Source organism: Trueperaceae bacterium (assembly GCA_019454765.1).
Taxonomy (GTDB): Bacteria; Deinococcota; Deinococci; order Deinococcales; family Trueperaceae; genus JAAYYF01.
In genome coordinates, this window is the sequence record JACFNR010000013.1 from 1 (window position 1) to 56965 (window position 56965).

At 72.7% G+C, this 56965-nt stretch carries 52 protein-coding genes, 1 tRNA gene and 1 other RNA gene; 21 read left to right on the forward strand and 33 right to left on the reverse strand.

Features of this window, described 5'->3' with window-relative positions; all coding sequences use genetic code 11:
• On the reverse strand, positions 1–548 hold a 548-nt coding region (locus H3C53_05600; protein ID MBW7916144.1), incomplete at its 3' end, for a transposase.
• Between the two features lie 62 nt (positions 549–610).
• Here H3C53_05600 and H3C53_05605 point away from each other — a divergent pair.
• The 3 genes from H3C53_05605 to H3C53_05615 all read left to right on the forward strand — a co-directional run bounded on the left by H3C53_05605 (position 611) and on the right by H3C53_05615 (position 2689).
• Positions 611–1141: a hypothetical protein gene (locus H3C53_05605; GenBank protein MBW7916145.1), complete on the forward strand. Its 531-nt coding sequence runs from the start codon at positions 611–613 to the stop codon at positions 1139–1141.
• Complete coding sequence (locus H3C53_05610; protein ID MBW7916146.1) at positions 1138–1995, forward strand: nucleotidyl transferase AbiEii/AbiGii toxin family protein; 858 nt, start codon at positions 1138–1140, stop codon at positions 1993–1995. The genes H3C53_05605 and H3C53_05610 overlap by 4 nt, the downstream gene beginning before the upstream one ends.
• A gap of 481 nt (positions 1996–2476) precedes the next feature.
• Positions 2477–2689, forward strand: coding sequence for a hypothetical protein (locus H3C53_05615; GenBank protein ID MBW7916147.1), 213 nt, complete (start codon positions 2477–2479; stop codon positions 2687–2689).
• 22 nt (positions 2690–2711) lie between these two features.
• On the opposite strand, the gene H3C53_05620 is transcribed toward H3C53_05615, so the two are convergent.
• Positions 2712–2788, reverse strand: a tRNA-Pro gene (locus H3C53_05620).
• Between the two features lie 152 nt (positions 2789–2940).
• On the reverse strand, positions 2941–3339 hold the full coding sequence (locus H3C53_05625; GenBank protein MBW7916148.1) for a hypothetical protein: 399 nt from the start codon (positions 3337–3339) through the stop codon (positions 2941–2943).
• 131 nt (positions 3340–3470) lie between these two features.
• Here H3C53_05625 and H3C53_05630 point away from each other — a divergent pair, with 131 nt between their 5' ends.
• Together H3C53_05630 and H3C53_05635 are read left to right on the forward strand one after the other, a co-directional pair.
• Positions 3471–4130 carry a VOC family protein gene (locus H3C53_05630; GenBank protein MBW7916149.1) on the forward strand — a complete coding sequence of 220 codons (660 nt, stop codon included), beginning with the start codon at positions 3471–3473 and terminating at the stop codon, positions 4128–4130.
• A 45-nt stretch (positions 4131–4175) separates the two neighbouring features.
• Positions 4176–4868, forward strand: a complete 693-nt coding sequence (locus H3C53_05635) for an NUDIX domain-containing protein (protein ID MBW7916150.1) — start codon at positions 4176–4178, stop codon at positions 4866–4868.
• Here the strand turns inward: H3C53_05635 and H3C53_05640 are convergent.
• The 3 genes from H3C53_05640 to rpsO all read right to left on the reverse strand — a co-directional run bounded on the left by H3C53_05640 (position 4865) and on the right by rpsO (position 9643).
• Positions 4865–6739 (reverse strand): ribonuclease J, encoded by a 1875-nt coding sequence (locus tag H3C53_05640; GenBank protein ID MBW7916151.1) that lies wholly within the window; start codon positions 6737–6739, stop codon positions 4865–4867. The two genes, H3C53_05635 and H3C53_05640, sit on opposite strands and share 4 nt — an antisense overlap.
• Positions 6740–6918: 179 nt before the next feature.
• Positions 6919–9120: a polyribonucleotide nucleotidyltransferase gene (pnp, locus tag H3C53_05645; GenBank protein ID MBW7916152.1), complete on the reverse strand. Its 2202-nt coding sequence runs from the start codon at positions 9118–9120 to the stop codon at positions 6919–6921.
• Positions 9121–9373: 253 nt separating this feature from the next.
• Positions 9374–9643: a 30S ribosomal protein S15 gene (gene rpsO / locus H3C53_05650; protein ID MBW7916153.1), complete on the reverse strand. Its 270-nt coding sequence runs from the start codon at positions 9641–9643 to the stop codon at positions 9374–9376.
• A gap of 246 nt (positions 9644–9889) precedes the next feature.
• On the opposite strand from rpsO, the gene H3C53_05655 reads away from it, so the two are divergent.
• On the forward strand, positions 9890–13006 hold the full coding sequence (locus H3C53_05655; GenBank protein ID MBW7916154.1) for a DUF4062 domain-containing protein: 3117 nt from the start codon (positions 9890–9892) through the stop codon (positions 13004–13006).
• A gap of 69 nt (positions 13007–13075) precedes the next feature.
• On the opposite strand, the gene H3C53_05660 is transcribed toward H3C53_05655, so the two are convergent.
• The 21 genes from H3C53_05660 to H3C53_05760 all read right to left on the reverse strand — a co-directional run bounded on the left by H3C53_05660 (position 13076) and on the right by H3C53_05760 (position 34681).
• Positions 13076–15040, reverse strand: coding sequence for a S9 family peptidase (locus H3C53_05660; GenBank protein ID MBW7916155.1), 1965 nt, complete (start codon positions 15038–15040; stop codon positions 13076–13078).
• 2 nt (positions 15041–15042) lie between these two features.
• On the reverse strand, positions 15043–15798 hold the full coding sequence (rlmB, locus tag H3C53_05665; protein MBW7916156.1) for a 23S rRNA (guanosine(2251)-2'-O)-methyltransferase RlmB: 756 nt from the start codon (positions 15796–15798) through the stop codon (positions 15043–15045).
• 28 nt (positions 15799–15826) lie between these two features.
• Complete coding sequence (ribF, locus tag H3C53_05670; protein ID MBW7916157.1) at positions 15827–16690, reverse strand: riboflavin biosynthesis protein RibF; 864 nt, start codon at positions 16688–16690, stop codon at positions 15827–15829.
• Between the two features lie 41 nt (positions 16691–16731).
• Complete coding sequence (locus H3C53_05675) at positions 16732–17223, reverse strand: NUDIX hydrolase (GenBank protein MBW7916158.1); 492 nt, start codon at positions 17221–17223, stop codon at positions 16732–16734.
• Positions 17224–17250: 27 nt separating this feature from the next.
• Positions 17251–18324 (reverse strand): cell division protein FtsZ, encoded by a 1074-nt coding sequence (gene ftsZ / locus H3C53_05680; protein MBW7916159.1) that lies wholly within the window; start codon positions 18322–18324, stop codon positions 17251–17253.
• A gap of 27 nt (positions 18325–18351) precedes the next feature.
• The gene (gene ftsA, locus H3C53_05685) at positions 18352–19584 is read right to left on the reverse strand and encodes a cell division protein FtsA (GenBank protein MBW7916160.1); all 1233 of its coding nucleotides are present in this window, start codon (positions 19582–19584) and stop codon (positions 18352–18354) included.
• Positions 19577–20176: an FtsQ-type POTRA domain-containing protein gene (locus H3C53_05690; protein ID MBW7916161.1), complete on the reverse strand. Its 600-nt coding sequence runs from the start codon at positions 20174–20176 to the stop codon at positions 19577–19579. Before H3C53_05690 ends, ftsA begins: the two co-directional genes overlap by 8 nt.
• A 1-nt stretch (position 20177) precedes the next feature.
• Positions 20178–21032 (reverse strand): UDP-N-acetylmuramate dehydrogenase, encoded by an 855-nt coding sequence (locus H3C53_05695; GenBank protein ID MBW7916162.1) that lies wholly within the window; start codon positions 21030–21032, stop codon positions 20178–20180.
• A gap of 12 nt (positions 21033–21044) precedes the next feature.
• Positions 21045–22499, reverse strand: coding sequence for a UDP-N-acetylmuramate--L-alanine ligase (gene murC, locus H3C53_05700; GenBank protein MBW7916163.1), 1455 nt, complete (start codon positions 22497–22499; stop codon positions 21045–21047).
• A gap of 18 nt (positions 22500–22517) precedes the next feature.
• Entirely contained in the window at positions 22518–23618 is a 1101-nt protein-coding gene (locus tag H3C53_05705; protein MBW7916164.1) for a UDP-N-acetylglucosamine--N-acetylmuramyl-(pentapeptide) pyrophosphoryl-undecaprenol N-acetylglucosamine transferase, read from the reverse strand.
• Positions 23615–24715 carry an FtsW/RodA/SpoVE family cell cycle protein gene (locus H3C53_05710; protein ID MBW7916165.1) on the reverse strand — a complete coding sequence of 367 codons (1101 nt, stop codon included), beginning with the start codon at positions 24713–24715 and terminating at the stop codon, positions 23615–23617. Before H3C53_05710 ends, H3C53_05705 begins: the two co-directional genes overlap by 4 nt.
• Positions 24708–26081, reverse strand: a complete 1374-nt coding sequence (gene murD, locus H3C53_05715; GenBank protein ID MBW7916166.1) for a UDP-N-acetylmuramoyl-L-alanine--D-glutamate ligase — start codon at positions 26079–26081, stop codon at positions 24708–24710. The genes H3C53_05710 and murD overlap by 8 nt, the downstream gene beginning before the upstream one ends.
• The gene (locus H3C53_05720) at positions 26078–26992 is read right to left on the reverse strand and encodes a phospho-N-acetylmuramoyl-pentapeptide-transferase (protein ID MBW7916167.1); all 915 of its coding nucleotides are present in this window, start codon (positions 26990–26992) and stop codon (positions 26078–26080) included. The genes murD and H3C53_05720 overlap by 4 nt, the downstream gene beginning before the upstream one ends.
• Positions 26989–28503, reverse strand: a complete 1515-nt coding sequence (locus H3C53_05725) for a hypothetical protein (protein MBW7916168.1) — start codon at positions 28501–28503, stop codon at positions 26989–26991. Before H3C53_05725 ends, H3C53_05720 begins: the two co-directional genes overlap by 4 nt.
• Before the next feature lie 107 nt (positions 28504–28610).
• Positions 28611–29963: a penicillin-binding protein 2 gene (locus H3C53_05730; protein MBW7916169.1), complete on the reverse strand. Its 1353-nt coding sequence runs from the start codon at positions 29961–29963 to the stop codon at positions 28611–28613.
• Between the two features lie 131 nt (positions 29964–30094).
• On the reverse strand, positions 30095–30427 hold the full coding sequence (locus tag H3C53_05735) for a hypothetical protein (GenBank protein ID MBW7916170.1): 333 nt from the start codon (positions 30425–30427) through the stop codon (positions 30095–30097).
• Complete coding sequence (gene rsmH / locus H3C53_05740) at positions 30424–31272, reverse strand: 16S rRNA (cytosine(1402)-N(4))-methyltransferase RsmH (protein ID MBW7916171.1); 849 nt, start codon at positions 31270–31272, stop codon at positions 30424–30426. Before rsmH ends, H3C53_05735 begins: the two co-directional genes overlap by 4 nt.
• A gap of 122 nt (positions 31273–31394) precedes the next feature.
• Complete coding sequence (gene mraZ / locus H3C53_05745) at positions 31395–31823, reverse strand: division/cell wall cluster transcriptional repressor MraZ (protein MBW7916172.1); 429 nt, start codon at positions 31821–31823, stop codon at positions 31395–31397.
• Positions 31824–32217: 394 nt separating this feature from the next.
• Positions 32218–32650: RNase P RNA component class A (rnpB, locus tag H3C53_05750), an RNA gene on the reverse strand.
• A gap of 92 nt (positions 32651–32742) precedes the next feature.
• Complete coding sequence (locus H3C53_05755; GenBank protein ID MBW7916173.1) at positions 32743–33858, reverse strand: BMP family ABC transporter substrate-binding protein; 1116 nt, start codon at positions 33856–33858, stop codon at positions 32743–32745.
• Between the two features lie 208 nt (positions 33859–34066).
• Positions 34067–34681, reverse strand: a complete 615-nt coding sequence (locus H3C53_05760; GenBank protein MBW7916174.1) for an NYN domain-containing protein — start codon at positions 34679–34681, stop codon at positions 34067–34069.
• 109 nt (positions 34682–34790) lie between these two features.
• Here H3C53_05760 and H3C53_05765 point away from each other — a divergent pair, with 109 nt between their 5' ends.
• From H3C53_05765 to H3C53_05775, 3 genes are all read left to right on the forward strand, one after another.
• The gene (locus H3C53_05765; GenBank protein ID MBW7916175.1) at positions 34791–35282 is read left to right on the forward strand and encodes an S-ribosylhomocysteine lyase; all 492 of its coding nucleotides are present in this window, start codon (positions 34791–34793) and stop codon (positions 35280–35282) included.
• Positions 35283–35389: 107 nt separating this feature from the next.
• Positions 35390–36067, forward strand: a complete 678-nt coding sequence (locus tag H3C53_05770) for a response regulator transcription factor (GenBank protein ID MBW7916176.1) — start codon at positions 35390–35392, stop codon at positions 36065–36067.
• 18 nt (positions 36068–36085) lie between these two features.
• Positions 36086–37558 carry a HAMP domain-containing histidine kinase gene (locus H3C53_05775; GenBank protein MBW7916177.1) on the forward strand — a complete coding sequence of 491 codons (1473 nt, stop codon included), beginning with the start codon at positions 36086–36088 and terminating at the stop codon, positions 37556–37558.
• A 72-nt stretch (positions 37559–37630) separates the two neighbouring features.
• Here H3C53_05775 and H3C53_05780 read toward each other — a convergent pair whose 3' ends face one another.
• Complete coding sequence (locus tag H3C53_05780) at positions 37631–38671, reverse strand: phosphoribosylformylglycinamidine cyclo-ligase (GenBank protein MBW7916178.1); 1041 nt, start codon at positions 38669–38671, stop codon at positions 37631–37633.
• A 44-nt stretch (positions 38672–38715) separates the two neighbouring features.
• Between H3C53_05780 and H3C53_05785 the strand changes: the two genes are divergently transcribed.
• From H3C53_05785 to H3C53_05800, 4 genes are all read left to right on the forward strand, one after another.
• Positions 38716–40998: a primosomal protein N' gene (locus H3C53_05785; protein MBW7916179.1), complete on the forward strand. Its 2283-nt coding sequence runs from the start codon at positions 38716–38718 to the stop codon at positions 40996–40998.
• Positions 40999–41079: 81 nt separating this feature from the next.
• Entirely contained in the window at positions 41080–41523 is a 444-nt protein-coding gene (gene smpB, locus H3C53_05790; protein MBW7916180.1) for an SsrA-binding protein SmpB, read from the forward strand.
• On the forward strand, positions 41520–42899 hold the full coding sequence (locus H3C53_05795; GenBank protein ID MBW7916181.1) for an N-acetylmuramoyl-L-alanine amidase: 1380 nt from the start codon (positions 41520–41522) through the stop codon (positions 42897–42899). The genes smpB and H3C53_05795 overlap by 4 nt, the downstream gene beginning before the upstream one ends.
• Positions 42896–43510 (forward strand): hypothetical protein, encoded by a 615-nt coding sequence (locus tag H3C53_05800; GenBank protein MBW7916182.1) that lies wholly within the window; start codon positions 42896–42898, stop codon positions 43508–43510. Before H3C53_05795 ends, H3C53_05800 begins: the two co-directional genes overlap by 4 nt.
• A gap of 21 nt (positions 43511–43531) precedes the next feature.
• Here H3C53_05800 and asnS read toward each other — a convergent pair whose 3' ends face one another.
• From asnS to H3C53_05825, 5 genes are all read right to left on the reverse strand, one after another.
• A complete protein-coding gene (asnS, locus tag H3C53_05805) occupies positions 43532–44830 on the reverse strand; it encodes an asparagine--tRNA ligase (GenBank protein ID MBW7916183.1) in 1299 nt (432 codons plus the stop codon).
• Entirely contained in the window at positions 44827–45651 is an 825-nt protein-coding gene (locus H3C53_05810; protein MBW7916184.1) for an HAD family phosphatase, read from the reverse strand. The genes asnS and H3C53_05810 overlap by 4 nt, the downstream gene beginning before the upstream one ends.
• Positions 45648–47429: an aspartate--tRNA ligase gene (gene aspS, locus H3C53_05815; GenBank protein ID MBW7916185.1), complete on the reverse strand. Its 1782-nt coding sequence runs from the start codon at positions 47427–47429 to the stop codon at positions 45648–45650. The genes H3C53_05810 and aspS overlap by 4 nt, the downstream gene beginning before the upstream one ends.
• Positions 47430–47442: 13 nt before the next feature.
• Entirely contained in the window at positions 47443–48714 is a 1272-nt protein-coding gene (locus H3C53_05820) for a histidine--tRNA ligase (protein ID MBW7916186.1), read from the reverse strand.
• A gap of 141 nt (positions 48715–48855) precedes the next feature.
• Positions 48856–49218, reverse strand: a complete 363-nt coding sequence (locus tag H3C53_05825) for a cell surface protein (protein MBW7916187.1) — start codon at positions 49216–49218, stop codon at positions 48856–48858.
• A 69-nt stretch (positions 49219–49287) separates the two neighbouring features.
• Here H3C53_05825 and yfbR point away from each other — a divergent pair, with 69 nt between their 5' ends.
• The 8 genes from yfbR to H3C53_05865 all read left to right on the forward strand — a co-directional run bounded on the left by yfbR (position 49288) and on the right by H3C53_05865 (position 56894).
• Positions 49288–49881, forward strand: a complete 594-nt coding sequence (gene yfbR, locus H3C53_05830; GenBank protein ID MBW7916188.1) for a 5'-deoxynucleotidase — start codon at positions 49288–49290, stop codon at positions 49879–49881.
• A 99-nt stretch (positions 49882–49980) separates the two neighbouring features.
• Complete coding sequence (gene mgtE, locus H3C53_05835) at positions 49981–51372, forward strand: magnesium transporter (protein ID MBW7916189.1); 1392 nt, start codon at positions 49981–49983, stop codon at positions 51370–51372.
• Positions 51373–51748: 376 nt separating this feature from the next.
• A complete protein-coding gene (locus tag H3C53_05840) occupies positions 51749–51859 on the forward strand; it encodes a lysine biosynthesis protein LysW (GenBank protein MBW7916190.1) in 111 nt (36 codons plus the stop codon).
• Between the two features lie 8 nt (positions 51860–51867).
• Positions 51868–52701: a lysine biosynthesis protein LysX gene (gene lysX, locus H3C53_05845; GenBank protein ID MBW7916191.1), complete on the forward strand. Its 834-nt coding sequence runs from the start codon at positions 51868–51870 to the stop codon at positions 52699–52701.
• A complete protein-coding gene (locus H3C53_05850) occupies positions 52698–53732 on the forward strand; it encodes an N-acetyl-gamma-glutamyl-phosphate reductase (protein MBW7916192.1) in 1035 nt (344 codons plus the stop codon). The genes lysX and H3C53_05850 overlap by 4 nt, the downstream gene beginning before the upstream one ends.
• Positions 53729–54544: a [LysW]-aminoadipate kinase gene (locus tag H3C53_05855; protein ID MBW7916193.1), complete on the forward strand. Its 816-nt coding sequence runs from the start codon at positions 53729–53731 to the stop codon at positions 54542–54544. Before H3C53_05850 ends, H3C53_05855 begins: the two co-directional genes overlap by 4 nt.
• Before the next feature lie 35 nt (positions 54545–54579).
• Positions 54580–55752, forward strand: a complete 1173-nt coding sequence (locus H3C53_05860) for an acetylornithine/succinylornithine family transaminase (protein ID MBW7916194.1) — start codon at positions 54580–54582, stop codon at positions 55750–55752.
• A gap of 56 nt (positions 55753–55808) precedes the next feature.
• Complete coding sequence (locus H3C53_05865; protein ID MBW7916195.1) at positions 55809–56894, forward strand: [LysW]-lysine hydrolase; 1086 nt, start codon at positions 55809–55811, stop codon at positions 56892–56894.
• Positions 56895–56965 lie beyond the last annotated feature (71 nt).

The window sequence follows — 56965 nt, forward strand, 5'->3', positions numbered from 1 at the left end:
TCCCCGTGCGCGTCATCCCAGGTGGCGTCAACGTCGATGATGACGCGGCCTACGTGCTTGCCCAGGCGGCGCTGGTGGCGCTTAAGCACCGCGTCACTGAAGGCTCGACTGGCGGCCTTGACCCGCGCCTCATCGAAGGCATTCTCGAGGCGCGAGATGGTCGGCTGCGACGCCAGCTCACCGCCGGTCCCTGGGCACCTGCCGAGAAGCAACTGGTGCGTCGGGTCACGCCGCAGCCGGGCCGCGTCGTTGGCGTCCTCGTACCCGTTCCCGATACCGAATACGCGCTGTTGGACGACGCTCAACAGCGAGTGCCTGACCTTGCCTGCCGCCCTCGAGTCCGGCAACGCGCCCGCCACCGCCCTCGTCAACCCCAACCGGACATCCGCCAGCTTCAACAAGAGCGCCCCACCATCAGAGCTGCTGGCGGGCTGGTCGAACACCGCCAGAACCGGCTTCACGAACCCACCCTCGAACAGCACAGACTGCGAAGTGGTAGTCTCTCTCACAAGAAGGCCTCCGAATGCTAGAAAGTGCGTCTGGTACACCCTTTCTACCATATCGAAGGCCTTCTCTCCTTACCCACTCATGAATAATCCGCGCTAGAGGCGTGAAATACAGGGAGATCGTGCGCGACATCGCGCTCGACAACTACGGTTTCGTGACCACTAGCGAGGCCGCCGAGGCCGGCGTGCCGGCCGTCGAGCTCCCCAAGCTGGCCGCGCGGGGTGGGCTCGAGAACGTGGCGTACGGCCTGTACCGGGTGACGGACATGCCGGCGACGGTCTTCGACCAGTTCGCTGAAGCGCTCCTGCGCGTGGGAAAGGGGGCGTACCTCTACGGCGAGTCGGTGCTGGCCCTGTTCGGGCTCGCCGACGTGAACCCCCGGACCATCAAGGTGGCCGTCAACCGGCGGGCGCGCCCGAAGCTGCCGCCCTACATCGAGCTGGTCCCGGTGAAGGTCGGCGAGCGCACGACTCACTACGAGGGGCTGGCGGCGCAGCCGGTAGCGGAGGCGATCTTGGCCTCGCGCGGGCGCATCGAGACTGAGCGGCTACGTGAGGCCGCCAAGCAGGCGCGAGCGGAAGGGCTGCTGACGACGGTCGAGTGGCGGCGCGTGAGGCGGGCATTGGCGGCGTGAGTTACGTTGGCGCGCCGAAGACCGTGCGCTCGCTAGAGCAGCGTATCCGCAACCTCGCGGGCGGCGAGGACCTGGCTCTACGGCGGCGCATCAGCATGGCGCTGGTGGTGGTCAGCCAGATGTTGCCCGAGGGCGCCATCAAGGGCGGTAGCGCCATGGCGCTGCGGTACGGTCGAAGGACGCGATTCACCCAGGACGTCGACGCTGCGCTGGTGAAGTCACTAGCCCGGTTCCAAAGCGACTTCGAGCAGTCCCTGGCAGCAGGTTGGCAAGGGTTCACCGGCAGGTTGATCAAGCGTCCCGCCCCGAAACCGCCGGCCGTGCCCACCGCTTACGTCATGCAGCCCTTCGAGGTGAAGCTCGACTACCGCGGCCGGTCATGGTGCAAGGTGAAGTTCGAGTTGGGGCACAACGAGCTGGGTGATGCGGACGAGCCGGAGTACCAGCTCGCCGAGGACCTATCGGACCTCTTCGCCGATGTAGGCTTCGATGCCCCGCAGCCTGCTCCGGTCCTGCGCGCTGAGCATCGGATCGCGCAGAAGCTCCACGCGCTATCTGCCGAGCGTAGTGATCGCGCACGCGACCTGGTTGACCTACAGCTTCTCGAGCAGCGCGAGGAGCTCGATCTCGTAGCCGTCGCTGCGACGTGCGCGCGGCTTTTCGATCACCGGCAGCAGCATGCATGGCCTCCGACGATCAGTTTGGGCGCGAACTGGGACACCCTCTACCTCGAGGCAGCCGAGGGCCTGGAGGTGCGCCCCGGTGTCGAGGAGGCGGTCACGTGGGCGAACGAGTTCATCCAGCGCAACGCGACGAACGGTACGCGGCCATCGTCAGCTAACGAGGGTTTCTAGTCGGCCAGCAACTTGAGGGTTCTGGTCGCAGAGACGTGTCCACCGAAGCCGGGAGGACCACCCAAGCGATTTCTGAATGGCTTCGGGAGGTCCCACAAGTGGGGCGATATCGACCGGGAGAACGGCTGGATCCGCATCGAGCGTAAGCTGACGCTCCTACCGGGCGGGGTGTTTACCTTCGACGAACCCAAGACCGAGGACAGAAAGCGCGCCGTTCCCCTGTCGCAGAAGATGGCTGCCATCCTCCAGGCGCATCTCAAGCGCCAGGAGGAGCTGCGCGCCTACGACGAGGAGTTAGACCTGGTCTTCGGTGATCTCAGCGGCCAGCCCGCGGACTCGCGCAACGTCCTGCGCCGCCCCGTGAAGCCAATCGCGAAGCGCGCTGGGATAAGGCGTAGCGTGACGCTGTACAGCGCGCGTTACTCCATCTTGACGGACGCGACCAACGGGACGCGCGCCCCCCAAGCTGACCTCGCGCGTCATGGGACACAAGCCCGTCACCTTCTCCGAGGACGTGCACGACGATCCAGACGGCGAGGCCCTGCGCGAGAGCACGGCCCACATGGACGCGTTCCTGCCCGATGCCGACAGCGGTTCCGAGGGAGAAGAGGCCGCTAAAGTCCCTTGGGACACTCTTTGGGACACTTTGAAGAATCCCGCGCTGATCACCTCGGCGCGGGATTCTCGTGTGTGACGTCCTGGACGTCATTTCCTAATGGTCGGGGTGGCCGGATTTGAACCGACGACCACTTGACCCCCAGTCAAGTGCGCTACCAGGCTGCGCTACACCCCGGTGTTCCTTCGTCCCTCACGCGGCGTCGGCTTCGGTGATCGCCGCGCGGGCGGCTTCCGTCAACCTGACCGGCCAGCGTCCAGGCCGGAGAGGAGTGTAACACGCGCCAGTTGGGAACTGAAGCGGTGCTTCGGGCCGGCCGGCGCGGTCTTTCAGACCCCACCGGCGACGAAACTGGCGCCGATGCCGAAGGCCATGACGGCGAAGAGGAACGCCGAAGCCGTGACGGTCACGGGCGTTAGGCGGGCTCGGCGCACGTCCTCGGGGAGCCAGTAGAAGATGAGGAAGAACAGCAGCGGGCCCAGACCACCAAGGTAATGGATGTAGAGCTGCTTCGGCCCGAGGCCCTGGTCGAGTAGCTTGATGCCAAGGAGCGCCTGCACGATCAGGCCCACCTGGGCAAGCACCAATGCGGCTTGACCCCACGCGGGCAGAGGGCGCCGGCGCCAGGCGAGCACGGTGCTCACGACGAGTGCCAGCAAGGTCAGGGCGAGCACCGCCACGCCGCTGACCACGTGAGCGGCGGGTGGCAACCATAACGAGTCGATCATCGGTCCTCCACGAGCGCGCCCGGGGCAGGCGCCGTGGCGCCGGCGCCTGCCGTTCGGGACGCGGCCCGGTGAGCTTACCCCGGACTCCGCTGGACGTCGGTCGGCGGCCGTGGATGCTGTAACGTCGGCACATGGCGCTTCCCGCCGAGCCCACGCTGGATCACCTCGTGTATGGCGTCACCGACCTGCCGGCGGCCGTCGAGCGCATCGCGGACGCGACGGGGGTCGCGCCCGTGGAGGGCGGACGCCACCTCGGGCGCGGAACTCGGAACTTCCTAGCCGGGTTCACGCCGACGGCGTACCTCGAGATCATCGCCCTCGACGCCGAGCACCCCACCGCGGCCGGCACCGCCGTGCCGTTCGGCGTGGACCGGCTGCGAGAGGACAGGCTCATCGCCTGGGCGGTCCATCCGTCTGGCGCGGCGGCGGCAGCGGCCGAGAGTCGCCGCCTCGGCGCGGACCATGGCGACCTGCGGGGCATGTCGCGGCTCACCACCTCTGGCGCGACGCTCGACTGGAGGCTCGCCCTCGCGGAGCCCGACGCGGCCGGCGCGCTCCCGTGGGGCGGCGTCGCGCCCTTCATCATCGACTGGGGCGCCACGCGCCACCCCGCTGCCGACCTGCCCCGTCTTCGCTTGGCGGGCTTCATGCTCGTCACGCCCGACGTGACCGCCCTGCGGCAGCTCCTCGGCGCCGTCGGCGCCACGAGCGACCCGCCGCCCAGCATGGTGGCGGGCCCCGCCGGACTCCGCGCGATCATCGCGGGTCCACGCGGCGAGCTGGAACTGTAGAGCACACCGCGGCGGCCGGACGCCTTGACCCCGTATCATCCGGTCGTGCACCACTCGGCGGCCACCAACTTGGAACCGCTCGACGTCCTGGGTCCCGATGGCCGGTCCACGGGCGTGGTCAAGGCGCGCGGGAAGGTCCACGAGGACGGCGACTGGCACCGCGCCATCCACATCTGGGTCGTCCAGCAGGAGCGCTACGTGCTCCTGCAACGCCGCTCGCGCGACAAGGAGCTCGAGCCGCTCAGGCTAGACGTCAGCGTCGGCGGTCACCTGCGGGCGGGGGAGACGCTCCTCGACGCCCTTCGCGAGGCGGAGGAAGAGCTGGGCCTGGAACTCAGGCCAGGGCAGGTTGAGTACCTCGGCACCGCCGTCTCTGAGAGGCGATACCCGGGCCACGAGCCGCCGCTTCTCGACCGGGAGCACCAGGACGTCTACGTGGTGCGCGACGACCGCCCCCTCCAGGCGTACCGCCTCCAGGCGAGCGAGGTCGACACCCTCTACGAGGTGCCGCTCGAGAAGGCCATCGCCCTGTTCGAGGCCGGCGAGCCGGTCGCCGCGGCGGGCTACGACAGCATGCGCCGCCCCAGCGACGCGCTCCTCTACGCCGCGGACCTCCCCAGCCAGGGGAGGGAGGTCCACCTCGAGGCGCTGAGGCGCGTCGCGGCCTACCTGCGAGGCGAAGGGGCGCCGGACATCGCCCGGCGCCCCTTCGGCGTCTACACGCCGGCTGACGTCTAGTTCTCGATGACGGTCGGCACGATGAGGGGCGTGCGACCCGTCGCCTTCCGGATGTAGCGGCGCACGGGGTAGAAGATGTCGTCGCGGATGTCGCTCAACCGGCGCTTCTCGCGCACGCCCCGCTGCAGGCTCTCAAGCGCGATGCGCTCCACCTCGTCCTTGAGGCCGTTGTTGCCGTGCACGACGCCGCGCATGATCACCTCGACGGCGGGCGTCTTGCTGGCAAGGGCCATGATGACGACCACGCCCTCGGCCGAGAGCGTCTGCCGGTCGCGGATGATGGGCTCGGTCACCTCGTCGCCGGCCTTGCCGACCGTGTCGATGAGCACCACGCCGGCGTCGACGCTGCCCGTCACCTTCATGTCGTCGCGGCTCAGCTCCACCACGTCGCCGTTGGCGACGATCATCGTCTTCTGCGGCGGGTGGCTCATGCCGTCGGCGAGGCGTTGATGGTGCACCTGGTGGCGCATCTCGCCGTGCCACGGGAGGAAGAACTTGGGCCGGGTCAGGTCGAGGATGAGCTTGAGTTCCTCGCGGCTGGCGTGACCGGAGGCGTGCACCTTGTAGGCGGGCGGGTAGAGCACGTTGACGCGACTGGCGTAGAGCTGGTTGATCACGCGCCCGACCGCCTCCTCGTTGCCCGGGATGGGGTTGGAGGAGAGGATGACGGTGTCGCCGGGCTTGAGGCGGATCTTGCGGTGCGTACCGTTGGCGAGGCGCGACAGGGCGGCCATCGGCTGGCCTTGTGAACCGGTGCACAAGAAGAGTACCTTGTCGTCCTGCAGGTCGCCGATGTCGTCGGAGTTGAGGACGGGGTTGCGCGACTCGATGTAGCCCAGTTCCTGGGCGATGTTCATCGCCTTGATCATCGAGCGCCCCTCGAGGACCACGCGCCGCCCGTACTTCTCCGCGATGCGCAGGAAGTTCTGCAGCCGGTGAACGTGCGAGGAGAACGTGGTGACGATCACGCGCCCCTTGGCCTTGGCCACGATCTCGTCCACGGCCATCGCCACGTCGTGCTCGCTCGGCGTGTAACCCGGGCGCTCCGCGTTCGTGCTGTCGGAGATGAGGAGCAGCACGCCCTCGGCGCCCGCCTGCGCCAGCTTGTGCAGGTGGCTCGTCTTGCCGTCCGCCGGGTTGTAATCGAGCTTGAAGTCGCCCGAGTGCACCACGCGCCCGATGGGCGTGTGGATGACCAGTCCCGAGTTGTCCGGGATGGAGTGGGTCATCCGGAAGAAGTCGACGGTGAAGTTCGGGCTGATCTTGACGCGGGCGTCGGTGCTTATCTCGTGCAGGTCGACGTCGGCCTCGCTGAGCTTGAACTCCTCGAACTTGCCGCGCAGCAGCCCGAGCGTGAGGCGCGCGCCGTACATGGGGACCTTCGGGAGCAGCCGCAGCATGTACGGCAGCCCCCCGATGTGGTCTTCGTGCCCGTGCGTGAGGACCCAACCCTTCACCTTGTGGGCGTTCTCGACCACCCAGTCGATCTTCGGCACGATGATGTCGACCCCGAGCATCTCCGTCTCCGGGAAGGCGAGCCCCCCGTCGACGAGGAGGATCTCGTCGTCGTACTCGAAGGCGAACATGTTCTTACCGATCTCGCCCATGCCCCCGAGGGCGATGACCTTGAGGCGCTTGTCGTCCGCCGCGCCGGTCCTGGGACCGCCGTCTTGTGGGGCGGTGGCCCGCTGGCCCTGCGAGCGGCCCCGGCCGCGCCGAGCGCGCCCCTCGCCCTCCTTGGGCTTGGGGGCGTCGTGGCTGGGTGGCGCCGAGGCGTCGGGGCGCGCCGTGCCGGGCCGCCCCTGGGCCTTGTCCTGCTCGGCCCGCCTGGGCCGGCGTCTACCGGTGAGCTTGCGCTCGTCGTCTGCCATATGTTCCGTCCCGAGCCGTCCGCGTCCGCGCCTTGCGGCGCGCCTCACGGGCGGCGCGGGCTCCCTTCGTGTCGCTTGGTCGGGGCCGCGCCTTGCTCGGCGCCGGCCGCCGGTTGGTCGTGCGTGGTGGGCGGCGCGTGAGCGCCGCCCGTGAGCCGTGCCTCAGAGGCGGCGCTACCTCAGAAGCGGTCGCGCCTCGGGCCGCGGTCGCCGCCGCGACCGCCGCGGTCGTTGCCGCGCCTCTCGCCCGAGCGGCGCGGACCGCGCGGGGCGATCTTGCCCTCCAGCTCGGGCCTCACGAGGTCGATCTTGCCGCGCTCGTCGATGCCGTTGACCTTCACCTTCACGTGGTCGCCCTGCTTGAGGAAGTCCTCGACGTTCTCCACGCGCTCCTCGGCGATCTGGCTGATGTGGAGCAGGCCGTCCGTGCCGGGGAAGAGCGTGATGAAGGCGCCGAACTCCGTGATCTTGGCGACCACGCCGTCGTACTCCTTGCCAAGCTCGGCGGTGGCGGTGATGGCCTCGATCTGCGCCTTGACGGCCTGCGCCGCGTGGGAGTCCTCCGAGTAGATGCGCACGGTGCCGTCCTCCTGCACCTCGACGGTGGCCCCCATGGCCTCCAGCTCCCGGATCTGCTTCCCGCCGGGCCCGATGACCGTGCCGATCTTGTCGGTCGGGATCTTGACCTGGAGGATGCGGGGCGCGCGCGCCGAGATCTCTGCGCGCGGCGCCGGCAGGGCACCCTTCATCTGCTCGAGGATGTGCAGCCGACCAGCGCGCGCTTGCGCCAACGCCTCGCGCATGATGGCCGCCGTGATGCCACCGATCTTGATGTCCATCTGCAGCGCCGTGACGCCCTCCGCCGTCCCGGTCACCTTGAAGTCCATGTCGCCGAGGGCGTCCTCGGAGCCGAGGATGTCGGTGAGGATGCGGTAGTCAGCGCCGTCCATGACGAGGCCCATGGCGATGCCCGCCACGGGCGCGCGCAACGGCACGCCGGCGTCCATGAGCGCAAGGCACCCGGCGCAAACGGTGGCCATGGACGACGAGCCGTTCGACTCCAACGTCTCGCCCACGACCCTGACGACGTACGGGAACTCCTCCTGGCTGGGCATGACGTCGAGCAGTGCCCGCCGCGCCAGGTTGCCGTGGCCCAGCTCGCGCCGGCCCGTGCCGCGCAACCGCTTCACCTCGCCCGTCGAGAACGGCGGGAAGTTGTAGTGGAGCATGAACTCCTCGCTGTTGTCGAGGCCGAGGTCGTCGACGAGGCGGTTGTCGCGCCCGGTGCCGAGGGTGGCGACGCCGAGGACCTGCGTCTCGCCCCGCGTGAACACCGCCGAGCCGTGCGCCATGGGCAACACGCCCGTCTCGATCCAGATGGGCCGCACCTGGTCGGACCGGCGGCCGTCCGTGCGCAGGTTCTCCTGCAGCACGAGGCGCCGCATGGCGGCCTGCTCGGCCTTGTCGAAGGCGGCCTTCAGCTCGTCGACCTGCTGCTTGGCGCCGTCCGCCTCGACGTCGGGAACGAAGCCCGCGACCATCTCGTCGCGCAGCGCCTTCAGAGCGACGGCGCGCTCGTGCTTGCCGCCTGTCAGGAGGGCGTCGCGGAGGCGAGCAGCCACGGCGCGCTCGACCTTCGCGGCGACCTCGCTCGACACCTGGCTGGCCGGCGTGAAGCCGCGCTTCTCGCTGCCGATCTCGGCGCGCATGCGTTCGATCAGGTCGACCACGGGCGCGAGCTGCGCTTGGGCGAACTCGATCGCCCCGACCATCACGTCCTCGCTCAGCTCGTTGGCGGCGGCCTCGACCATGAGGACGGCGTCCTTCGAGCCGGCCACGGTCAGCTCCAGTTGCGAGCCGCCGTCGTGGAGGACGCGCATGCTGGGGTTGGCGACGTACTGCCCATCGACGTAACCCACCCCGCAGCAGGCGGTCGGGCCGCCCCACGGGATGTCGGAGATGCTGAGGGCCGCCGAGGCCCCGATGGCCGCGAGAGGCGCGGGGTCGTTCACCTGATCGGCGGAGAGGACGGTGACGATCACCTGGACCTCGTTGCGCAGGCCCTTCGGGAACAGCGGGCGGATCTGCCGGTCGACGATGCGGGCGTTCAGCGTGCCCTGCACGCCGGGGCGACCCTCGCGGCGCATGAACGAGCCCGGGATCTTGCCGATGGCGTAGTGGCGCTCCTCGTACTCGACGGTGAGGGGGAGGAACGGCACGGGGGAGGCGCCGTCCGACATCTCGGCCGTGACGAGCACGAGGGTGTCGCCGTACCGGACGGTGACGCTACCGGACGCCTGCTTGGCGAGCTTGCCGGTCTCGATCACCAGTTCGCGTCCGCCGAACTGGGTGGTGTACTTGCGGTGGTTGGGTAGGTTCACGCTCTCTCCTTCGACTCCTGCTCGACCCGCTGCTTGGCGCGGCCGCACCTACGGGGTGCGCCTGCGCCGTTTGGGGCCCCGGGACCGGGGCGACCGGGGCGTTGCGCGTGGCGCGGCGCCCGATACCGTGCGAACGGCGAGGCCCGGAAGGCCTCGCCGCTAGTGCCGTGACTAGTTGGGCCGCCGTGTCCGACGACCGGCCGCGTGATGGCGCCGGGCCGGCTCAGCAGGGCGACACGCTCCCGACAGCCCGTTACCGGCGCAGGCCGAGGCTGGCGATGAGTTCCTTGTAAGCGTCGTAGTTCGTGCGCTCCAAGTAAGAGAGGAGCCGCTTGCGCTTGCCGACCATCATCAGGAGGCCACGGCGGCCGTGATGGTCCTTCTTGTGCACCTGCAGGTGCTGGCTGAGCTCCTCGATACGCTTGGTGAGGAGCGCGACCTGGACGGCCGTCGAACCGGTGTCCTGAGCGTCTTTGCCGTACTGGCGCACGACTTCCGACTTCTGTTCCGCGGTGATGGTCATGATACAGAACCTCTCGAAGATCTTTCGCCCCGAACCGGATCCGTTGCATAGTCGTCGATGCCGGCCCAGGGGTCAACGGGTGATGTTAACACACGGCGGCGAGGTCGTGGGCAGCGCCGCCGGCCGCACCGTGCCGGGCGCGACCGCAAGGGTTCGCGTAGCGGTCGCAGACGGCTCGGCGCCGACCCACTACAATGACCGACGACCCCCTCGAGGTGCGCCGGAACCATGGGTCTCGGAGAGCAGATGGCAACGATCATCGCCGTGATCACCGCGGTCGGCGTGGTGGTCACCATACTTGCCAACCTGACCAACATCGCGCGCTTCGTGCACGAGAGGCGCGAGCGGCGCGGCTCGCCTCCGGGCGTGCCGGTAGCGATGGCGGCCGGTGCGAGCGGTGGCGCGGCCTTGGCGCTCACTCCTCCGCGGCCGCCGCCCTCCGCCATCCTCACGCCGGACCAACGCATCAGGGTGTTCGTCTCCTCCACGCTGCAAGAACTCGCCACCGAGCGCGCGCTCGTCAGGAGCGCCATCGAGGACCTTCACCTCACGCCGGTCATGTTCGAGCTCGGGGCGCGGGCCCACCCGCCCGCGGACCTCTACCGCGCCTACCTGGCCCAGAGCGACGTGTTCGTGGGGATCTACGGCGAGAGCTACGGCTGGGTGGCCCCGGGCGCTAACGTCAGCGGCCTGGAGGACGAGTACTTGTCGTCCTCCGCGCTCCCGAGCCTCATCTACGTGAAGGCGCCCGCGCCCCAGCGCGACGAGCGGCTGGAGGCGCTGCTCGCGCGGGTGAGGGACGAGGCGCGCGCTTCCTACCGTCGCTACTCGACGCCGCAGGAGCTGGCCGAGCTGGTGAGCGAGGACCTGGCCGTGCTCCTGACCGAACGGTTCCATCGGCCCGCGGCCGGCGCCGACGGGGACGACCCCACGGCGGAGCCCGCCCCGCGGGACTGGCAGGCAGGGGCGTTCGACGCGTTCGTGGGCCCCCCGACGAGCGGCGTGGTCGAACAGGTGCCGCCACTGCCGCTGGCGCCCCTGCCACGACCGCTCACCTCCTTCGTCGGCCGCGCCGACAGCCTGCGCCGGCTCTCCGAACTCGTGCTACTGCCGGACACGCGCCTCGTCACCCTGCACGGTCCCGGCGGCATCGGCAAGAGCCGCCTGGCGCTCGAGGCGGCGCGAGGCATGAAGGACGCCTTCCGTGACGGCGTCGCTTTCGTGTCGCTCGACTCGGTGCGCGACCCGGCGCTCGTCCCCACCGAGATCGCCTTCGCCGTCGGCCTCTACGAGACCGCCACCTCGGGGCCGGTGGAGAGGCTCGTCAGCGTGCTCGGCCGCCGCGAACTCCTCCTGGTGCTCGACAACTTCGAGGGCCTGTTGACCGCGGTGCCGCACGTGACGCGCCTCCTGGCGGCGGCGCCCGGGCTCAAGGTGATGGTCACGTCGCGCACGCTCCTGCGCCTGAGCGGCGAGGTCTCCTTCCCGGTGCCGCCCATGAACCTGCCGGAGGCCGACATGCCGCTGACGCCGGCGGCGGCTCTCGAGTTCGGCGCCGTGAAGCTCTTCGTGGAGCGCGTTAGGGCGGTGCTCCCCGCCTTCGAACTGGACGACGAGGCCGTCGCCTCCGTCGTCAACGTGTGCCGGCGTCTCGACGGGCTGCCCCTCTCCATCGAGCTCGCCGCCGCGCGGCTGGGAACCATGTCGGTGAGCGCGCTGGAGGAGCGGATGACGCAGCTCCTGCCGCTCTTGACCGGCGGCCCGCGCGACGCCCCCGCCCGCCAACGCACGTTGCGCGCGACGATCGCCTGGTCCTACGACCTGCTCGACAGGGAGCAACGCGTGCTGTTCGTGCACATGGCGGTCTTCGAGGGGAGCGCCGACCTGGAGTCGATCGAGGAGGTGCTGGGACCGAAGCCCGGCATCCTCGACGGGCTGCGGGCGCTGGTGGACGCCAGCCTGTTGACGCGCCTCGACCCCGACGCGGGTCGGCTCGGCCTGCTCGAGACGCTGCGCGAGTTCGCCCGCGAGGAGCTGACGAAGGACCCGCTCCTCCCCGAGCTCGAGCGCAGACACGCGCACCACTTCCTCGAGCTGGTGGCGGCGGTGCCGGACGCCCTTCGTGGCCCCGAGCAGCAGCGGTGGCTGGAGCGCCTGCGGCACGACGAGGGCAACCTCCGCAACGCCTTCGGATGGTTCGTGAAGCAGGGCGACGCCGTCAGCGCCACCACCATGGCCGTCAGGCTGCGGCCCTACTGGCAGCGCGTCGGCGCGCTCGAGGAGGGGCGCAGGCGCCTGGCGCAGGCGGCCGCCGTGCCCGGCGAGGTCGACGATGGGTTGCGAGCACGGGCGGCCCTCGCCGACGGTGTGCTCGCGTGGCGCCAGGGCGACCTCGCCACGGCGGGCACCGTGCTGGAGCGGGCCCTGGCGCTGGCCCAGGGGGTGGCCGACGTCGTGACGGTGACGACGGCGCAGCGGGTGCTGGGGGCGCTCGCTCAGAACCACGCCGATTACCTCAAGGCCACCAGGCTGCTCGAGGCGGGCGCCGCGGGCGCCAAGGCGCGCGGCGACGTTGAGGCGGTCGCCAGCACCTACCTCAGCCTCGGCAACGTCGCGCTCGACCAGGGCCGTAGCGAGGTCGCCGTCGGCTACTACCAGGACAGCCTGCAGCTCGCCCGGCGCACCGGCGACACGTGGGGGACCGCCATGGCGCTCGACAACCTGAGCGTGGCCGCCTGGTACGCCGGCGACCTTGCCACGGCCGACCGCCTGGGCCGGGAGGCGCTAGCGCTCTATCAGGAGCTCGTCCTGCCGAGCGGCTGCGCCAACATCTGGCACCGGGACGCCCTGGTCGCTTACGCGCGCGGTGACCTCGCCACGGCCGAAGCGCAGGGGCGCGTGGCGCTGCGGGTGCGGCGGGCGCAGGGCGAGGCGCGCGGCGCGGCGTTCGTGATCTACGACCTGGCGCGGGTTGCCCTGGCCAGGGGAGACGCTGCCGGCGCCGCCACGCTCCTGGCCGAGGGTCTCGAGCTGGCCCTGCCGCAGCAGGCGCCGGTCCTCGACCTCCTGTACGTGCAGGGGACGGCCGCCTACCTGGTTCAGATGGAGCGCTTCGACGAGGCCTACGTGCTGCTACGCGTGGTCGACGCCTGGCGCGAGCGGATCGGGGTGCCCGTCGCGCCGGTCAACCGCCGCGAGGTCGAGCGCCTCAAGCAGCAGGTCGAGCGCGTGATGACGCGCAAGGAGCGCAAGGAGCGCATCGGCCTGGAGGCCATGGCGCGCCAGCTGACCTACGAGGAGGCCGTCGAGCGGGCCACCTACGCGCTGGGGATCTCGGGCTACGGGCGGACGGCCAAGGCGTGACGCGCCCGGCCCGGGCCGGCGGCGTACTCGCCGGGACGGCCTCGTGCCGCGCCCTGCGAGTGCCGAGGTTCAGGGGTGCCGCTCGAACCAGTCGACGATCGCCAGCAGCCGCGCAACCCGCCGGTCCGGTCGGCCCGACCGCGACAGGTCGTGACCCTCGCCCGGGACTCGGAGGAACTCCGTCTCGGCCTTGCCGAGCCGCTTTAGGACTGAGAAGAGCTGCTCCGCCTGTTCTATCGGGCAGCGGTGGTCCTCCTCCGAGTGCACGATCAGTAGGGGCGTCACCACCTTGTCGGCGAGGCGCAGCGGGCTCTGGCGCCAGAGCGTGGCCACGTCGCCCCAGGCGACGCCGCCCAGTTGCCGCTCCACGAACCAGGGGCCGATGTCGGACGTGCCGTACATGCTCGTCCAGTTGCAGATGCTCCGCTGCGTGACGGCCGAGCGGAAGCGGTCGGTGTGGCCCACCAACCAGTTCGTCATGAACCCGCCGTAGCTACCCCCGGTCAGGTGGACGGGCGCGTCGGGGCGGCCCAGGCGCGCGCGGCCCTCTTCCGCGAAGGCCATGACGTCGTCGGCGTCGACCGTGCCGTAGGCGCCGAGGAAGCCCGTCGCGAAGGCGGTGCCGTAGCTGCTGCTCCCGCGGGGGTTACCGAAGACGACCGCGTAGCCGCGAGCCGCGAGGAGCTGGAACTCGAAGGAGAAGCCGTAGCCGTAGTTCGTGTGGGGCCCGCCGTGCACCTGCAAGACCGCCGCCCCGTCTGGGCGCGGGCGAGCCGGGCGCAGCAGCCAGTACTCCGCCCCCCCGGCGCCCGCGGGGAAGGGTCCCTCGCTGTCGACCAGCTCGTGCCGGCGGCGCCACGCGTCGTTGACGCCGCTGAGCCGGGTCTCGCGCCCGTCACTCCAGAGCGCGTGCACCTCGCCGGGCGCGTCGGGGCGCTCGGCCACGAACAGCGCCACCAGGGGGCCGTCCTCCGCCGGGGCGGAGAATGCGGTCACGACGCGGCGGCCGCCCTGCAGCGGGGTGAGCTCTCCCGACGCGACGTCGAGCCTAGAGAGGCCGCTGGCGCCGCGGTGGTTCACGTTGATGAGGAGCGTGGCGCCGTCCCCACTCCAGGCCGGGGTGGCGGCGTACGCGCCGTAGCGCGCGTCCCCGCCTGCGCTGGGGGGCGTCAGGCTGGCGCCAGACACGAGGCGCGGCGCGCCGCTCCCGTCGGTCGGCAGGAGCCACACCCCGGCCTCCGACGCCAGGTCGCTCGGCACCTGGTTGGCCGTGTACGCCAACCAGCGGCCGTCGGGCGAGGGCGCCAGGGTGGAGATGCCGGCAAGGCCGGCGAGGCGCTCCTCGAAGGCGCCCGACTCGAGGTCGACGTGAAGCAGCGCGGTGAGGTGGTCCCCCTCCGGCCGCTCGCCCGCCGGCACCGTGACCCACAACGAGCGGCCGTCCGGGGCGAACGCGACCAGGGCCGGCGCTTCGGGCAGGTCGGTGAGGCGCCGCGGTTTGCCACCACGCGCTCCCACGGCGTGAAGCTGCGCCGGCTCGGTCGGCAGCACCCCGACGCCGTCGCCGCGCCAGTAGCGGCGGGTGATGCGCCGGGGCAGGCCCTTCTCGCCCGCCTCGTCCTTGTAGTCGGCGTTCGTCGCGTAGACGAGTTCGCGGCCGGAGGGCGCCCAGGCGAACGTCCCGACGCCGGCGGCGTGATCCGTGAGGCGCAGCGGCTCGCCGCCCGTCAGGGGCATGACGTGCAGCTGCGGCGGCGTCTTCGGCGCGCTCACGCGGAGGAACGCCAGCCGGGTCCCGTCGGGGGAGAAGCGCGGCGCGGTGTCGGAGTAGTCGCCCAGCGTGAACGCCCGTCCGCCCCTGCGCTTGAGGTCGGTGGCGAGGTGGACGCGGCTGCGGTAGCGCGGGGGCGCGCCCTCGGTGCCGGGGACGATGTCGGTCACCACCCACGCGGCGGCCCCGCCGTCGGGGGCGGCCTGCACCCCCGACACGAAGGAGAGGGTGAGGAGGTCGGCGGCTGCCAGCGGTCTCGGCATGCTCACTTGCCGTTCTGCGCGGTGGGTGCGCTAGCGTGACGCCGGGCCGTGACGGCGGCGTACAGGAGGATGCCGGCGGCGACGCCGGCGTTGAGGGAGCCGACCTTGCCGGCCAGGGGGATGGCCACGAGCTCGTCGCAGCGCTCGCGCACGAGGCGGCGCATGCCGTCGCCCTCGGAACCGATGACGAGCGCCAGCTGCCTGTCCCAGTCGAGGTCGGTGGGGGTGGCGTCGGCGGCACCGTCGGCGCCGTACACCCACACGCCCTTCTCCTTGAGCTCCTCGATGGTGCGGGCGACGTTCTTGACGACGACGAGGGGCAGGTGCGCGGTGGCGCCGGCGGCCGCCTTGACGACCACAGCCGTCAGGGGCGCGGCGCGGCGCTCCTCCATCACCACGCCGTGAGCGCCAAGGGCCTCGGCGCTACGGATGATGGCCCCGACGTTGCGGGGGTCCGTCAGGTGGTCGAGAAGTACGAGCAGGAGCTTCTCGCCGCGTGCCGCGGCCAGCTCGAAGGCGGCGTCAAGACCCGTCGTCCGCACCTCGGGGAGGAGGGCGGCGACGCCCTGGTGCTGCGTGGTCTTCAGCGCCTGGTCGAGCTGGATGCGGGGGACCTCGTCGAGCTGGGCGCCCGCGGCCTCGGCGGCGCGGCGCAACTCGCGGAGCATGCCGGGCTGCACCCCGCGGGCGACCGCCACCCGCTCCACCTGCGCGTCGCGCAGGGCCTCCAAGACGGCGTTGCGCCCGTAGATCCACATGTCGGGAAGTATACGGTCGCGGTGAGCGTCAGCGCGCCAGCGCCGCGCGCGCCGCGACCTCGTCGGCCGCCAGTTGGGCCTTCAGCTCGTCGATCCCTGCGAAGCGCCGCTGGTCGCGCAGGCGGGTCACGAAGCGGACGTCGACCTCGACGTCGTAGATGTCGGCGGCGAAGTCGAACAGGTGGACCTCGAGGGCGGGCGCCGCCTCGGCGAAGGTGGGCCGAGCCCCGACGTTGGCCATCCCGCCGTGCACGGCCCCGGCGACGGTGACGGTCACGGCGAAGACGCCGGGCGGCAGCGCCTTGCCGTGGGGGACGATCAGGTTGGCGGTGGGGTAGCCGATCGTCCGGCCCCGGTGCTGGCCGCTCGTGACCGTGCCGCGCGCCAGGTAGGGAGCGCCGAGGAGGCGCGCGGCGCCCGTCACGTCGCCGGCGACGAGCAGGCCCCTGATGGTGGTCGACCTGACGGGGGCGCCGTCCAACTCGAACAGCGGGACCGCCTCGAGCTGGGGCGTGATGGTGCGGAGGTCGGCGAGGCCGCCCTCGCGCCCGTGCCCGAAGCGGAAGTCCTCGCCGACGACCACGGCGCGGGGGCGGAGCGCGGCCAGCTCGGCCAGCCACGCCGCCTTCGGCGTGGCGGCCAAGGCGCGGTCGAACGCCAGGCTCGCGACGGTGTCGGGCGCGAACCCCTCGAGGGCGAGCAGCTTCTCGGCCGGCGTGGCGAGGTAGGTGGCGCCCTCGAACAGGACCCGCGCGGGAGGGAAGAAGGTGACGACGACGGCGGGAGCCCCGGCGGCGTCCGCCAGCTCTCGCATGCGCGCCAGGACGCGCCGGTGCCCCAGGTGCACGCCGTCGAAGTTGCCGATGCACACGACGCCGCCGCGCGCAGTCACGGCGGCGAGCGACCCGGTGGTTGCGGGCGGCGCGGCGCGCCTCACACGAACGTGCCGCAGCGCGCCAGCAGGTGCCTGACAGCGAGCAGCGTGACGCCCGAGGTCGTCTCGCTCCCGTTCGCCACCGCGGTCCACACCTCGAGCGCGTCGCGCCACTCGGGCACGAGGTGCTCGCCCGGGTCGGCGTCGGCTCTAGCCTGGCGCGTGCGGGTCAACTCGAACAGGTGGCAGAGCTCGTCGGTGAAGCCGGGCGAGGCGTAGAGGCGCGTGACGGGGACGAGCTCCCCTGCCAGGTGGACCTCCTCGGCCGCCTCGCGGGCGGCCGCCTCGGCCGGCGACTCGCCCGGCTCGATCAGGCCGGCGGGGATCTCCCACGTGGCGGCGCCCACCGCAGGGCGCGCCTGCCGGACGCCGAGCAGCTCCCGGCCCCGCGCCACGAGGACGGCCACCGCGTCGGGGTGCTCCACCACCTCCCAGTGGCCGTCCAAGGTCGCCACGGTGATGAGCCTGCCGCGGAACTTGACCTCTCGCATCAGATCGTCGCGCCGTCTCGCGGCGGCTCAGTTCTCGGTCGCGTCGGGGTTGTAGCGCAGGAACGCCGGGATGTCGTAGTTGCTGGGGTCGTAAGCCTTGCCGGCGCCGCCGGAAAGGCCGCCACGCAGGTGGGTTGGGCGCAACACGCGCGTCTGCGGCGCCTGGTCGAAGCCGGCCGCGATCACCGTGACGCGCACCTCGTCCCCGGCGTCCTCGTCGCTGGTGACGCCGAACAGGACGTTGGGTTGATCGATCTCGGTGGCCTCCGAGATCTTCTCCACGATGTCGGTGGCGTCGTGCAGCGTGAGGCCGTGCGACCCGGTGATGTTGATGAGCAGGTTGCGGGCCCCCTCGACGCCGCGCGCCAGCAGCGGGGAGTGGGTGGCCGACTCGGCCGCCTCGTCGGCGAGGTTCTCGCCGCGACCGGCCCCGATGCCCATCAGGACCGTGCCGGCACCCTGCAGGAGCGCCTTGACGTCGGCGAAGTCGACGTTGATCAGGCCGGGCACGTTGATGACGTCGCTGATGCCACGCACGCCGTGGTAGAGCACGCGGTCGGCCACGCGGAACGCGTCCTGCAGCGTGGTCTTGCGGTCGAGCGCCGTCATGAGGCGCTGGTTCTCCACCACGATGAGGGCGTCGACCTTGTCCTCTAGCCGCCGCAGGCCCTCCTGCGCCTGCGCCATGCGCCGCGGGCCCTCCATCTGGAAGGGGGAGGTCACGACGGCGATGGCGAGGGCGCCCAGCTCGCGGGCGACCTCGGCCACGATCGGCGCGCTGCCCGTCCCGGTGCCGCCGCCCATGCCGGCCGTGATGAACACCAGGTCGGAGCCGCGCAGCGCCTCCGCGATGCGGTCGCGGTCCTCGAGGGCGGCCTTCTCGCCGACCTCCGGGTTGGCGCCGGCCCCCAGACCCTTGGTGAGGTGGTCGCCCATCTGGATGCGGACGTCGGCCAGCGAGGTGGCCAACACCTGCGCGTCGGTGTTCGCGGCCACGAACTCCACGCCCCTCAGGCCCGTCTCGATCATGCGGTTGACCGCGTTGTTCCCCCCGCCACCCAAGCCGATCACCCGGATGACCGCGTTGTCGACGTTGCTCATCACCTCGTCCACCTTTCCCCTGCCACCTTAGAAGAAGTCCTTCAGTACCCTGCGGATCCTGCCGAAGAGGCCCTCGGCGTCGTCGGCCACCGGGCGGCGCGTGGACGGGACGACCACGGGACCCTGCGCCATGCCGTAACGTACCAACCCCACCGCCGTGGCGTGGGCCGGGCTGGCGACCACGTCGGCCAGGCCGGAGACGCCGTCGGGCTTGCCGATGCGGACGGGCAGGCGGAAGCGGTCGTTGGCCACCTGCTCCACCCCCGGCATCAGGGCCGCGCCGCCGGTTATGACCACGTTGCCCGCCAGCAGCTCGAGGGCGCCCATGCGCTGTTCGATGTCGCGCCTGACCATGTCGAGGATCTCCACGACGCGCGGCCTGATGACCTGCGCCAGCTCGAAGGTCGAGATGGTGGCGGTGTAGCTGGGGTTGGCGACCTCCAGCTCCACGTCGCGGTCGGCCAGCTCGGGCAGGGCAACGCCGTAGCGGCGCTTGACGCGCTCTGCTTCGTCCGGCGGGATGCGCAGCAGCTGGCTGATGTCCTGCGTGATGTGGTCGCCACCCAGCGGGATGACGGCGGAATGCGCCAGGGTGCCGCGGCGGAACACGCCCACGTCGGTCGTGCCGCCGCCGACGTCGATCAGGAGGGTCGTGAGCTCCTGCTCGCCGCGGTTCAGCACGGCCAGTCCGGAGGCGAGCGCCTGCACGACCATGCCGTCGACGCCGATGCCCGCGTCGGTGGCGCACCGCCGCAGGTTCTGCAGGGGTCCCTGGGCGCCGGCGACGATGTGCACGTCGACCTCGAGGCGCACGCCGGACATGCCGAGCGGGTCCTTGATGCCGTCGTTGCCGTCGACCACGTACTCCTGCGGGATCACGTGGAGGATCTCCATGTTCGCTTCGAGCGGCACCGCGCGGGCGTTCTCGATGGTGCGGTCGACGTCGGAGCGGGTGACGTCGTAGCCGCGCCGTATGGCCGTCATGCCGTGACTGGTGAGCGCCTTCAGGTGGCTGCCCGCCACCCCGACCCAGGCGGAGTGGACCTCGACGCCGGCGACGCGCTGGGCGGCTGCCACCGACTGGCGCACGGCCGCGATGGTGCGCTCCAGGTTGACGACGACCCCCTTGCGCAGGCCGTCGGAAGGCACCGTGCCCTCGCCGATGATGTCGAGCACCCCGTCGGACGCGACCTCGCCGATGACGGTGCAGATCTTGGTGGTGCCGATATCGAGCCCGACGATGATGTGTTCGTCACTCATGTGCCTTGCTCACTCCCCAAGGGTAGACCGCCATGCGGCCCCCACGGTGGCTGACGAATGCCGACCAGTGCTCGCGCAGAGCCTCAGCGCTTGGCGTGAAAAGCCGTGTGCCGTTCAACTCGATGTCGAACCCTTCCGGCGAGTAGCTTATCACCCTGACACCAAACGGCCGCAGCAGCCTCAGGAGGGCGAGAGCCTCCGTGACGCGCTCCGGCCCCCAGCCCTCGAGCAGTGGTAGCCCAGCCGTCTCGGCCGGGGTCGCGCCGACAAGGACTGTACCATCGTCGGCCCAGGTGGTCGCGCCGCTGGTCAGCGCGGGGAAGCGTTCCCGGACGGTGATGGCCACCCTGTCGGGCCACTGCCTGACCACCAGCGCCTGCAGCACCCACGGGTCGGCCGCGAGGCCGCGCACGCGCCCCGCCGTCACCCACAGGAACGGGTCGCCGACGGCCACGTCGGCGAGGCGCATGATGGCCGCGGCGTCGTGATGAACCTGCCCGGCGACCGTCACGTGCTCGACGCGGGGCGCGAAGCGGCTGACGACGAGCGCGGCGCCCAGGGCCACGAGCGTGGCGACGAGCAGGCGACGCACCTCAGAAGCCCCAGAGGCGCCACTCCAGCTCGAGCGGCGGCCGCACGCGCGCCTGGACGAGCGCCAGCAGCGCCCGCATGTCCGCGGCGGTGGCGCCGCCCAGGTTGACGATGAAGTTGCCGTGCTCGTGCGCCACCATGGCGTTCCCCACGCGCGCGCCCTTGAGGCCGGCAAGGTCGATGAGGCGCCCGGCCGACTCACCCGCGGGGTTCTTGAAGGCGCACCCGGCCGACTTCACCTTGGGTTGGCCCGCGCGGGCGGCGTCCACCACCAGCATGCGCTCCGCCACGCGCTCAGGCGTGGAGGCCACGAGGCGCAGCCTGGCGCCCGTCACGATGGCGCCCGGCGGCAGCGAGGCGTGCCGGTAGGCGAAGCCGAGGGAGGCGGCCGGAACCACCTCGCGCGCGCCGTCCACGAACAGCTCGACCTCGACAAGCGCGTCGGCCATCTCGCCGAAGCGCGTGCCGGCGTTCATGGCCACGGCGCCGCCCAGCACGGCTGGCACGCCCGAGAGGCCCTCGAGGCCGGATAGCCCCGCGCGCTGCGCGCGTCGCACGAGCCCGGGCAGGGGAGTGGCGGCCCCCACCCAGGCGTCCGCCCTCTGCCCGAACGTGGCCATGGTGTTGTAGCTGCGCCCCAGCCGCACGACGCGCTCGTCGACGCCTGCGTCGGCCACCAGCACGTTGGCGCCCGAGCCCAGCACGAGGTACGGCGCGGCGGTCGCCTCGCGCAGGCCGGCGTCGTCCTCCACCTCCCACAGCTCGGCGCTCCCGCCGACCTGCAGGGTCGTGAGGTCACGCAGGTCGAGGGTGCGCACCCTGGCGCCTCCGCGCGCGCCGCCCGTCCGCGTCGTCACCGCCGGCACCCCTCAGGCCCCTGGTGTGGCGTGCGCGCCGGGCAGCGACTCGCTCCCGGCCCCGGCCTTGGCCGCCGCCCGGGCGCCGAGCGCGGCGGCGACGCGCCACACGTCACCCGCCCCCAGGGTGATCAGCAGGTCGCCGGGGGCGGCCGTTTCCGCCAGGTAGCCCTCCACCTCAGCGAGGTCGAACACGCGGGCGCTCACCCCGAGGGAGCGGATGCGCTCCGCGATGAGCTCGGGCGACACGCCGGCGATCGGCCGTTCGCCCGCACCGTAAACGGCGAGGACGAGCACCTCGTCGGCGAGCGCCGCCGCCGCCGCGAGGGCGGGCCACTGCCTGGCCGTGCGCACCCAGCGGTGCGGCTGCAGCACGGCGCGCACGCGGCGCCCCGTGGCGCGCGCCGCCTGCAAGGTGGCGGCCACCTCGGTGGGGTGGTGCGCGTAGTCGTCGATGACGAGGGCGCCGTTCAGCTCGCCGTACGACTGCCAGCGCCGCCCGACGCCGTGGAAGGCGGCCAGGGCGGGTAGCGCCGGTCGCGGGTCGAGGCCGGCGGCGTGGACCGCCGCCACGGCCGCCGCCGCGTTGAGCACGTTGTGCTTCCCGGGCACGGCCAGCGTGACGGCGCAGGACGTCAGGCCCGGGCCTGTCAGGGTGAAGGTGCTGCCGGCGGCGGCGAGCCGCACGTCGTCGATGCGGTAGTCGGCGCCCGCGTCGACCCCGTAGGAGCGCGCGGCGGGGTGGCCCGCCACCAGCTCGGGGAGCCCCGGCCAGTCGTGGCAGTAGACGAGGCGTTCGCTGGCCAACGCGAATCGGCGCGCCGCGTCGCGCAGGTCCTCCACCGACGCGTGGTAGTTGCGGCGCTCGTCGTACTCGCCCGCCACGTGGTCGTCGTCGAGGTTCGTGATCACGGCCACGCGGGCGGCGAGGTCGGCGAAGCCCGGGTCGGATTCGTCCACCTCCGCGGCGAGCCACGGCCCGCGGCCGTAACGCATGCTGCCGCCGATGCTCGGCAGCGACGCCCCGAGCTGGACGGAGGTGTCCGCGTCGAGGGCCAGGAGCATGGTGGCGACCATGGCGGTCGTCGTGCTCTTGCCGTGCGTGCCGGTGACGGCGACCGCCTGGCGGCGGGCGAACAGCTCGCCGAGGAGGGCGATGCGGCGCATGACGCGCACGCCGGCCGCGCGAGCGGCCGCCAGCTCGGGGTGGTCGAACGGCACGGCCATGCTGTGGACGAGCACGTCGGCGCTCGCGGCGTGCCGGGCGTCGTGGCCGGTGCTCGTCGCGATGCCGAGGGCGTCCAGGTCGTCGAGCGCCGCGCCGCCCACCTGGTCGCAGCCGCTCACGACGAACCCCTCGGCGTGGCACCAGCGGGCGAGGGCCGCCATGCTGACCCCGCCGATCCCCATGAAGTGGATGTGGCCGCCCGGCACGTCGCTGAGGTCGGGCCGGGTCGTCGTCGTCATGTCGCGTGCTTCCATCAGCTAGCTCACCAACTCCAACACGGCGCCAACGATACGACGCGCCGCCCCTGCCGGCGTGCGCGCCGCGGCGGCGGCGGCCGCCTGGGCCCGCCAGGTCGGCTCGAGCGCCCCTGCCCACACCTGCGCCAGCCGCCCCAGGTCGTCCTCCTCGAGCATCACGCCCGCGCCGGCCGCCGCGACCGCGCGGGCGTTGTGGCGCTGGTGGTCCTCCGCCGCGCTCGGCAGGGGCACCATCAGGGTCGGCACGCCGTGGAAGGCGGCCTCCGACAGCGTGCCGACGCCGGCGCGGGTGATGGCCAGGTCGGCGGCCGACCAGGCCGTGGCGGCGTCGAGGTAGGGCCGGGCGAAGTACCGCGCGTCTGCCGCGGCCCGGGCCTCGGTGCCGGCCAGCGCGCCCTCGACCTCGGCGAGCCAGCGCGGCCCCGTCGAGTGCAGCACCACGTGGGGCCGCGCCGGGTCCGTCGGCGCCGGCAGGGCGAGGTAGGCGGCGGGTACCGCCCGGTTGAGGGTGAGCGAGCCCTGGGAGCCGCCCATGACCAGCGTGACCACGGCGTCCCGCGGCAGCCCGAGGGCGGCGCGGGCGGCTTCTCGCGGGACGCGCTCCTCGCGCACCGGGAACGGCACGACGAGGGTCCTTGGCGCGCGCACGTGGGCGAGCGCCTCGGGCTGCGCCGACACGAACAGGCGGCTCGAGCCCGCGAACCAGCGGTTCACGCGGCTCGGGAAGGCGTTGCCCTCGTGCAGCACGAGTGGGACGCCGAGGAGGCGCGCGGCGGCGCAGCCGGGTAGGGAAGCGAACCCGCCGAACCCGACGACCAGGTCGGGGGCGTACTCGCGGGCGAGGCGCCGCGCGGCCCACAGTCCGCCCAGGGCGCGGAGCGCCTGGCGCGGGTCGGGGCGGTGACGGTCCCACTTGCCGGTGCTCACCCCGAGGAAGGGCACGCCGGCCTCGGCGCAGAGGCGCTCCTCCATGCCCCCGGCGCCGCCGAGCACGGTCACGGTGGCGCCGCGGCTCGTCGCCTCGCGCGCCACGGCGAGGGCGGGGTAGACGTGCCCACCGGTGCCGCCGGTGGCGAGGAGGAGGCGCGGCGAGCGGGTCACGGTCTCGAGGCGCCCCTCACGGCGGTGGCGGGACGGTCGACCTGCGGCGCGGCTACGGTCTCGGCGGCCTGGCGACCGGCCAGCAGCAGGAAGCCGAAGGCCACGGCGACGGACAGCTGCGAGTTGAGGCCGTAGCTGACCCCCGGCAGCGGCATGCCGGTCACGGGGAACATGCCCGACGCCACGAGGAGGTTGATCCCCGCCTGGCCGCAGACGTAGGCGGTGGCGCCGGCGGCGAGCAGGGCGGCGGGGCCGGTCACGCGCCGGGCGATGCCGAAGCCGTGCCAGGCGAGGAGCGCGTAGAGCAGGATGAGCGTGAGCACCCCCACGAAGCCGAGCGAGTGCGCGATGGAGACGGCCACGAAGTCCGTGTCTGCCTCGGGCACGGGCACGCGTCGGCCGGCGCCGACGCCGAGCACGCCCCCGCGGCCGATGGCCTGGAGGGCGCGCAGCGCCTGGTAGGAGAGGTCGGCGGCCTGTGACTGGGTCCCCCAGCGGTCGAAGTAGCCGACCATGCGCTCGCCGATGTAGCTGAACTGGCTCAGCACCGTTCCGGCGAGCAGCGCCGCGGTCACGGAGGCGGTGAACATGATGGCGAGCACGCGGCCGAGGGTGGCGCCGGCGGCGATCATGACCGCCACGGCGAGCACGAACACGAAGCCGGCGGTGCTGACGTCGGGTTCGATGACGATCAGCCCGGCGGTGAGGCCGATGACAAGCATCGGACGCCATATCTCCCAGTTGCCGTTGTGGTTGTGGAAGAAGGCGGCGAGGTAGGCGACGACGGCCACCTTCATGAGCTCGGACGGTTGCACGCTCACGGCCCCGATGAGGAGCCAGCGCTTGCTCTCGCTGCCGGCCGGCGACACGCCGATGAACAGGACGAGGACCAGGGCCACGAGGAGGGTGACGAAGGCGTACGGGGAGAGCTTGACGACGTGGCGGGCGCGCAGGCGCCCGACGGCGAGGCTGACGAGGAGCGCGGCGGCGAGGCGCAGCGCCTGCTCGAGGGCGAGGCCGGGCGCGGCTGCGGCCACCCCCACGACGCCTAGGACCCCGAGCGTCACCTGGATGCTCACGAGCAGCCGGTCAGTCACCGTCTCGCTCCCCGGTGGCGCCGAGCCGCGCGACGGCCTCCCGGTAGGCGGCGGCGCGGTCGACGTAGTCGACGAACTGGTCGAAGGAGGCGGCGAGCGGCGCGAGCAGCACCCGGCCGGCGCCGCCGCGGTTGGCACGCAGGTGCGCCACGGCGGCGCCGACGGCGGCGCGCATGGCGGCGCGTCCGCCCCGCTCGGCGACCGTCACGGTGGGCACGACGTCGCCGAATGCCGCGACGAACTCCTGGGCGCTGGCGCCGAACGCCACCAGCAGGTCGACGCGCTCGGCCACCAGCTCCTTGAGGCCGGAGACGTCGGCGCCCTTGCCCTGCCCGCCGGCCAGCCACACGAGCGGTCCCGGTGTGGCCGCGATGGCGGCGGCCACGGCCAGGGGGCGGGTGGCGATCGAGTCCTCCACGAAGCGGATGTCGCCTACGCGCCCGGCGGGGGCGTAGCGCCCCGGCAGGCCGGTGAAGGCGCGCAGCCCGGCGGCCACGGCGGTCGGGTCGGCGCCGACGGCGGTGCAGGCGAGCGCCACGGCGAGGGCGTTGGCCACTTGGTGGTCGCCCTGGACGTGGAGCTCGTCGGCGCCGAGCAGGGGCGTGCCGTCGAGCACGAGGCGCCCACCCAGGTTGCGGTAGCCGTGGGCCTCGTGGCGCAGCGAGAAGCGGCGCACGGCGACGCCCCGCGCCGCCGCGTCGTCGGCCCAGGTGCGCAAGATGGCGTCGTCGTCGTTGACGACGAAGGTGCTGCTAGCGCCCAGGTTGGCTATCAGGTTGCGCTTGGCGGCGTGGTAGGCGGTCACGCTGCCGTGCCGGTCGATGTGGTCCTCGCCGAGGTTGAGGAGGACGGCGACGTCTGGCCTGAAGGTGGGGCAGCGTTCGAGTTGGAAGGACGACATCTCCACCACGTGCAGGGCGCCCGGCCGGGCGACGGCCGCGAGCGCCGGGACGATGTTGCCGCCAGCGACGGCGTCCATGCCCGCGGCGGCGAGCGTGTCCGTCGTCCACCTCGTGACGCTGCCCTTGCCGGCCGTGCCGCTGACGCCGATGTAGACGCCCGGCGTCGTGCGCCAGACCCACTCGACCTCACCTATCACCTCGGTGCCGGCGGCGCGCAGCGCCCGGAGGTCGGGGTGGTCGATGGGCACTCCGGGTGCGGCGATGCAGAGCGCGTAGGGGGTGGCGTCCGTGCCGGGGGCAGCGGCTCGGCGCGCCCCGCGGGCGAGCGCGGCGTCGACGTCGGGTCCGTCCGCGCGCCGCTCGAAGAAGGCGACGGCGTGGCCGTCGGCGGTGAGGCGCTCGAGGGCGGCGAGCCCGGAGCGGCCGAGGCCGTAGACGAGCGTCTCCCGCGCGCGAGCGCTCACGGTGCCCCGCGCGCGAACGCCAGCGCCAGCGCGACGCAGAGCGCCGTGACCAGGCAGAAGCGCGTCGCGACGCGCGTCTCGCTCCAGCCGCTCAGCTCGAAGTGGTGGTGGAGCGGGCTCATGCGCAGGAGGCGCTTGCCGCCGGTGAGGCGGAAGTAGCCGACCTGGACGATCACGGACAGGACCTCCAGGACGGGGACGAGCGCCACGAGCGGCAGGTACCACACGGTGCCGTCGAGGATGGCGAGGCCGGCCACCGCCGCGCCGAGGGCCTCGGAACCCACGCCGCCCATGAACACCCGGGCCGGGTGGCCGTTGTACCAGAGGAACCCGAGGAGGGCGCCGAGCAGCGCGGCGGCGAACGGCGATGCCAGGAAGAAGAGCAGGATGATGGCCGTGACGCCGGCGGCGAGGCCGTCGACGCCGTCGGTGAAGTTGAAGGCGTTGATGGCGCCGACGATCACGAGCGCGTAGGCGGCGACGTCGAGCCAGGCGCTGCCGAGGAGCGCGTGCCCGGCGCTCACCGCCCACCAGGCGAAGCCCAGCGCCATGGCGCCCTGCACGACGAGGCGGTAACGCGCCCCGAGGCCGCCTGCCGTTGGCTCGGCCCCCGCGGCCGCCTCGCGCTTGCGCGCCAGGCTGAGGGTGTCGTCGTAGAGGCCGAGCAGGCCCGAACCGATGACCAGCGCCGCCAGGGCGGCCTCGGGGCGGGCGACGCCGCCGAAGAGCGCCCAGGCGCCGACGGCGGCCAGGAGGAAGGCGACGCCGCCCATGGTGGGGGTGCCGGCCTTGCCGAGGTGCGATTCGGGGCCCTGCGCCCTGATGGCCTTGCCCCATCCCAGCCGGCGGGCCACCTGCACGAACGTGCCGGTCAGGACCAGGCTCGCGGCGGCCGCCGCCACGAGGCTCAGCACGGCGCTCCCTCCGGCAGCGGCGGGACGCTCCAGGCGCCGTCCGCGGCGCGGCGCGTCACCTCGGCGACGAGGGCCTCCATCCGCATGGACCGCGAGCCCTTGATCAGGACCGTGGCGCCGCGCGGGACGCTCGCCAGGTGACGCGCGGCCGCGGCCGCGTCGGCGACGTGGACGGCGCGCGGGTTCGTCTCCGTGATGGCCCTGCTCGCCGGCCCGACGGCGACGACGAGGTCGAGGTCTCGCGTCAGCTCGCCGGCCGCCAGGTGGGCGGAGCGCTCGGCGGCGCCGAGTTCGAGCATGTCCGCGAGGAACGCGGCGCGGGGCGGGGGGCAGGCGCGCAGGACGGCCACGGCCTCGGCGAGGGAGGCGGGGTTCGAGTTGTAGCTGTCGTCGATCACCGTGAGGCCGGCGAGCGCGAGGCGCTCGAGCCGGCCGGGTTCGAGGCGCGCGCCGGCGACGCGCCGCGCCGCCGCCTCGGGGGCGGTGCCGAGGAGCTCGGCCATGGCGATCGCCGCCAGCGCGTTGGCGGCCATGCCGGCGCCGGGCCACGGCAACGTGACGCGGCCCGGCAAGGCGCCGGCGCCCGTGGGACGCGCCGCCTGCTCGTGTCGGGCGCCGGATGGCCGCCCCGGCGGCGTCCCGCCTCCGTCGGGTCGGGGCGCCAGCGACCAGGTGAGCTCCGCGCCCTGGCCGCGCGGGCGGGCCGCGCCCGCCAGGGTGGCGAGGGCGCCCGGGTGGTGGGCGGGCGGCCCGGCCGCCGGTCCAGCCGCCGCCGCGAGCGCGACCGTCACCACCACGCTGCGCGCGAGCGTCTCCTCGCGCAGGTGGCGCGCCGCGCCCGCCCCGACCACGAGGCGGCCGGGCGTGCGGTCGAGGAGGAGGGTCTTCTCGCGCGCCACCCCGGCGACGTCGCCGAGGGCGCTCAAGTGACTGGCGGCGACGTGCGTCAGGACGGCGTGGTCGGGCCGCGTGAGCTCGACCAGCTCTGCCATCTCGCCGGGCCGGTCGACGCCGAGTTCCAGGACGAGCGGCGCGCCGGGCCCCGGCGCGCCGGGGCCGGTCCCGCGCTCGTCTTCGAGCGCGGCATCGACGAGCACCTTGGCGAGGGCGTAGTGGGTGTTGAGGTTGCCGGGGGTGGAGCGGGCGGCCAGCGCGGCGGCGAGCATGGCTTTCGTGCTCGTCTTGCCGACCGAGCCCGTCACGGCCACGACAGGTCCCGTCAGCCGGTCGCGGGCGGCGCGACCGAGCGCGAGCAGCGCCGCCCTGGCGTCGTCGACCAGTAGGCCTCGGCGGTGGGGGCGGTCGGCCACCACGAGGGCTGCGCCCCTGGCGAGCGCGTCGTCGGCGAAGGTGAGGCCGTGCGCGGTCGCGCCCGGGAGGGCGAAGAAGGCGTCGCCGGGTCGGACGGCGCGGCTGTCGAACGCCACGCCGGTGGCGTCGGGGAGGTCGGCGACGGGCTCGACCGTGTTCAGCAGGCGCACCAGCGCGCGAACGCTCAACAGGGTCATCGACGCAACTCCCACATGTTGACTATCTTACACATCATGCGTGACATGAGCAGGCGCTGTAGCGGGGCACCGCGGGCGCGGGACGGCCTCGGCGCGAGGCCACGAGCCTAAGGGAGGGCGGCCAGCGCGTCGGTCGTGGGCGCCACGCCCCAGTGCGCCACGACCTCGCTGCCCACCGCCCGGAAGATGGGGGCCGCCACGTACGTGCTGGTGCTCGTGCCCTCCGGCTTCATCAGCATCACGACCACCACGACCTCGGGCTTCTCGAGCGGGAACATCCCCGCGAACGTCAAGGCGTAGTCGCCGGCGGGGTAGGTTCCAAGCTCCGGGTCGTAGACGTCGGCCGTGCCCGTCTTGCCGCCCGTGCTCACGCCCGGGATGCGCGCCTGGCGCAGCCCGCCCGTGTCCATCACGTGTCCGAGCATCGTCCGGATGCCCTGCGCGACCTCGGGGGCCAGGACGCGGTGCGGCGCGGGAAGGCGCTCGCCCTCCACCAGCCGCGGCGGCACGTAGACGCCGTCCTGGGCGAAGACGCCGTAGGCGGCGGCGACCTGGAGCGGCGTGACGGACAGGTTCTGTCCGATGCTGTTGGAGGCCTGGTCCTGCGGGACCCAGCGCGCCCACGGGTTGAGGATGCCGGTGCGGCTCGACACGCTTGTCTGATCGAGTTCGTGGCCGAGGCCGAAGCGCCACAGCCACTCGTGGAGCTGGGCCGGCTCGAAGCGGGCGCCCAGGTTGATCATGGCAGAGTTGCTCGAGAACGCCAGGACGTCGGGGACGCTCAGGAGGGCGTCGTGGCGCGCCACGTCGCGGAAGGTCTTGGTGCCTACCCGCAACGTCATCGGCGCCTCGACCAGCTCGCCCGGGGAGAGCAGGCCGGACTGCAGGAGCCCGGCGACGACCAGGGGCTTGATGACGGAGCCGGGCTCGTACACCTGCTGGAAGGGGCGGTTGAGCATCTGCTTGCGGTCGGCCTGCTGCCAGGCGTTGGCGTCGAAGCTCGGGTAGCTGGCCGAGGCGAGCACGCGGCCCGTGCCGACCTCGAGCACCACGGCGGCGCCGCTCTCCGCGCCGTGCTCCGTGGCGGCCGCGGCCAGGTGGGCCTCGGTGGCGGCCTGCAGCACGGGATCCAGCGTCAGCGTCACGTCGTGGCCGGCCGCGAGGGCCGCGTCGAGGGAGTACTCGACCCCCTCGAGCCCGTAGCGGCCGTCCGGCTGCAACGCCCCGGTGAATCCCAGCACCGGCGCCGCGAGCGGCCCCTGCGGGTAGCGCCGCTCCAGCGCCGGCCCCTCGGCGAGCACCGTGCCGTCCGTGGCAAGCACGCGCCCGCGCGTGGCGCTCTCGACCGGCAGCGGCGGGAGGGCGGTGAAGCCGCGCTGCTGCAGCGAGAACCCAACGACGGCGGCGGCGAGCGGCAGTAGGGTGAGCGGGAGGAGGAGCCAAGACCGCCGGAAGCGCAACGGCTCCGGGGGCGCCGGGCGGGTGGCGTCCTGTCGGCCGGACGCATCCGGCCGACGCGAGGGCGGAGCAGCGCGACGGTTCGCACCGTCCGGGAAGTGGTAGCCCGCGACGCCGCGGCTACCCGGGGTGGTCAGCGCCATGCCGTTCGAACCTCCAGTGAGGGAGCGGGGAGTGGTGGGAGGGTGGCGGTGTCGCGCGCCGCCAGCACGGCGGCGCCCCCTTCGGGGACGGGGACGAAGCCGGCGGAGCGCGCCCACGCCGCCACCGCGGCCGGGCCCTGGACCACGTTGGCGGCCTGGCGCGCCTGCGCCACGCTCGAGGTCAGGTCGGTCTTGAGGTCCATCAGGTCGGCCTGCCGGTGCAGCAGTGCCTGGTTGCTCGCCCCGAGGAGCGCGAGCAGGAGGAGCAGGACGAGGTAGGCGGGGAGCGCCAACCGGAAGGGGGCGGGCAGGCTGACGTTCACCCCTCCACCCGTTCCCCGACGCGCAGCTTGGCGCTGCGCGCGCGCGGGTTGCGGGCCACCTCGTCGGGCCCGGCCTCGAGGGGACGCTTGTGGAGCGGCGCGAGCCGCGGCGAGTCCTTGAGGAACTGCTTGACGATGCGGTCCTCGAGCGAGTGGTAGGAGAGGACCACGAGACGACCGCCGGGGACGAGCAGCCTGGCCGAGCCCTCGAGGCCCTCCTGCAGGGCACCGAGCTCGTCGTTGACGTGGATGCGCAGGGCCTGGAACGTGCGCCGCGCCGGGTGTTCGCGCCGTGGGCCGGTGGGGTAGGCGGAGCTGACGACCTCGGCCAGTCGCGCCGTCGTGGTGATGCGGCCGGCGGCGCGCGCCTCCACGATGCGGCGCGCCACCCGCCGGCTATGGCGCTCCTCGCCGTAACGGAAGATGATGGCCGCGAGGTCCTCGAGCGAGTAGTCGTTGACGACGTCCTCGGCGCTGACGCCCGCCTCGCTCATGCGCATGTCGAGGGGGCCGTCCTTGCGGAACGCGAAGCCGCGCCCCTCCTCGTCGAGTTGCATCGAGGAGACGCCGAGATCGAGGAGGACGCCCCGCACCTCGCTCACCCCCGCCGCGGCCACGAGGCGCTCCACGTCGCGGAAGTTGCCGAGCTGGAAGCGCAGCTCGCCCGGCAGCCCCTCGCGCTCGAGCGACGTCACGTGCGTCAGCGCCGTCGGGTCCTGGTCGATGGCCACGACGTTGGCGCCGCGGCTCAGGAGGAGACGCGAGTGACCGCCGGCGCCGAACGTGCCGTCCACGTACCAGGCGCCCGGGCGCGGCGCGAGGCCCTCGAGCGTCTCGGCCATCATCACGCTGACGTGAGGGGCGCCCCGGTCCGCGTCCGTTGCCGCTTGGGCGGCGCCCGCCGGGGTGCCTTCGAGGGCGCCACGCGGGGCCGCGCCGACGGACGTGGGGTGTTCGCCCACGTGCGTCACCCGATCAGCTCCCGGAGAAGCTCGGGCGCGGGCGGGTTCGACTGCACGTCGCCCAGGTTGTCCAGCCAGAGCGCCTCGTTCCAGATCTCAAGGCGGTTGGGCGCGCCGACGACCACGACGTTGCCGTCCGCGCGGGCGTAGTTGCGCAGGGGCGGGGGGAGGGTGATCCGGCCGGCGGAGTCGAGCTTCGCCTTGGCGGCGCCCGAGTAGAAGAAGCGCACGAACTTGCGGGAGTCGGGGTCGGTGAGGGGGAGCGCGGTGAGGTGCTGCTCGATGCGCTCCCAGGCCGTGAGCGGGAACACGAACAGGCAGTCGTCGAGGCCGCGGGTGACGATCATGCCGTCTGCCACGAAGTCGCGGAAGGGGGGCGGGATGATGACGCGCCCCTTGTCGTCGACGTTGTACTGGTACTCCCCGAACGGCATGGAAGTCGGACTCCTAGTGCTGGGGTGGCGGGGCGCGAGACCTGTCCACCGTCCGTCTCGCCGTGACGTTCGCACCGTGCTGCACGCGCTCGCCACGCCCCACCCGCGGGATGTCAGACTCTACCACACTCTCCCACGATTTCCCACTGGCGCTTCAGGATCGGCCTGATGTGTGCGAACTCTCCCACTCGCGCTTGGCGTGGCCCGAGCATGCCCGGGCGGCGCCCCACCGGCCGTGTACCGCCGGCCGAACCTCGGTGGGCCGTGTCCCGCGGCAGGGCGCGCCACCCTGACGGGCCTCACCAGAGTCGGCCTCACCGGAGTTGGCCTCACCGGTGGCCCGGCGCCAAGGGTGTCTGGAGGTAGCAATGGGTGCGGCCCCTTGCGGGGCCGCACGCTGGTGGGCTGGTAAGCCGGGTTCTGTCGGCCCTCCCGCGAGGGAGGACGTCTGGCCATCTATCTCGGACGCGCGTCGCCGCGCGCCTCTAGCGGTCAACCCGGAGATGTTGACGAGCCGGGCAGGCTCTCTCTCCCTATCGGACCTTGCACCGGGTGGGGTTTACCTAGCTGCCCCTGTTACCAGGGGCACTGGTGCGCTCTTACCGCACCCTTTCACCCTTACGTGCCCCCGCCACCTGGCGGGCGCCCGCGGTCTGCTCTCTGTTGCACTTGCCGTCGCCTTACGCGCCCAGCCGTTAGCTGGCACCCTGCCCTACGGTGCCCGGACTTTCCTCGATGCGCGTGCGCGCCGGTGCCTGTGGCGCGCCCCTCGCGGGGCGCCAGGACGGCCGGCGCCGTGCGCGCGTCGCGGCCAGACCGCCCACACAGCACCCACCAAGATAACAGACCGGCGCCCCCCACATGGAAGCGCGGGGTCCCGGACGTCCGGGACCCCGCGCCGAACCGGCACGCGCCGTGGTTACTGCAGGCGGTAGTCGGTGACGACGATCTTGCCGTCGATGATGTCCTGCTTGGCCTGGTTGACGGCGGCCACGACCGCCTCGGGGATGAGGGCGGAGTTGTACTCGTCGAGGGCGTAGTCGACGCCGTCCTCTGCCAGGCCGAGGTTGACGACGCCCGGCGTGAAGGTGCCGTTCACGACGTCCATAACGGAGTTGTAAGAGGCCACGTCCACGCGCTTCAGCATGCTCGTCAGGCCGAAGTTGAGGGTGGCGGGATCGCCGTCGGTGTCACCGAACGGGTTCTGGTTGCTGTCGACGCCGATGAAGAAGATCGGCTTGGCGGCGCCGCCGCACTTCTCGTCGTAGCCGGCCGGCTTGGCGATCTGCTCGAGCTGAGCGTCGATGGGGGTGGCGCGCGTCGCGCCGCTCGGCACGAAGCACTGCTTCTCCGTCACGTAGTCGATGACGCCGTTGCCGGACGCGCCGGCGGCGGCGTAGATGATGTCGGCGCCCTGGGCGTTCTGCGTGCTGGCGAGCTCCTTGGCGCGAGCCGGGTCGTTCCAGGCGTCGGGCGTCACGCCGACGTAGTTGGAGATGATCTTGCAGTCGGCACAGGCGGCCTTCACGCCCTCCTGGTAGCCGAGGTCGAAGGCGTGGATGAGCGGGATGTCCATGCCGCCCACGAAGCCGACGACGCCCGTGCGGGTGAGCGAACCGGCGATGTAGCCGACGAGGAACGACCCCTCCTGCTCCTTGAACAGGATGCTGCGCACGTTCTCGCCCTCGGACACGGCGTCGATGATGACCCACGAGGTGCGGGGGAAGTCCGCGGCGTTGCTGGTGATGGCGTCGGCCTGGCTGAAGCCCGGGGCCACGATGAGCTCGGCGCCCTCGAGCGCGATGCGGCGCTGCCCCTCGGCGAACGTGTCGGGGCTACCCTCGAACTCGATGAGCTCGACCTCGTAGCCGTCGGCCTTCAGGTCGTCCTGGGCGCGCACGACGCCGCGCCAGGTGCCCTCGTTGAACGAGCGGTCGAACTTGCCGCCCGCGTCGTAGACGATGCCGAGGACGTAGTCCTGGGCCATGGCGCCCGTGATGAGGAGAGCTGCGAGTAAGACGATCAGTCTGCGCATGTGTGTGGTCTTCCTCCCGTTGAGTGCTTCGCGGCCCCGGCTAGGACGCCGCCCGCTGCGGCCGCCCGCGCCGTCACCAACGACATGGTGTAGCGCCTGGAGGATACCAGATGGGGTGTGGCCGTGACCGGTCGCCTCGCGTCCGGCCTTAACCCAGCTTTGAGACACGGGCGGCCTGCGATCGCGCGCGCGTGACGGCCCGCGGGCGTCAGAAGACGATGCGGCTCCAGTCGAGCTCGTCGAGGTTCTGGTAGACGTCGACGTGCTCGAGCAGCGTGCCCGCCGACTGGTTGCGGAACATGGCGCACTCGACGTGCTTCCCGAGCCGCTTGATGGCCTCCACGAGCTCGACGTAATCACCGTCGCCCGACACGAGCAGCGCCGTGTCGTAGGCGTCCTGGTGGGCGAGCGACAGAGCCTCGACGGCGATGGCGACGTCGATGCCCTTCTCGACCATGGCCCCGTCGGGTCGGCGGTGCAGCTTGCCGAAGCGCACCGTGACGTACGGGATGCGTCTGAGGGAGTCGAAGAAGCGCGCCTGCCCCTCGCGCAGCTCCTCGTCGTAATCCTCCGTGAGTGGGGCGTTGTAGTAGTAGGTGCGGAAGAGCGGACGCTCCCTCAGGAGCTGCGAGATGAGCTCGGCGAGGTTCACCCTGGTGTTGCGCAGGTTCTCGCGCATGCCGTTGTAGAGGTTGCTGCCGTCGATGAAGATGGCCACGCGTTCCCCCGGCAGGGAGGGGCGGCCACCGCCCCGGCGCTGCCCGCCCTGGTCGGCGCGCTCCTTCGGCTTGGTTGGCCGTCCGCTGCTGTCTCTCTCCACCATGGTCGATACCGGACCTTCCCGAAGCAAGATACTGCCCGGACGCGCGGCGTCCAGCGGCACGTCGGCAAGTCTACCCGTAAGCGGTCGCCGCTCGCCCTATACTCCGGGGATGAGCGACGGAACAGCACCAAGGCTCGAGAGCTTCGAACTCGATCACGACCGCGTTCGCGCCCCCTACGTGCGGCTCGCGGCCCGGCACGTCGGGGCGCGCGGCGACGTGATCACGAAGTTCGATCTGCGCCTCGTGCAGCCCAACGAGGCCGAGATCCCGACCGCCGCGCTGCACACCATCGAGCACCTCCTCGCCGGCTACCTGCGCGCGGCCTTGTCTGACGTGACCATCGTCGACGCCAGCCCGATGGGCTGCCGCACCGGCTTCTACCTGACGGTGCTGGGGGAGCCGACGGAGGAGAGCGTGCGCGACGCGTTCGTGACCGCGCTCGGCGCCGTGGCAGGGCACGAGGGACCGGTCCCGGGCTGCGACCGCCGCACCTGCGGCAACTGGCGCGACCACTCGCTGCCGGGAGCCAGGGCGTGGGCCGGCAGCGTCCTGGAGCGTGAGGTGGTCGTCCAAGCGACCGTGACCATCGGCGCGCCGTGACCAGCGGCGCGCCGTGAAAGCCGCCCCGCTGCCTGCTCCACCACCTCTAATGCGCGTTTCACCCGGCCATCAAGTCTCTCATGAGAGCCCGTGACATGATCCCCGGCATGGAACGCAAACCGCTGATCTTGATCGTCGAGGACGAGAAGGAGATCGCCAAGTTCATCGATCTCGAGCTGCAGGCCGAGAGCTACGAGACGGTCGTGACGTACGACGGGGTGACCGGCCTGTCGAAGTTCCGCGAACTCAACCCCGACCTGGTGGTCCTCGACCTGATGCTGCCCGTGCTCGACGGCCTCGAGGTCGCGAGGCGCATCCGCAAGACGAGCAACACCCCCATCATCATCCTGACGGCGAAGGACTCCGTCGACGACAAGGTGACGGGCCTCGACTCCGGCGCCGACGACTACCTCGTCAAGCCGTTCTCGATCGAGGAACTCCTCGCGCGCGTGCGCGCCCACCTGAGGCGCGTGAACCCGGCCGTGACCGGCGAGGTGCGGGTCGTCGACCTCGTCATGAACCTCGACGGTCGCGAGGTGTTCCGCGACGGCCGCAGGATCGAGCTCTCCGCCAAGGAGTTCGAGCTCCTCGAGCTGTTCGCCCGCAACCCGGGCAAGGTCTTCAACCGCTTCGAGATCGAGGAGAAGGTGTGGCCGGAGTACACGGGCGGCAGCAACGTCGTCGACGTCTACGTCGGCTACCTGAGGCGCAAGCTGGAGCAGGAGGGCGAGCGCCGCCTCGTTCACACCGTGCGCGGCGTCGGCTACGTGCTGCGCGAGGAGTGAGCGGAGGGCGGTAGCGACGTGCGCCTGCGCCTGCAACTGACGCTCGTCTTCGGGGCGTTCATCGCCGTCATCCTCTCGGCCGTGGCGGTCTCCGTGTACGTGCTGACGGAGCGGTCGTTGAGCGTCGGCGTCACCGACCAGGCCGAGCGCGCGCTGGCGGAGCTCACCAGCGGCACCTCCACCATCGCGCAGGGGCTCCAGAAGCTGCCGAGCGACACCTACTACCAGATCCTCCTGATCGGCCAGGCCGGACGCGTCCCCGACCTGCCGTCCGAGCTGCGGGCCGGCGTGCCGTACGCCTTCAACAGCAGCCTGGTGGCGTCCATGTCCGACGCCTCGGCGCAGCAGCTCCTCAAGGACGGCCAGATGATCGAGACCGTGACCGTGAGGGGGGAGACCGTGCGCGTGATCGGGCGCCTCGCCACCATCACGCTCACCAGCAACGGACCCAGCGTCCAGGCCGCCTTCCTCGTGGGCATACCCGCCTCCTTGGTGGCGCAGACGCTCGACCAGTTGGCGCAGGACCTCATCGCCACCGTGCTCATCGCCTTCATCGTGTTCGCGCTCGGCGTCTGGCTCCTGTCGGAGCGCGTGCTCGGGCCGCTCAAACGCGTGACCGCCGCGGCGGCGCAGGTGTCGGTGTCCGACCTGGCGCAGCGCGTGCCCGTGCCCAACAACCGCGACGAGATCCGCGACCTGGGCGTGACCATCAACCACATGCTCGACAGGCTGCAGGAGTCGTTCGAGACGCAGCGTCGCTTCACGGCCGACGCCAGCCACGAGCTCAGGACCCCGGTCACGGCCATCGGCGGGCACGTCAGCTACCTCCTGAGGCGCACCAGCCCGACCCAAGACCAGCTCGACTCGCTCGAGGTGATCCAGCGGGAGAGCGACCGCATGGCCAAGCTCGTCAACGACCTGCTGGAGCTCGCCCGCGCCGACGCCGGCTTCACCGTCCACCTGGAGCCGATGAACCTCGTCGAGGTGGTGGAGGCGGTCAAGAAGGAGGTCGGCCCCGTCTCCGGCGGCACGACCGTCGAGATCCGCTCCACCACGCCGCTCGCCGAGGTCATGGGGGACGCCATCAGGCTCAAGCAGGTGCTCCTCAACCTCGTGCAGAACGCCATCAACGCTGGCGCCAAGAAGGTGACGGTGACGGTGCGGCCGGAGCGCACGCAGGTTCACCTCGAGGTCCTCGACGACGGTGCCGGCATCCCGGCCGAAGCGCTCGCCCACCTCTTCGACCGCTTCTACCGCGTCGACGGCGCCCGCTCCACCCGCGGCAACGGCAGCGGCCTCGGCCTGGCCATCGTCAAGTGGATCGTCGTGCAGCACGGCGGCACCGTCGAGGTCGAATCGAGGCTCGGCGAGGGCTCCGTCTTCACCGTCTCGCTGCCCGCGCTCGAGGTCCGCTCCACGCTCGACATCGCCGCCAACGTCCGCGCCACCCTCGTCGACTCGATGATGTCGCGCGGCCGGAACACGCCCTAGGGGCAGCCTCGGCTCCGGTCGGCCGAGATAAGCAGGCGCTCGCGCGCTCTCCGGCCCTGTCGCAGGGGCCGCTCAGGCCCCGATCAGCGCCACGCCCGCGCCCTCGCGCACGCGACCGATGGCGTGGAGGCGGGCTGGCACGCCCGCCACCGGCCCGACGCGCTCCCGCACCTCCGCCACGTCTCCCTCCGCCACGACCAGGACGAAGCCGACCCCCATGTTGAGCGCCGCGAACGCCTCGCCCTCGGGCAGCCGGCCCGCGCGCACCAGCTCCGTGAACACGGCCGGCACCGGCCAGCTGCCAAGCGCGACCTCGGCCCCGAGGCCGGGCGGCAGGCTGCGCGGCAGGTTGCCGGGGAGGCCCCCACCCGTGACGTGCGCCATGGCCTTCACCAGGCCCGCGCCGAGGAGCGGCCTCACGGCCGGAAGGAAGCTGAGGTGGGGTGCGAGCAGGGCCTCGCCCACCGTGCGCCCCCGCTCGTCGCCGGCCAGCGGCTCGGCGTACCGTCCCGCCAGGAGGTGCCGGGCGAGGCTGAAGCCGTTCGTCTGCAGGCCGCCCGACTCGAACGCGAGAAGCACGTCGCCGGCGCGCACGCCGGAACCGTCCACGACCGCGGAGCGCTCGACGACGCCGACGATCGTGCCGGCAACGTCGAGCTGGTCCGGCAGGTAGACGCCGGGCATCTCCGCCGTCTCGCCGCCGAGGAGCGCCATGCCCGCCACGCGGCAGGCGTCCGCCACCCCGGTGACGACCTCGGCCACCACGGCGGGCTCGAGCCGCGAGGCGGCCACGTAGTCGAGGAAGAAGAGCGGCGTCGCCCCCTGCACGAGGATGTCGTTGACGCAGTGGTTGACGAGGTCGCTGCCGATGAGGGCATGCCGGCCCAGGGCGGCCGCCACGACGGTCTTGGTGCCCACCCCGTCGGTGGAGGCGACCAGGACCGGCTCGGAGTAGCCTGCCGGCAGGGCGAAGAGCCCGCCGAAGGCGCCGAGGCCGCGCAGCACCTGGGGGGTATAGGTACTGGCCACCGCCCCCTCGATGCGCCTCATCGTCTCCTCGGCGGCGGCGAGGTCGACGCCGGCCTCCTTGTAACCGCTCGTCTCGGGCGTCATCGTCGCGATTCTATCCCTGGAGCGCGCCGAGGCTAGACTGACGCGTGCCGGCCGCCATCGACGTGCTGCTGCCCCTGCCCATCGGGCCGCTCACCTACCTGCCGCCGCTGCAGGGCGACCCGCCCGGCCCTGGGCGGCGCGTCGTCGTCCCGTGGCAGGCCGGGGTGCGCATCGGGGTGGTGAGCGACGTGCGGACCGTCGACGCCGGCCGCGGCGTCGAGCTCAGGCACGCCCTGCACGCGCTCGAGGGCCAGGTGTGGCTCGATCACGCGGCACTCGCCACGGTGACGAGCCTGGCGCGGCACTCTGGGGTGCCGGCCGGGCTGGTCCTGGCCACGCTCAACCCGCCCGGACTGCAGCAGGAGCTCGACCACGAGGTGCGCCTCGCGCCGGGCGGCAAGGACCTCCTCGCGGCGCTCGACCACCCGCCGCCGCGCGAGGCGGAAGGCGGCGCCTGGTTCGCTGCCGCCCTCGTTCCCGGCAAGGCGCTCGAGGAGCTGCGCCGTCAGGGGCTGATCGACGAGCGGGCGCGCCCGAGAGCGCTCACGCGGCGCGTCCTCGTGCCGGTCAGACCCCCGGACGACGAGCTTGAGGGCGCGCGGCGCCTCGCCCAGCGCACGGCGCTGGAGCGGCTCTTCGAACTCGACGAGGCGGAGAGCGCCGCGGCGCTCGCGGCCGACGCGGACGTGAGCCCGAGCGCCGTGCGCTCCCTGGTCGCCAAGGGGTACGCCGCGTACGCCGAACGCCCGCAGGAGGAGCCCGCCCCGCCGCTGCCCCACCCGGCGCCCGAGGCGCTCCCCGCGATCAAGGTCGAGCAGGTGCCGCCCGAGGGGGACGGCGCCGTCGTGGGCGCCAGGCGGCGGGCGCGCCTCGCCGCCCTGCTGCCGCGCCTGCGCGCCGACCTGGCGGCCGGACGGAGCGTGCTCGTGCTCGCGCCGGAGGCGGCCATGGCGGACGCCGCCGCGAGCGACCTGGCCACCGCCCTGCCCGTCTCCCTCCTCTCGGGCGAGGCAACGGACCGGCAACGCGTGCGGCTGTGGCGCGAGCTGGAGCGGGGGAGGCCGCAGGTGTTGGTGGGCACCTACCTCGCCCTGCTCGCCCCGCTGGAGAACCTCGGACGCGTCGTGGTGCTCGACTTCGCCAGCAGCGCCTACAAGCTGCAGGCGGGCTCGCGCACGCTCGTGTCGAAGGCGGCCACGCTGCGGGCGCGGCTGGCGGCGGTGCCCCTGACGCTGCTCGACGTGGTGGCCGGGCCCGACCTCGTGGTGCAGGTGGCGGCGGCGGCCCGGCGCCACCTGCCGCTGCCCCGCCTGCGCCTCCACGTCGCCGACCTCGCGGGTGGCGGCAACTGGCCCGTCCACCCCGACCTGACCCGCACGCTCAAGCAGGTGGTGGAGCGCGAGCGTCAGGCGCTCATCCTGGCCCCGCGCCGCGGCTACTCGGGCGCTCTCGGCTGCCCAGAGTGCGGCTGGCAGGCGCCCTGCCCCAACTGCGACCTGACCCTCCGCTACCACCGTGCCGAGGGGGTCCTCCGTTGCCACCAGTGCGGCCACGCCGAGCGGCCGCCCGACACCTGTCCGGCGTGCGGCGGCACGAACGTCGGCCCACTGCGCGGCGCCGGCACGGAGTGGGTGGCGGCGCAGGTGCGCCGCAGCCTCGACGGTTTCCCCGTCTACCGCTACGACCGCGATCACCGCGACGACGTCACGGCCCTCCTGGCCGGCGCCCCCGGGGTGGTCGTCGGGACGCTTGCGCTCCTCTCGCTCCCGCCGCTCCCCGAGCTGTCGCTCATCGGCATCACGCACTTCGACGCGCATCTCATGGCGGCCGACTTCCGCGCCGAGGAGGAGGTCCTCCGCACCGTCCTGCGGCTGGCCGAGCTGACGGGGGGAAGGCAGCCGCTCGTGCTGGTGCAGACGTTCTCGCCAGAGCACGAGCTGTTGAGGGCCCTGGGTGCGCCCGACCCGGCAGCGGCGCTCGAGCTGCTGCTGGCGGGGCAGCTGGCGCGCCGCAAGCGGTTCGGCTACCCGCCCTACGCGGGGCTGGCCAAGCTGCAGTTCTCGGCGCGGGACAGGGGGAGCGCCCTCGCCGCGGCGCAGCACGCCCTCGACGCGTTGCTCACGGGCGGAGCGCTGCAGGGCGAGGTCCTCGGCCCCGCCAGTGCCCCGGTCGAGCGGGTGCGGGGCCAGTACCACTTCCAGCTCCTCCTGCGGGGCACGGACGAGGTGCGGCTCGAGGCGCTCCTGGCGCTCGTGCCCGGCCGCTATCCCGGCGCCAGGCTGGGGGTGGACGTCGACCCGCGCGACGTCGGTGCGCTCCTCGACTAGGGGCCCTCGACGGACGGCCGCCGTCGCCGGGGTGGGCGGCGCACACCGCCACAGCGGATAAGATGGCCGGCGGTGACCGCCATGCTCCGCAACCGCCGCGCCACCCACGACTACGAGCTCGTCAAGACCTTCGAGGCCGGGATGGAACTGACCGGCAGCGAGGTGAAGTCGTTGCGGCAGGGCGGCGGCTCGATCGCCGAGGCGTACGCCCGCGTGGTGGGCGGCGAGGTGTTCGTGGAGGGGATGAACATCCCCATCTACCAGGAGGCGAGCTACAACAACCACGAGCCGACGCGGCGCAGGCGGCTGCTCCTCAACGCCCACGAGATCGACGAGATCGCCCGCGGCCTCGAACGGCGCGGCCTCACCTTGGTGCCGCTCAAGCTCTACTTCAAGGGGGGCTGGGCCAAGCTCGAGCTGGCGTTGGCGCGCGGCAAGAAGCTGCACGACAAGCGGGAGGACGCCGCCAAGAAGGACGCCGAGCGGGAGATGGCGCGCGAGCTGGCGCGGAGTAGCAGGCGGTGAGGGCGCTCCTCGCCTGGGTGCTCGTCGCGCTGTCCACGGTGGCCTCCGCCGAGCCGCGGCTGCTGGTGAACGGCCGCGAGGTCGCCGGCAACACTTCAAGCCTCATCGCGGGCACCAGCTACGCCCCGGGACCGGCGCTCGCCCAGGCGTTGGGCGCCGACCTGGTGGGTGACTCGGGCCGGGACGTCGTCACCCTCCAGGCCGGCGGGCGGGTGCTGCAGCTCGGTCTGGTCGACCCGGGCGCCCAGCCGCCGGCCGCCGCGGTCTGGCTCGACGGCCGGCCCTTGGCGGGCGGCCCGGCCGTGCGCCACGAAGGCGAGGTGTTCCTGCCCGTCAAGGTGGTCGCCGAGGCGCTGGGCGCCAGCGTGACCTACCTGGCGCCCGAGGACACCGTGTTGGTCGTGCAACCGCGGGCGCGCCTCACGGCGATGCAGCTGCGGGAGGCGGGCGGCGAGCGGCTCGAGCTCACCCTGTCGGCGCCGGTGCGCTACTCCACCTTCTTCAACGAGCCGGTTGGCACCCTGCACATCTACCTCGAGCGGACCGACATCGAGACGCGCGTGCCACCCGTCGAGGGGGTCGGCCTCACGGCGGCGAGCGCGACGGCCAAGGCCGGAGCTGTGGAGGTCAGGGTCCAGGTCCGACCGGGCGGCGCCTACCACGTGTACGCGGTGCCCGACGGGCGCGGCTTCAAGCTGAACGTGTCGTTCGACGCGCGCGCCGACGGCCCCGTCGCGGCCAAGCTGCTCGTGATCCTCGACCCGGGCCACGGCGGCTCCGACCCCGGCATCGTCAGCGGTGGGCTCGGGAGCGAGGCGTCCCTGGCGCTGGCGTTCGCCGAGCGCCTGGCCATCGCGCTGGAGGCACGAGGCATGCGCGTCCTCCTGACGCGCCGCTCTGACGCCCCCGTGTCGGTGCCCGAGCGCTCGCGCATCGGCGCCACGGCCGACCTGTTCGTCAGCCTCCACGCCGCCGACCTCGACCTCGGCGACTTCCGGGCGTACTACCTGGGTGACGCCGGCAACGTCGCGTCGCTGGAGACGGCGGTGCGCGAGAACGCGGCCGCGGCGGCCCGCGACGCGGGCGCTCAGGCGGGCACGGACGCCCTGCGCCGCGAACTGCTGCTCGGCCTGGTGCCGGACCTCGACGTGGGGCGGCGCGTGGCCGAGGGGTTGGCGGGGCGGCTCTTCGCCATCGGCGGCTACCGGGCAGAGACGTTGGCGAGCGCCCCGCTGCAGGTGCTCGGCGGCGCCGCGGGACGCGGCGTGCTGTTCGAGTTCTCCCCGGCCGACCTGGCGTCGGACGGGCTGGCCGACCGCTTCGCCGAGGCGGTCGACCAACTCGTGCGCGGCGGCGTCATCGGCAAGGCGCCGTGACGGACGGGGCGCCGCGCTCGCGGCCGCCGCTCGCGCGGCCGCCGGTCTGGCGGCCGCCGTTCTGGCGGCCGCCGTTATGGCGGCGCCTGCTCAGGGCCGCCGCAACGCCGCAGGCGCTCGTGGGGGCGCTGCTACTCTTGGCCGCCGTCGCGCAGCTGAGGCCGCCCAGTTGGCGCCCGAGCCCGCCGCCCACCTTCGGCGGCGAGCCCGCCAAGCCCGACCTGAGCGAGCAGGGCGTGCGCTTGGTGCTGCACGACGAGGCGGGCCTCGAGCGGAACCAACGCGTCGACCTCGCCCTGCCGCGCGGGGCGTCGCAGCGGCTCGCTGCCGTCTTAGGCGCCCTGCGCGCCGAGCTGGTGCGCGCCGGCGTGTGGCCCGAGGAGCTGCCGACCCCCCGCGTCTTCGTCGAGACGTTCGAGCGGCGCCAGGTGGCGGTCGTCGACATGCTGGTCCCGGCGCCCGCTCCCGTGAGCGTCGCCCAGGAGCTTGCGATACTGCGGTCGCTCGTGGCCACGGCGGAGGCCAACGGGGCGGCCGCCGTCAGGTTCCTGCGTGACGGCAGGCCGGCCGCCACGCTGCTGGGCCACGTGGCGGTGCCGACCGGGTTGTGACGAGACGTGGGGGCGCCTGCGTCAGGGGTACATGCGGGTGAGCATGCGCGGGAACGGGATCACCTCGCGGAGGTGATGCGCGCCAGTGAGCCAGGCCAGGAAGCGCTCGAGGCCCATCCCGAAACCGGAGTGCGGCACGCTCCCGAAGCGCCGCAGGTCTAGGTACCAGGCGAACGCCTCGCGGGGCAGACCGTGCTCGTCGATGCGCCGCTCGAGCAGCGCCAGGTCGTGGATGCGCTGCGAGCCGCCGATGAGCTCCCCGTAGCCCTCCGGGCCGATGAGGTCGGACGCCAGCACGCGCGTCGGATCGCCCGGCACCGGCTCCATGTAGAACGCCTTGGCGCTCGTGGGCCACCGGTCGACGAACACGGGGCGGTCGTAGCGCTCGCCGAGCAGCGTCTCGTGCGGCGCCCCGAAGTCGTCCCCGAACGCGAGCGACTCACCTTGCGAGTTCAGGTAGGCCAGGGCCTCGTCGTAGCTGATGCGCGGGAAGCCGCCCGCCGCGGCCGGCTCCAGCTTCGCGACGTCGCGACCAAGCACGTCGAGCTCCACGCGGCAGCGGTCGAGGACCCGGCCGACGAGGTAGGCGACCATCTCCTCCTGGAGCCGCATGTTGCCATCGTGCTCGAGGAAGGCGACCTCCGGCTCGATCATCCAGAACTCGAGCAGGTGCCGTCGCGTCTTGCTCTTCTCGGCGCGGAAGGTGGGGCCGAACGTGTAGACCTTGCCGAGCGCCATGGCGCCGGCCTCGGCGTAGAGCTGGCCCGACTGCGACAGGTAGGCGTGACCCTCGTCGAACAGGTCGATCTCGAAGAGGTTCGTGGTCCCCTCGACGGCCGTCGGCATGAAGAAGGGGGCGTCGAAGCGCGTGAAGCCGCGGTCGCCGAAGAAGTCGTGCACGCCCCGCTCGACCTCGTTGCGGACGCGCAGGATGGCCCAGGGCGCCTTGTGGCGCAGGTACAGGTGGCGGTGCTCGAACAGGAAGTCGACCCCGTGCTCCTTCGGGGTGATGGGGTAGTCTCCGCTCGAGCCGACCAGGCGCACGGCGCTGAGACCCAGCTCGACGCCCTGCTTGGCGCGGGCGTCGGCCCGCACCTCGCCCTCCACGATCACGGCCGCCTCCTGCGGCAGCGTGCGCGCCAGCTCGAAGGTGGCGTCGTCGACGTCGCCGCGGGCGAGGACGCCCTGCACGAAGCCGCTGCCGTCGCGGAGCTGCAGGAAGGCGATCTTCCCGCTCGACCTGATGCCGGTGAGCCAGCCGTTGACCTGCACGTGCTCGCCGACCAGGGCGGGCAACGCGTCGATGGTGACGATCCTCATGCGGGTGAGTGTATCCCGCCGCCCTGCGCGCCCATGGCCTCGACGAGCGCCTCCACGGCGCCGCACTCCTCGACGTCGCCCACCGTCGGGAAGCGTTCGAGGAGTTCCGGCGCGGCGTTGGCGACGACGCGGGGGTGACCGACGACCTCGAGCATCGGCAGGTCACCGTGGCTGTCGCCCACGGCCATCACCTCCGCCAAGGGGACGCGCATCTGCTCGGCCAGCTGCCTGACGGCGCTCGCTTTCGAGACGCCCGCGCGCGTTATGGAGACGAAGGCGATGCCGGGCAGGGCCGGGCTGCCCGCGTTCGAGAGGCTGACGCCGGCGGGGGCCAGCTCGAGGATGGCCTCGGCGCGCCCCGCGGGCAGCACCCACTGGGCCCGCACGACCGGCTCGGTGGCGGCCACGTCCTCGAGGTCCCTGACGATGGCCGTGACGCCGATCATGGTGGCGTGCTTCTCGCTCAGGTCGGTGGTGCGCTCGACGTAGAGGGAGCTGGGGGTGTAGAGCTCGAGCACGGCGCCGCGCTTGCGCGACAGCTCGATGATGGCGTGGACGTCGTCGTCCTTGAGCGCGACGGCCTTTATCGTGCGGCCGTCGGGGTAGCCGAGGTAGGCGCCGCTCTGGAACACGTGCGGGTTGTCGGGCCCCAGGCGTTTCGCCACGCGCTGCGCCACCCCGAAGCCGGGGCGACCCGTGCAGACCGCCAGCTTCACGCCCGCCGCCGTGGCGCGCTCCGCCGCCTCCCACACGCACTCCTCGACGCGCCCGCTCTCGCCGATGATGGTGCCGTCCAGGTCGAGGACGACCAGCGGTATCACGGGTGGTCTCCCTTGGCGACGCTCAGGCCGAGCTCGGCGAGCTGGTCGGCGGCGAGGGGGCCGGGGGCGCCGGTGAGCGGGTCGGCGCCGCGCTGGTTCTTGGGGAACGCGATCGTGTCGCGGATGCTCTTCGCGCCGGAGAGGAGCATGACGAGTCGGTCGAGGCCCCAGGCGACGCCCCCATGCGGCGGCGCGCCGTGCGCGAGGGCGTCGAGGAAGAAGCCGAAGCGCGCCCGCGCCTCGTCGTCCGTGAAGCCGAGCGCGCGGAACATGCGCTTCTGCACGTCGAGGCGGTGGATGCGGAGGCTGCCGCCGCCGATCTCCGAGCCGTTCAGCACGAGGTCGTAAGCGTGGGCCCTCACGCTGCCCGGGTCGCTCTCCAGCCGGTCCATGTCGGCCTCCCGGGGGCGGGTGAACGGGTGATGCATGTAGGTCCAGGCGCCGCTGTCCGCGTCCTGTTCCAGGAGGGGGAAGTCGACCACCCAGAGGAAGGCGAGTTCCCCCTCGTCGATCTCGAACCCCAGGACGGCGGGCAGGCGTAGCCGCACGGCGCCCAGGGCGGTGCACGCCGCCTTCCAGGCGTCGGCAACGAGCAGGATGACGGCGCCTTCCTCGCCGGCAAGGGCGTGGAGGCTCTCCGCCTCCGTCTCCGAGAGGAACTTGGCCACGGGGCCGCTCAGTCCGCCCCCTCCTCGCCGCAACCAGGCCAGCCCCTTGGCCCCGAACGCCTTGGCGTGCTCCTCGAGCTCGGCCAACGCCTTGCGGGTGAGCGGGGCGGCGTAGCGGGCGGGCACGACGAGCGCCTTCACGGCGCCGCCCGGCGCCGCTGCCGCCGCGAAACCGCGGAACGTGCTGCCAGACAGCGCCTCGGTCACGTCGGCGAGGGGGAAGGGGAAGCGCACGTCGGGCTTGTCGGAGCCGTAGCGGTCCATGGCCTCCTGGTAGCTGAGCCGCGGGAACGGCGTGACGATCTCGGCGCCGGTGGCGGCCCGGACCACGTGCGCCATCAGGCGCTCGTTGAGGTCGAGCACGTCGTCCTCGTCAACGAACGACATCTCCATGTCCAGCTGCGTGAAGTCCGGCTGCCGGTCGGCCCGCAGGTCCTCGTCGCGGAAGCAGCGCGCCACCTGGAAGTAGCGGTCGACCCCGCTCATCATGAGGAGCTGCTTGAAGAGCTGCGGCGACTGCGGCAAGGCGTAGAAGGCGCCCGGCCGCTGGCGGGCGGGCACGACGAAGTCGCGCGCGCCCTCCGGCGTGGAGAGGGTCAGGAGGGGCGTCTCGACCTGAACGAAGCCGTGGGCGTCGAGGAAGTCCCAGATGGCCTTGGTGGCGCGGTGGCGCAGGAGCAGGGGGGCCAGCGCGTCGGGGCGGCGCAGGTCGAGGTAGCGGTACTTGAGCCTCAGCTCCTCGCCCACCTCCCCCTCGGCGCCGCTACCGTCGATAACGAACGGCGGCGTGAGGGCGGGGGAGAGCACCGTGAGCGCAGAAGCGACCAGCTCGACCTCGCCGGTGGCCAGGCGGGGGTTGCGCTGCGCGTCCGGGCGGGCCCTGACGACGCCCGTGACCTCGACGACGAACTCGTTCCTCATGCCCTCCGCCACTTCGAAGGCGGCGGCGGCGCCCGGCTCGACCACCACCTGGGTCAGGCCGTAGCGGTCGCGGAGGTCGAGGAACACCAGGCCGCCGAGGTCGCGGCGGCGGTTGACCCAGCCCTGGAGCGTGACGCGCGCGCCGACGTCGGGCGCCCGCAGCTCGCCGCAGGTGTGCGTCCGCCTCATGCGCGGCCGCCCATCATCGGGGCGCCGCCGCGGCGCCGAGGGCGTCTCGCAGCCCTTCCGTCGTGACCTCGGCCTGCTGACCCGTCGTCAAGTCCTTGAGCTGCCAGGCGCCGCGGCCCCGCTCGTCGGCGCCGCGCAGGGCGGCGTGGCGCGCGCCGCTGCGGTCCGCCTCCTTGAGGCCCTTGCCAGGGTTGCGGCGTTGGTAGGCGAACTCGACCCTGAGGCCGGCGCGCCTGAGGCGCGTGGCGACGTCGGCCGCCTCCGCCACTGCCGCGTCGTCCAGCGGCACGACGAACAGGTCCGGGCGCGCGGCGGGCGTCGGGGTGGTCGCCTCCTGCTCGAGGGCGTCGAGCACCCGCTCGATGCCCACGGCCCACCCCGTCGCGGGGAGGGGCGGTCCGCCGAGCAGCTCGATCAGGCCGTCGTAGCGTCCGCCGCCGCCGAGCGCCGACTGCGCGCCGATGCCGTGGTAGTGCACCTCGAAGGCGGTACGGCGGTAGTAGTCGAGGCCCCGCACGATGGCCGGGTCGAGATCGAACGGCACCTCCCAGTCGCCCAGGTAGCCGGCCACCCGCTCCAGGTGCTCGCGGGCCGGCCCCGCCAGGCGGTCGAGGGGGCGATCGAGGTGAGCGATGACGGCCTGGTCGCGCTCGTCCTTGCTGTCGAGGACCCGCAGCGGGTTCAGGCGCAGGCGTTCCCGGCTCACGGGGGAGAGCCGATCGGCCACGCCCTCGAGCTCCCGCCTGAGGTAGGCGTTGTAGGCGAGGCGGTCGGACGGGTCGCCCACGGAGCCGAGTTTCACCCTGTGGCGCGTGAGGCCGCATTCGGCGAGGGTGCGGTAGAGGAGCTCGATGGCCTCGGCGTCGGCCAGCGGCGAGTCGTTGCCGACCGCCTCGTAGTTGACCTGATGGAACTGGCGGAAGCGACCCCGTTGCGGGTTCTCGGCGCGGAACAGGGGTCCCTCGCTCCAGAGCTTCACCGGATGCGGCAGGGTGTGCATGCCGTGCTCGATGAACGCGCGCATGACGCCGGCGGTGAACTCGGGCCTGAGCGTCAGGCGGCGGCCGCCGCGGTCCTCGAAGGTGTACATCTCCTTCTGCACGACGAGGTCGGCGGAGTCGCCGACCGACTTCTCGAACACCTCGCTCGCCTCGAAGACGGGGGTGGATATCTTGCCCGCCCCGGCGCCGCCGAGGACGCGCTCTGCGGCGCTCACCACCGCGCGCCACGCTGGCTGCCGCTCGGGGAGGATGTCTTGGGTGCCTTTGACGGCCTGTAGCTTCATCGTCCCGGAGTCTACACCTCGCCGCCGGAGCCCCTCCTGGAGCCGGGACGAAGGAGGCGGGCCGCGCCTGTCGGTGCGGCCCGCCTGCGGAGTGGAGCGGCGAGCGGAGGAATCGCCGCGGTCATGGAAGCGAGGATGGGGTCAGGGGAGGTTGGTGGGGAGCCCGTTGCTCCTGACGCCGCCGGCGTAGACGAACACCCAGCCGTTGCCGCCCAGTTCGGGGGCCACGAAGGTGATGCGGGTCGGGGTCCAGTCGACGACGCTGACCTTCTGCCCGCCCTTGCCCTCGGCGTTGGCGCCGACGAGCACGTAGTTGGCGGCCTCGCCGCCGGTGCGGCCGTCACCGAAGTAGCGGCCCTGGAGGACGACGACGTCGCCCTTGACGGCGGGGGTCGACACGGAGATGAGGGTCACGGGAACGTTCGTGACGATGGACGGCGCCGGAGCGCACGAGGCCACCAGTATCCCGAAGAGACCGAGCAGGGTGAGGGCGAGACGCTTCACTTATGTCCTCCTACTGGCTGAGCCTAATGACGAGCCGCGGCGTGCGTCAATGGATTGTTTCATACGGATATGGTGGTGGGCGTGACCAGCCATTTCTTCGCTTACCTCGCCCGCCTGAAGTTCATCCAGCGGTGGGGGCTCATGCGGAACACGCGGGCTGAGAACACGCAGGAGCACTCGTTGCAGGTCGCCATGATCGCGCACGGGCTCGCCGTCATCAACAACCGGCGCTTCGGGGGTGCGTTCGACCCGGCGCGCACGGCCCTACTGGCCGTCTTCCACGACGCGGAGGAGGTCATCACCGGCGACGTGCCCACGCCGGTGAAGTACTTCAACCCGAGCATCAAGGGGGCGTTGGCGGGGATCGAGGCGGTGGCGCGGCGGCGGCTCGTGGGCATGCTCCCGAGCGATCTGGAGCCCGACTACGCCCCGCTCTTCTTCGCCGCGGAGCCTGACGCCGCGAGCTGGCGCCTGGTCAAGCAGGCCGACAAGCTGTGCGCCTACCTGAAATGCCTCGAGGAGGCCAAGGCGGGCAACCTGGAGTTCGCGCGCGCCGAGCAGGCCATCCGCCACGAGCTGGAGCAGCTGGGCGACCCGGCCGTGGAGACCTTCCTCGCCACCTTCGTCCCCTCGTTCCGCCTCACGCTGGACGAGCTCAACTGATGTCAACCCCGGCCCGTCCGCTCGTGACATCATGCACTAGCTGTGAGCTAGTGCCAGGCGGCACGAGCGACGGCGGGTCCCGCCCGGAGGTCCCCCACCATGGCCGACACCGCCACCCATGACGAGCTCGTAACCGAGCTCGTCGGCTACGTTGCCCAGAGGCGCTTCGACAAGATCCAGGCGCGGCTGAGGGAGTACGGCCCGCCCGACCTGGCGGACGTCCTCGAGGCGCTGCCCCGCGAGGTCGAGGCGGTCGTGTTCAGGCTCCTGGGGCGAGAGCGGGCGCTCGACACCTTCGAGTACCTCGGACTCACCTCGCAGGAGCGCCTGATCCAGGGGCTGGGCGACCGCGAGGTGGCGGGCATCCTGAACGACATGTCGGCCGACGACCGCACCGCCCTCCTAGAGGAGCTCCCCGGCGAGGTGACGCGCCGCCTGATGAACCTCCTGTCGCCGTCGGAGCGCGACGTCGCCACGCGCCTCCTCAACTACCCCGAGGACTCCATCGGTCGCCTCATGACGCCCGACTACGTGGCAGTGAAGCGGCACTGGACCGCGTCGCAGGCGCTCGACCACGTCCGAGTCTACGGGCGCGACTCCGAGACGCTCAACGTCGTCTACGTCACGGGTCCGGGCGGGGTGCTCATCGACGACCTCCGCATGCGCGAGCTCCTGCTCGTCGACCCGAGCACCCGCATCGAGAGCATGATCGACGAGAAGTTCGTCGCCCTGCACGCCACCGACGACCAGGAGACCGCCGTGGCGGTCTTCCGCAAGCACGACCGCTCCGCGTTGCCCGTGGTGGATGCGGGCGGCGTGATCGTGGGCATCGTGACGGTCGACGACGTCCTCGACGTGGCGGAGGAGGAGGCGACGGAGGACATCCAGATGCTCGGCGGCGTCGAGGCCCTCGAGGAGCCGTACCTCAGCATCTCCCTCGGGCGCGTCATCAGGAAGCGCGCCTTCTGGCTGGTCCTGCTCTTCCTCGGCCAGACGCTCACGGCGACCGCCATGGGCTTCTTCGAGGCCGAGATCGCCAGCGCCGTCGTGCTGGCGCTGTTCCTCCCGCTCATCATCTCGAGCGGCGGCAACTCGGGCTCGCAGGCCGCGGCGCTGGTGACGCGCGCCATGGCCCTCGGCGAGGTCGGCGTGAAGGACTGGTGGGCCATCGCGCGCCGCGAGATCCTCGCCGGCATCGCCCTCGGCGCCCTCCTGGGCGGCCTCGGCTTCGCGCGCGTCGCCATCTGGGGGCTGGCCTTCCGCGCCTACGGTGACGACTGGTTCCTGATAGGCGTCACCATCTTGCTGGCGCTGGTGGGCGTTGTCCTGTGGGGCTCCCTGACGGGCTCGCTGCTCCCCATCGTCCTCAAGCGCATGGGCGCCGACCCGGCGGCCTCGTCGACGCCCTTCGTGGCCACGATCGTCGACGTCGTGGGCATAGTCATCTTCTTCGGCCTGGCCAAGGCGGTCCTCACCGGCACCATCCTGTGAGCGGCTTTCGAATCGAAGGCGGAAGGCGGAAGCGCGCCCGGTCTGCCGGCTGGGTGGCCGCCGCCGCCTTGCATCGGAACGGCCGCGGGCCCTACGGCCTTCGAACCGCAATCTAAGCCCGTTGGCATCGCGAAACGCGAGGGTTGACACCCCGGCCCGCGGGCACTAAGCTGCCTCATCGGTCGCGAACCGAGCGACCGCCGCGACGAGGCCCCGACTTTCGAAACGAAGGCCGCACCCGGCAACCACCGCCGGGCCGGCTCAGGGGCGCCGTTCGCCCCGCCGGGCCCGGCGGCGCGGACCGCGGCACCAGGAGGAGAACATGCAGCAGATCGACACCCCCCACGGACGACTCGAGATCGACCCGGCCGCGCTCATGCTCGGTGAGCTGCTCGTCACCGACGAGGGCGCGGAGCTCGAGGTGGTCGGCCTCGACCCACTGAGGTTCGAGCTCGCCCCGGAGGAAGCCGAGGACTGGGGCGAGTGACCGACGGGGTGGCGGTGGTCTACGACCGCCTGCGCGACGAGGAGAAGCTCCTGTTCGACGCCTTCGAGCGGCTCGACGTGCCGTACGCTCCCGTGTACGCCCCCGACCTCGCCACCGAACTCGGCGCCGCCACCCCGGCCGTCGTGCTGCAACGTTGCGTGTCGCAGTGGCGCGGCCTGAGCCTGACCCACTGCTTCGAGGCCGGCGGCAGCGTGGTGCTGAACCGCTCTGAGGTGGTGCGTACGTGCGGCGACAAGCTGGCCACCAGCGCCGCCCTCGTCCGGGCGGGGGTGCCGACGCCCCGGACGAGCGTTGCCGTCGACCGCGCCGCCGCCCTGGCCGAGGCGGGGCGGCTCGGCTACCCGGTCGTCATCAAGCCGCTCATCGGTAGCTGGGGGAGGCTCGTGGCCCGCCTCGACTCGCCGGCCGCCGCCGAGGCCGTCATCGAGTACAAGGAGGTGCTCGGCGGCCCGGAGCACAAGGTGCACTACCTGCAGGAGTACGTCGAGAAGCCCGGCCGCGACATCCGGGCGTTCGTGATCGGCGACGAGGTTGTCGCCGCCATCTACCGCACCTCCGACGACTGGATCACCAACACCGCCCGGGGCGGCGTCGCCACCGACTGTCCCCTGAGCGACGAGTTGCGCCGGGTGACGCTGGCCGCCGCCGCGGCGGTCGGCGGCGGCATCCTCGCCATCGACGTCGTGGAGTCGGAGCGCGGCCTGCTGGTCATCGAGGTGAACCACACGATGGAGTTCAGGAACTCGATCACCACCACCGGGGTCGACATCCCGGGCCTGATCGTGAGGCACGCCGCCGCGCAGCTCGGTTCGGCCGCGTGACGCGGGCGAGCGTCGCCATCCTCGGCGCCAGCGGCTACGCGGGCGGCGAGTTCCTGCGCCTGGCGCTCGGGCATCCCGGCCTGGAGGTCACGCAGGTCACCAGCCGCGAGCACGCCGGGCACCCCGTGCACCTCGTGCACCCCAACCTGCGCGGCGTAACGGCCCTACGCTTCACCAGGCCCGACGACCTGGGCCCGACCGACGTGCTGGTGGCCGCCCTGCCGCACGGCGCGCTCGCGCGGCGCATCGACGAGGTGGCGCCGTTGGCGCCGGTGCTGGTCGACCTGTCGGAGGACTTCCGGTTGAGCAGCGCCGCGGCGTACGCCGCGCACCACGCCGAGCCACACCCGCGACCCGACCTGCTCGGCACCTTCGTGTACGCCAACCCGGAGCTGAACCGCGAGCGCCTGAGGGGCGCCACGCGCATCGCGGGGGCCGGCTGCATCGCCACCGCCACGCTGCTGGCGCTGCTGCCCGTGAGGCAGCTGCTCGCGCCAGGTCGCGACGTCGTCGTGGACGCCAAGATCGGCAGCAGCGCCGGCGGCAGCGCCGCCTCGGCCGCCTCCCACCACCCGGAGCGGTCGGGAGCGCTTCGCACCTACGCCCCCACCGGGCACAGGCACCAGGCCGAGGTCGACGACCAGCTGCCCGGGCTGCCGCCCTTACACATGACGGCGACCGCCGTGGAGCGGGTGCGGGGCGTGTTGGCCACCGTCCACGCCTTCGTGCGGCCGGGCGCCGCCGAGGCCGACGTCCTGGCCGCCTTCCGAGGTGCCTACGACGCGGAACCGTTCGTGCGGCTCGTGCGGGCGCGCCGAGGGGTGCACCGCGTTCCGGACCCCAAGATCCTCGACGGGAGCAACTACTGCGACGTCGGTTTCGCGCTCGACGATGGCACGGGGCGCCTGGTCGTCATGGCGGCGCTCGACAACCTCGTCAAGGGCACGGCGGGCCACGCCATGCAGGCGCTGAACCTGGCGCTCGGGTTGCCGGAGGCCACCGGTCTCGGCTTCGCGGGGCTCCACCCGTGAGCGGCACGTTGGTGGTCAAGGTGGGCGGCGCGGACGGCATCGACATGCAGGCCGTGGTGGCCGACGTCGCGGCCCTGTGGCGGGAGGGCGGGCGCGTCGTGGTCGTGCACGGTGGCAGCGCCGAGACGAACCGGGTGTCGGAGCGACTGGGCGTGCCGCCCCGCTTCGTGACGAGCCCGAGCGGCCACCAGAGCCGCTACACGGACAGGGCGACGCTCGAGGTGTTCGAGATGGTCTACTGCGGCAAGGTCAACAAGGGCTGGGTGGAGGCGCTGCAGGCGCAGGGCGTGAACGCCGTCGGCCTGTCGGGTGTGGACGGACGCCTGTTCGAGGGCACCCTCAAGAGCAGCGTGCGCTCAGTGGAGGACGGCCGCGTGATCGTGCTGCGGGGCGATCACACCGGCACCGTCGAGCGGGTGAACGTCGGGCTCCTCACGCTGCTGCTCGACGCCGGTTACCTGCCGGTGCTCACGCCGCCCGGCATCAGCCGCGAGGGGGTCGCCATGAACGTCGACGGCGACAGGGCCGCCGGTGCCGTGGCGGTGGCCCTCGGCGCCGAGGCGCTGGTCCTGCTCTCCAACGTGCCGGGCCTGCTGGCGGACTTCCCGGACGAGTCGACGCTGCTCGAGCGCGTGACCCGGGCGGACGGCGAGCGGGCGATGGCCGCGGCTCACGGCCGCATGAAGAAGAAGGTGATGGGCGCCCTGGCGGCGGTCGAGGGCGGCGTCGGGCGCGTGGTGCTCGGCGACGCCCGGGTGAGCGCGCCCGTGCGGCGCGCGTTGGAGGGGCACGGGACGGTGGTGGTGGCGTGAACCCGCCGTTAGGCGACCCCGCCGGCGGCGTGAACGTGGCAGCCGTCGGCGCCTCCGTCCTGGAGCGGGAGGCGCGGCACGCCCCCACGTTGTACGCGCAGTCGACGGCCTTCGTGAGGGGCGAGGGCGTGAGGCTCTACGACGACGCTGGGCGCGAGTACCTCGACTTCATGGCGGGCATCGGGGTGGCCAGCGTGGGTCACGCCAACCCGCGCCTCGCCGCCGCCGTGGCACGCCAGGCCGCACGGCTGATCGTCTGCCCGCAGAGCCAAGCCAACGACGTCAGGGCCGCCCTCCTGGAGCGGCTCTGCGCCCTCGCCGGGGCGCCGGAGGGGCGCGTCTTCCTCTCGAACTCGGGCAGCGAGGCCAACGAGGCCGCCATCAAGTGGGCCCGGGCGGCCACCGGTCGGACGCGCGTGGTGGCCGCCAAGCGCGGCTTCGCGGGCCGCACGCTCGGGGCGCTGAGCCTCACCTGGGAGCCCACCTACCGCCAACCGTTCGGGCCGCTGCCAGGCGAGGTCGAGTGGGTCGCTTTCGGCGACGGGGAGGCGCTCGCCGCCGCCGTGGACGCCGATACGGCCGCGGTCGTGCTCGAGCCCGTCCAGGGCGAGGGGGGCGTGCATCCCGCTCCCGAGGGCTACCTGGCGCTGGCGCGCCGCGTCACGGCCGAGCGGGGCGCGCTGCTGGTGTGCGACGAGGTCCAGTGCGGCGTCGGTCGCACCGGGGCGTTCCTCGCGTCGCGCGCGGCGGGCGTGACGGCCGACATCGTGACCCTCGCGAAGGGGCTCGCCGGCGGCGTCCCGATCGGGGCGACGATCATGGCGGACGCCGTGGCGCGCGCCATGCCGCGGGGCGGGCACGGCTCGACGTTCGGTGGCAACCCCTTGGCCTGCGCCGCCGCGCTGGCCGTCCTCGACGAGATCGAGGAGTCCGACCTGATGACGAACGCGGCAGCGATGGGGGAGCGGCTGATGGCGGGGCTCCGCGCCATCGGGAGCGAGCGCGTGCGCGAGGTGAGGGGGCGCGGGCTGATGGTCGGCCTGGAGCTGAGGGAGCGGGCGGCGCCGGTCGTGGCGGGCCTGAGGCGACGGGGACTGCTCACGGTCCTCGCGGGCGCCACGGTGGTCAGGTTCCTGCCGCCGTTGACGGTGGACGCTGCGGACGTGGACAGCGCGGTGGCGACGGTCGCAGCGGAGCTGGCGGCGTGACACCGCTCGCAGCGCCGCGGCCGCCCTTCGGGGTCGCCCCGAGCGGGGGCGGCGTCATCGGGGACGCCGAGGCCGTTGAGCTCCTCAGGCGCGTGGTGGCCACGCCGAGCCTGTCGGGGGAGGAGGGCGCCGTGGCCGCGCTGCTGGTGGCGGCGGCGGGGCGCGGTGCGGCGCGCGCGGAGGTCGACGCGGCCGGCAACGCGGTGGCCACCTGGGGCGCCGGCCCGCTGGCAGTGACGTTCCTCGGGCACATGGACACGGTTCCGGGCACGATCCCCGTGCGCGTGGTCGACGGCGTCCTGCACGGCCGCGGGGTGGTCGACGCCAAGGGGAGCCTGTGCGCCGCGCTGGTCGCCGCCACGCGGGTGGGGCCCGCCGTCTGGGAGCGCCTAACCTTCCGGCTCGTGGGTGCGGTCGAGGAGGAGGCGGCGAGCAGCCGCGGTGCGCGCCACGCGGTGGCCAGCCTGCCGGCGCCCGACCTGGTGATAGTGGGGGAGCCCAGCGGTTGGGAGCGCTACACCCTCGGCTACAAGGGCCGTCTCGGGGTGACGGTCACGGCGCGGCGCCCGTCGGCGCACTCCTCGCGGGAGGAGCCGAGCCCCGCCGAGGTCGTGCTCGACGCCTACGCGGCGTTGCGCGAGTGGGTGGGGCGTGACAACGCGGCGGCCAGCGAGGTCGGCGAGGCGCCGCCGCTGTTCGACCGTCTGCAGGTCGCGCTGCTGGGCGTTGACTCGGGCAGCGACGGGCTGGAGGAGTGGTGCGAAGCGCGCATCGGCCTGAGGCTCCCGCCCCGCTGGGCCGGCGCCGCGCTCGTGGCCGCGCTCGACGACCTGCTTCGCGCCGCCGGAGTGACCGCCAGCTTCACCGAGGCGTGTGACGCCCACAGGGCGAGCAACCGTTCGGTCCTCGCCCGCGCGTTCCGGGTGGCGATCCGGACGTTCGACGGCCGGCCGACGCCGACGCTCAAGACCGGCACCTCCGACATGAACGTCGTCGCGCCCAGTTGGGACGTCCCGATGGTGGCCTACGGGCCGGGCGATTCGAGCCTCGATCACACGCCGGAGGAGCGCCTGCCCCTGGGCGAGTACCTCCTCGCGGTGGACGTGTTGGAGCGGGTCCTGACCGAGCTGGCGGGCGCGTGACGAGGGGCTCGGGGCCGCTGCCTGTCGCTGCGTTCGACTGCCGTATTATCAAATGCGTGTAGCACCACCAA

What these genes read in the sequence shown, in the direction of transcription:
- H3C53_05765 (MBW7916175.1), top strand. Translation starts at nt 34,791, where the DNA reads ATGAGCGACGGAACAGCACCAAGGCTCGAGAGCTTCGAACTCGATCAC.
- H3C53_05820 (MBW7916186.1), bottom strand. Translation starts at nt 48,714, where the DNA reads ATGAAGCTACAGGCCGTCAAAGGCACCCAAGACATCCTCCCCGAGCGG.
- asnS (MBW7916183.1), bottom strand. Translation starts at nt 44,830, where the DNA reads ATGAGGATCGTCACCATCGACGCGTTGCCCGCCCTGGTCGGCGAGCAC.
- yfbR (MBW7916188.1), top strand. Translation starts at nt 49,288, where the DNA reads ATGGTGGTGGGCGTGACCAGCCATTTCTTCGCTTACCTCGCCCGCCTG.
- rsmH (MBW7916171.1), bottom strand. Translation starts at nt 31,272, where the DNA reads ATGATGGCCGAGACGCTCGAGGGCCTCGCGCCGCGCCCGGGCGCCTGG.
- H3C53_05760 (MBW7916174.1), bottom strand. Translation starts at nt 34,681, where the DNA reads ATGGTGGAGAGAGACAGCAGCGGACGGCCAACCAAGCCGAAGGAGCGC.
- H3C53_05675 (MBW7916158.1), bottom strand. Translation starts at nt 17,223, where the DNA reads ATGCGAGAGGTCAAGTTCCGCGGCAGGCTCATCACCGTGGCGACCTTG.
- H3C53_05725 (MBW7916168.1), bottom strand. Translation starts at nt 28,503, where the DNA reads ATGACCCTGTTGAGCGTTCGCGCGCTGGTGCGCCTGCTGAACACGGTC.
- H3C53_05625 (MBW7916148.1), bottom strand. Translation starts at nt 3,339, where the DNA reads ATGATCGACTCGTTATGGTTGCCACCCGCCGCTCACGTGGTCAGCGGC.
- mgtE (MBW7916189.1), top strand. Translation starts at nt 49,981, where the DNA reads ATGGCCGACACCGCCACCCATGACGAGCTCGTAACCGAGCTCGTCGGC.
- rlmB (MBW7916156.1), bottom strand. Translation starts at nt 15,798, where the DNA reads ATGTGGATCTACGGGCGCAACGCCGTCTTGGAGGCCCTGCGCGACGCG.
- H3C53_05840 (MBW7916190.1), top strand. Translation starts at nt 51,749, where the DNA reads ATGCTCGGTGAGCTGCTCGTCACCGACGAGGGCGCGGAGCTCGAGGTG.
- mraZ (MBW7916172.1), bottom strand. Translation starts at nt 31,823, where the DNA reads ATGCCGTTCGGGGAGTACCAGTACAACGTCGACGACAAGGGGCGCGTC.
- aspS (MBW7916185.1), bottom strand. Translation starts at nt 47,429, where the DNA reads ATGAGGCGGACGCACACCTGCGGCGAGCTGCGGGCGCCCGACGTCGGC.
- H3C53_05770 (MBW7916176.1), top strand. Translation starts at nt 35,390, where the DNA reads ATGGAACGCAAACCGCTGATCTTGATCGTCGAGGACGAGAAGGAGATC.
- H3C53_05780 (MBW7916178.1), bottom strand. Translation starts at nt 38,671, where the DNA reads ATGACGCCCGAGACGAGCGGTTACAAGGAGGCCGGCGTCGACCTCGCC.
- rpsO (MBW7916153.1), bottom strand. Translation starts at nt 9,643, where the DNA reads ATGACCATCACCGCGGAACAGAAGTCGGAAGTCGTGCGCCAGTACGGC.
- ftsA (MBW7916160.1), bottom strand. Translation starts at nt 19,584, where the DNA reads ATGAGTGACGAACACATCATCGTCGGGCTCGATATCGGCACCACCAAG.
- H3C53_05640 (MBW7916151.1), bottom strand. Translation starts at nt 6,739, where the DNA reads ATGGCAGACGACGAGCGCAAGCTCACCGGTAGACGCCGGCCCAGGCGG.
- ftsZ (MBW7916159.1), bottom strand. Translation starts at nt 18,324, where the DNA reads ATGAGCAACGTCGACAACGCGGTCATCCGGGTGATCGGCTTGGGTGGC.
- murC (MBW7916163.1), bottom strand. Translation starts at nt 22,499, where the DNA reads ATGACGACGACGACCCGGCCCGACCTCAGCGACGTGCCGGGCGGCCAC.
- H3C53_05755 (MBW7916173.1), bottom strand. Translation starts at nt 33,858, where the DNA reads ATGCGCAGACTGATCGTCTTACTCGCAGCTCTCCTCATCACGGGCGCC.
- H3C53_05630 (MBW7916149.1), top strand. Translation starts at nt 3,471, where the DNA reads ATGGCGCTTCCCGCCGAGCCCACGCTGGATCACCTCGTGTATGGCGTC.
- smpB (MBW7916180.1), top strand. Translation starts at nt 41,080, where the DNA reads ATGCTCCGCAACCGCCGCGCCACCCACGACTACGAGCTCGTCAAGACC.
- H3C53_05655 (MBW7916154.1), top strand. Translation starts at nt 9,890, where the DNA reads ATGGCAACGATCATCGCCGTGATCACCGCGGTCGGCGTGGTGGTCACC.
- H3C53_05615 (MBW7916147.1), top strand. Translation starts at nt 2,477, where the DNA reads ATGGGACACAAGCCCGTCACCTTCTCCGAGGACGTGCACGACGATCCA.
- H3C53_05660 (MBW7916155.1), bottom strand. Translation starts at nt 15,040, where the DNA reads ATGCCGAGACCGCTGGCAGCCGCCGACCTCCTCACCCTCTCCTTCGTG.